This window comes from Christensenella hongkongensis, from assembly GCF_000981035.1.
GTDB classification, from domain to species: Bacteria; Bacillota; Clostridia; order Christensenellales; family Christensenellaceae; genus Christensenella; species Christensenella hongkongensis.
This window is the reverse complement of sequence record NZ_LAYJ01000115.1, coordinates 1-57,671: the sequence shown is the minus strand read 5'-3', so window position 1 is coordinate 57,671 and position 57,671 is coordinate 1. Positions and strand designations below refer to the sequence as shown.

Annotated in this window: 47 protein-coding genes, 1 tRNA gene and 1 pseudogene (1 of these 49 running past the window's edge); 41 read left to right on the top strand and 8 right to left on the bottom strand. The window is 46.3% G+C overall.

The genetic code is table 11. The annotated features are described in order from the left end of the window. From CHK_RS16200 to rny, 8 genes and pseudogenes are all read left to right on the top strand, one after another. Positions 1-452 (top strand): annotated as a pseudogene (locus tag CHK_RS16200) (uroporphyrinogen decarboxylase family protein) (its annotated part extends 79 nt beyond the left edge of the window); the annotation flags it as partial. 56 nt (positions 453-508) lie between these two features. Next, positions 509-1,585: a substrate-binding domain-containing protein gene (locus CHK_RS12310; RefSeq protein ID WP_052740569.1), complete on the top strand. Its 1,077-nt coding sequence runs from the start codon at positions 509-511 to the stop codon at positions 1,583-1,585. Between the two features lie 87 nt (positions 1,586-1,672). Then, positions 1,673-3,157, top strand: coding sequence for a sugar ABC transporter ATP-binding protein (locus CHK_RS12305; RefSeq protein WP_046444375.1), 1,485 nt, complete (start codon positions 1,673-1,675; stop codon positions 3,155-3,157). Next, positions 3,157-4,158 (top strand): ABC transporter permease, encoded by a 1,002-nt coding sequence (locus CHK_RS12300; RefSeq protein ID WP_046444374.1) that lies wholly within the window; start codon positions 3,157-3,159, stop codon positions 4,156-4,158. Before CHK_RS12305 ends, CHK_RS12300 begins: the two co-directional genes overlap by 1 nt. Positions 4,159-4,278: 120 nt before the next feature. Then, the gene (surE, locus tag CHK_RS12295; RefSeq protein WP_046444373.1) at positions 4,279-5,088 is read left to right on the top strand and encodes a 5'/3'-nucleotidase SurE; all 810 of its coding nucleotides are present in this window, start codon (positions 4,279-4,281) and stop codon (positions 5,086-5,088) included. Positions 5,089-5,196: 108 nt separating this feature from the next. Then, a complete protein-coding gene (locus CHK_RS12290) occupies positions 5,197-6,087 on the top strand; it encodes a MurR/RpiR family transcriptional regulator (RefSeq protein ID WP_046444372.1) in 891 nt (296 codons plus the stop codon). Beyond that, complete coding sequence (locus CHK_RS12285) at positions 6,080-7,309, top strand: BaiN/RdsA family NAD(P)/FAD-dependent oxidoreductase (protein ID WP_046444371.1); 1,230 nt, start codon at positions 6,080-6,082, stop codon at positions 7,307-7,309. Before CHK_RS12290 ends, CHK_RS12285 begins: the two co-directional genes overlap by 8 nt. A 114-nt stretch (positions 7,310-7,423) precedes the next feature. Beyond that, the gene (gene rny / locus CHK_RS12280) at positions 7,424-8,968 is read left to right on the top strand and encodes a ribonuclease Y (RefSeq protein WP_046444370.1); all 1,545 of its coding nucleotides are present in this window, start codon (positions 7,424-7,426) and stop codon (positions 8,966-8,968) included. Positions 8,969-9,060: 92 nt separating this feature from the next. On the opposite strand, the gene CHK_RS12275 is transcribed toward rny, so the two are convergent. After that, positions 9,061-9,840: a DeoR/GlpR family DNA-binding transcription regulator gene (locus CHK_RS12275; RefSeq protein ID WP_046444369.1), complete on the bottom strand. Its 780-nt coding sequence runs from the start codon at positions 9,838-9,840 to the stop codon at positions 9,061-9,063. Between the two features lie 177 nt (positions 9,841-10,017). Here CHK_RS12275 and CHK_RS12270 point away from each other — a divergent pair, with 177 nt between their 5' ends. The 33 genes from CHK_RS12270 (at position 10,018) to CHK_RS12095 (ending at position 46,529) form a co-directional block, all read left to right on the top strand. Next, positions 10,018-11,067, top strand: a complete 1,050-nt coding sequence (locus CHK_RS12270; RefSeq protein WP_046444368.1) for an alcohol dehydrogenase catalytic domain-containing protein — start codon at positions 10,018-10,020, stop codon at positions 11,065-11,067. Further along, a complete protein-coding gene (locus CHK_RS12265; RefSeq protein ID WP_046444367.1) occupies positions 11,064-11,846 on the top strand; it encodes an SDR family NAD(P)-dependent oxidoreductase in 783 nt (260 codons plus the stop codon). Before CHK_RS12270 ends, CHK_RS12265 begins: the two co-directional genes overlap by 4 nt. Before the next feature lie 66 nt (positions 11,847-11,912). After that, positions 11,913-12,938, top strand: coding sequence for a sugar-binding transcriptional regulator (locus CHK_RS12260; RefSeq protein WP_160295656.1), 1,026 nt, complete (start codon positions 11,913-11,915; stop codon positions 12,936-12,938). Positions 12,939-13,113: 175 nt separating this feature from the next. Further along, positions 13,114-14,346 carry a dihydrolipoamide acetyltransferase family protein gene (locus tag CHK_RS12255; RefSeq protein WP_046444365.1) on the top strand — a complete coding sequence of 411 codons (1,233 nt, stop codon included), beginning with the start codon at positions 13,114-13,116 and terminating at the stop codon, positions 14,344-14,346. Between the two features lie 9 nt (positions 14,347-14,355). Then, a complete protein-coding gene (gene lpdA / locus CHK_RS12250; RefSeq protein WP_046444364.1) occupies positions 14,356-15,720 on the top strand; it encodes a dihydrolipoyl dehydrogenase in 1,365 nt (454 codons plus the stop codon). A 66-nt stretch (positions 15,721-15,786) separates the two neighbouring features. Then, complete coding sequence (locus CHK_RS12245) at positions 15,787-18,252, top strand: alpha-ketoacid dehydrogenase subunit alpha/beta (RefSeq protein ID WP_046444363.1); 2,466 nt, start codon at positions 15,787-15,789, stop codon at positions 18,250-18,252. Positions 18,253-18,429: 177 nt separating this feature from the next. Next, complete coding sequence (locus CHK_RS12235; protein ID WP_235811549.1) at positions 18,430-18,924, top strand: TspO/MBR family protein; 495 nt, start codon at positions 18,430-18,432, stop codon at positions 18,922-18,924. 198 nt (positions 18,925-19,122) lie between these two features. After that, positions 19,123-20,553, top strand: coding sequence for an adenylosuccinate lyase (gene purB / locus CHK_RS12230; protein WP_046444361.1), 1,431 nt, complete (start codon positions 19,123-19,125; stop codon positions 20,551-20,553). Between the two features lie 84 nt (positions 20,554-20,637). Continuing rightward, positions 20,638-21,183: a rubrerythrin gene (gene rbr / locus CHK_RS12225; protein WP_046444360.1), complete on the top strand. Its 546-nt coding sequence runs from the start codon at positions 20,638-20,640 to the stop codon at positions 21,181-21,183. Between the two features lie 104 nt (positions 21,184-21,287). Next, positions 21,288-22,202 carry a glycosyltransferase family 2 protein gene (locus CHK_RS12220; protein WP_046444359.1) on the top strand — a complete coding sequence of 305 codons (915 nt, stop codon included), beginning with the start codon at positions 21,288-21,290 and terminating at the stop codon, positions 22,200-22,202. Between the two features lie 14 nt (positions 22,203-22,216). Continuing rightward, positions 22,217-23,467, top strand: a complete 1,251-nt coding sequence (locus tag CHK_RS12215) for a competence/damage-inducible protein A (protein ID WP_046444358.1) — start codon at positions 22,217-22,219, stop codon at positions 23,465-23,467. Between the two features lie 138 nt (positions 23,468-23,605). Continuing rightward, complete coding sequence (locus CHK_RS12210; protein WP_046444357.1) at positions 23,606-24,319, top strand: NAD-dependent protein deacylase; 714 nt, start codon at positions 23,606-23,608, stop codon at positions 24,317-24,319. Between the two features lie 570 nt (positions 24,320-24,889). After that, on the top strand, positions 24,890-25,846 hold the full coding sequence (locus CHK_RS12200) for an L-lactate dehydrogenase (protein WP_046444355.1): 957 nt from the start codon (positions 24,890-24,892) through the stop codon (positions 25,844-25,846). A gap of 16 nt (positions 25,847-25,862) precedes the next feature. Continuing rightward, positions 25,863-27,035: an NAD(P)-dependent malic enzyme gene (locus CHK_RS12195; RefSeq protein ID WP_046444354.1), complete on the top strand. Its 1,173-nt coding sequence runs from the start codon at positions 25,863-25,865 to the stop codon at positions 27,033-27,035. Between the two features lie 290 nt (positions 27,036-27,325). After that, positions 27,326-28,693, top strand: coding sequence for a citrate/2-methylcitrate synthase (locus tag CHK_RS12190; protein WP_046444353.1), 1,368 nt, complete (start codon positions 27,326-27,328; stop codon positions 28,691-28,693). Between the two features lie 139 nt (positions 28,694-28,832). Continuing rightward, positions 28,833-30,002 (top strand): carbohydrate kinase family protein, encoded by a 1,170-nt coding sequence (locus tag CHK_RS12185; RefSeq protein WP_046444352.1) that lies wholly within the window; start codon positions 28,833-28,835, stop codon positions 30,000-30,002. 411 nt (positions 30,003-30,413) lie between these two features. Beyond that, complete coding sequence (locus CHK_RS12180) at positions 30,414-31,634, top strand: ROK family transcriptional regulator (RefSeq protein ID WP_160295655.1); 1,221 nt, start codon at positions 30,414-30,416, stop codon at positions 31,632-31,634. A gap of 219 nt (positions 31,635-31,853) precedes the next feature. After that, complete coding sequence (locus tag CHK_RS12175) at positions 31,854-32,627, top strand: SDR family NAD(P)-dependent oxidoreductase (RefSeq protein WP_046444350.1); 774 nt, start codon at positions 31,854-31,856, stop codon at positions 32,625-32,627. A 44-nt stretch (positions 32,628-32,671) separates the two neighbouring features. Continuing rightward, positions 32,672-34,168 carry a sugar ABC transporter ATP-binding protein gene (locus CHK_RS12170; protein WP_046444349.1) on the top strand — a complete coding sequence of 499 codons (1,497 nt, stop codon included), beginning with the start codon at positions 32,672-32,674 and terminating at the stop codon, positions 34,166-34,168. Between the two features lie 36 nt (positions 34,169-34,204). After that, positions 34,205-35,188 carry an ABC transporter permease gene (locus tag CHK_RS12165; RefSeq protein ID WP_052740568.1) on the top strand — a complete coding sequence of 328 codons (984 nt, stop codon included), beginning with the start codon at positions 34,205-34,207 and terminating at the stop codon, positions 35,186-35,188. Further along, complete coding sequence (locus CHK_RS12160; protein WP_052740567.1) at positions 35,188-36,186, top strand: ABC transporter permease; 999 nt, start codon at positions 35,188-35,190, stop codon at positions 36,184-36,186. Before CHK_RS12165 ends, CHK_RS12160 begins: the two co-directional genes overlap by 1 nt. Positions 36,187-36,336: 150 nt before the next feature. Beyond that, positions 36,337-37,419: an autoinducer 2 ABC transporter substrate-binding protein gene (locus CHK_RS12150; RefSeq protein ID WP_046444347.1), complete on the top strand. Its 1,083-nt coding sequence runs from the start codon at positions 36,337-36,339 to the stop codon at positions 37,417-37,419. 106 nt (positions 37,420-37,525) lie between these two features. Further along, complete coding sequence (locus tag CHK_RS12145; protein ID WP_046444346.1) at positions 37,526-38,551, top strand: Gfo/Idh/MocA family protein; 1,026 nt, start codon at positions 37,526-37,528, stop codon at positions 38,549-38,551. A gap of 168 nt (positions 38,552-38,719) precedes the next feature. Further along, positions 38,720-39,670: a sugar phosphate isomerase family gene (locus CHK_RS12140; RefSeq protein WP_046444345.1), complete on the top strand. Its 951-nt coding sequence runs from the start codon at positions 38,720-38,722 to the stop codon at positions 39,668-39,670. Between the two features lie 31 nt (positions 39,671-39,701). Further along, on the top strand, positions 39,702-40,478 hold the full coding sequence (locus CHK_RS12135) for an SDR family NAD(P)-dependent oxidoreductase (protein ID WP_046444344.1): 777 nt from the start codon (positions 39,702-39,704) through the stop codon (positions 40,476-40,478). 12 nt (positions 40,479-40,490) lie between these two features. Then, positions 40,491-41,258 (top strand): SDR family NAD(P)-dependent oxidoreductase, encoded by a 768-nt coding sequence (locus tag CHK_RS12130; protein ID WP_046444343.1) that lies wholly within the window; start codon positions 40,491-40,493, stop codon positions 41,256-41,258. Positions 41,259-41,362: 104 nt separating this feature from the next. Next, a complete protein-coding gene (locus tag CHK_RS12125) occupies positions 41,363-42,190 on the top strand; it encodes an aldose epimerase family protein (protein WP_046444342.1) in 828 nt (275 codons plus the stop codon). 22 nt (positions 42,191-42,212) lie between these two features. Beyond that, positions 42,213-42,917, top strand: a complete 705-nt coding sequence (locus tag CHK_RS12120; protein ID WP_046444341.1) for a PIG-L deacetylase family protein — start codon at positions 42,213-42,215, stop codon at positions 42,915-42,917. Positions 42,918-42,936: 19 nt separating this feature from the next. Then, a complete protein-coding gene (gene nagB / locus CHK_RS12115) occupies positions 42,937-43,647 on the top strand; it encodes a glucosamine-6-phosphate deaminase (RefSeq protein WP_046444340.1) in 711 nt (236 codons plus the stop codon). A 49-nt stretch (positions 43,648-43,696) separates the two neighbouring features. Beyond that, a tRNA-Trp gene (locus CHK_RS12110) sits at positions 43,697-43,770 on the top strand. A gap of 179 nt (positions 43,771-43,949) precedes the next feature. Further along, a complete protein-coding gene (proC, locus tag CHK_RS12105; RefSeq protein ID WP_082103540.1) occupies positions 43,950-44,744 on the top strand; it encodes a pyrroline-5-carboxylate reductase in 795 nt (264 codons plus the stop codon). A 13-nt stretch (positions 44,745-44,757) separates the two neighbouring features. Then, positions 44,758-45,204, top strand: a complete 447-nt coding sequence (gene rnhA, locus CHK_RS12100; RefSeq protein WP_046444339.1) for a ribonuclease HI — start codon at positions 44,758-44,760, stop codon at positions 45,202-45,204. A gap of 269 nt (positions 45,205-45,473) precedes the next feature. Further along, positions 45,474-46,529, top strand: coding sequence for a tyrosine-type recombinase/integrase (locus CHK_RS12095; protein WP_046444338.1), 1,056 nt, complete (start codon positions 45,474-45,476; stop codon positions 46,527-46,529). A gap of 20 nt (positions 46,530-46,549) precedes the next feature. Here CHK_RS12095 and CHK_RS12090 read toward each other — a convergent pair whose 3' ends face one another. The 7 genes from CHK_RS12090 to CHK_RS12060 all read right to left on the bottom strand — a co-directional run bounded on the left by CHK_RS12090 (position 46,550) and on the right by CHK_RS12060 (position 57,393). Continuing rightward, positions 46,550-47,821, bottom strand: a complete 1,272-nt coding sequence (locus CHK_RS12090; protein WP_046444337.1) for a methionine gamma-lyase family protein — start codon at positions 47,819-47,821, stop codon at positions 46,550-46,552. Continuing rightward, a complete protein-coding gene (miaA, locus tag CHK_RS12085) occupies positions 47,818-48,729 on the bottom strand; it encodes a tRNA (adenosine(37)-N6)-dimethylallyltransferase MiaA (protein ID WP_046444336.1) in 912 nt (303 codons plus the stop codon). Before miaA ends, CHK_RS12090 begins: the two co-directional genes overlap by 4 nt. Continuing rightward, positions 48,726-50,597 carry a DNA mismatch repair endonuclease MutL gene (gene mutL, locus CHK_RS12080; protein WP_046444335.1) on the bottom strand — a complete coding sequence of 624 codons (1,872 nt, stop codon included), beginning with the start codon at positions 50,595-50,597 and terminating at the stop codon, positions 48,726-48,728. Before mutL ends, miaA begins: the two co-directional genes overlap by 4 nt. Continuing rightward, positions 50,587-53,166: a DNA mismatch repair protein MutS gene (mutS, locus tag CHK_RS12075; RefSeq protein ID WP_046444334.1), complete on the bottom strand. Its 2,580-nt coding sequence runs from the start codon at positions 53,164-53,166 to the stop codon at positions 50,587-50,589. Before mutS ends, mutL begins: the two co-directional genes overlap by 11 nt. Positions 53,167-53,175: 9 nt before the next feature. Then, complete coding sequence (miaB, locus tag CHK_RS12070) at positions 53,176-54,531, bottom strand: tRNA (N6-isopentenyl adenosine(37)-C2)-methylthiotransferase MiaB (RefSeq protein WP_046444333.1); 1,356 nt, start codon at positions 54,529-54,531, stop codon at positions 53,176-53,178. A gap of 123 nt (positions 54,532-54,654) precedes the next feature. Next, positions 54,655-55,818, bottom strand: a complete 1,164-nt coding sequence (locus CHK_RS12065) for a C40 family peptidase (RefSeq protein WP_046444332.1) — start codon at positions 55,816-55,818, stop codon at positions 54,655-54,657. Positions 55,819-55,989: 171 nt separating this feature from the next. After that, a complete protein-coding gene (locus CHK_RS12060) occupies positions 55,990-57,393 on the bottom strand; it encodes an amidophosphoribosyltransferase (RefSeq protein ID WP_046444331.1) in 1,404 nt (467 codons plus the stop codon). Positions 57,394-57,671: the final 278 nt, after the last annotated feature.

The following is a 57,671-nucleotide window of genomic DNA, read 5'->3' as shown; positions in this document are numbered from 1 at the left end:
GATTGTTTTTCATGGACGACTGGGGTACGCAGCTCAACCTGCTTATTTCCCCGGACACATGGAAAGCTCTATTCATGCCGATGTATCGCGATTATTCCGACATCGCGAAGAAATATGGTAAAAAGATATTCTTCCATTCAGATGGAAATATAGAGAAAATCATCCCTTACCTGATCGATATCGGCATTGATGCGGTCAATTCGCAGGTGTTTTGTATGGGGCCTGAAAACCTTGCGCAGTATCAGGGAAAAATAACCTTTTGGGGTGAAGTTGACCGCCAGAACATCCTTCCTTACGGAAGCAAAGACGATGTGAAAGGGGCGGTAAAAAGACTATATGATGCGTTCTGGAAAAATGGCGGTGCAATCGCACAATGCGAATTTGGCATCGGTGCAGATCCCAATAATGTTTACACTGTATTTGAAACATGGGATCAACTGACTGGTAATTAAGTTTCCTCAAAATAAATTGGGGAGATATTAACTCACATAATAAGAGGAGGATTAAAATGAAAAAAGCACTATTACTCGTTCTTGCTGTCGTACTGACAGTATCCTTGGTCGCTTGCAGCACGCCTGCTGCTACGCCCAGTGCCGATGCGTCTACAGCACCGTCCGCGGATGCTTCCGTAAGCGCTGAAGCTTCTTCCGATGCAAATGCGTCAACTCCGGCTGCTTCCGGCAGCAAAAAAGTCGCAGGCGTCGTATTCCAGGAAGACCAGTTCATGAAACTGCTGCAGCTTGGCTACAAAGACGCGGCTGAAAAAGCAGGATATGAATTCTTCCCGGGCAACACAAACAACGATGCTGCAAAGGAAGTTGAAATGCTTAATACTTACATTGACCAGGGTTACGCAGGCGTTGCAATCGCACCAATCAGTGAGACAGCATCTGTAGAGCCGCTGAAAAAGGCTGCGGCTGCCGGTCTTGCTGTTGGGCTTTCTAATTCGCCGCTCGATGGACAGGATTGGATGACGGCTTGCTATTCTTCCGACAACTATCAGCTTGGACAAATGACAGGCGAAGCTTGCGCGAAGTACATTGAAGAGAATATGGACGGAAAAGCCAAGATCGGTATCCTTCAGTTCAAATCGTTGCTTCCTGAGCAGTCCGGCGCAAGAAGCCAGGGCTTTATCGACGAAGTAACCAAGCTCCCGGGCGTAGAGATCGTATCTGACCAGGATGCCTGGCTGCAGGATAAGGCAATCACGGTTGCTGGCGATATGCTGACTGCAAACCCGGATATCAACCTTCTGTGGGGTGCGAATGAAGGCGGAACGATCGGCGCTACGATGGCAGTTAAGAATGCCGGCCTCGCAGGCAAAGTTGTAACCTTTGGTACGGATGCAAGCGAACAGACTGCTGCTATGCTGCAGGATGAAGCAAACATTCTCCAGGCGCTCACTGGACAGGATCCTTACACGATCGGTCAGAAGACAATGGAATCTGTTCTTATGACGGTTGAAGGAAAAGACAATCCGGATAAGGGCAAACTGGTTATCGTTCCCGGTCAGCTCCTGACGCGTGAAAAACCGGATGAAGTCACAGCTTTTGTTGCTGACTTGAAAACAAAAATGGGTGGCTGATCCGGCTGGCTGAAATGATTGGTTTCTGCGGGGGTTCCAAATGCCCCCGCAGAAATGTTATTTGAATTTTGAAGGGAAGTAACAGGTATGAGTATACTGAAAGTAGATCATGTTTCCAAAAGCTTTCCGGGGACTTTGGCGCTTGATGACGTCAGCGTGGAATTTCAGAGCGGGAAGGTAAACGCCCTGATTGGTAAAAATGGTTCCGGGAAATCTACATTGGTCAAGATTATTAATGGTGTTCAGCCTCCTACCAAGGGAGAAATTTATCTCGACGATCAAAAATTGGAGTTTGCAGATCCAAAGGATGCTTTTGATAAGGGAATTTCGACTGTTTATCAAGAACTTAGTCTTGTAATGGGAATGACAGTTGCGGAAAATATTTTTCTGGGAAGATTTCCAATGAAAGGCAAATTTATCGACTGGAAGAAAACCTACCAGATGACAGAGGATTTGCTCAAGGGCATGGGCATCGAAATTGATCCGAAAGAAATGATTTATAATCTGAGTATGTGGCAGTGCCAGATGATTGAAATTGCAAAAGCAATGAGCACAAATCCAAAAGTGATTTTGCTTGATGAGCCAACATCCTCTCTCGCATTGGCAGAGACGGAAATCCTGTTTAATTTGATTCGTGAATTAAAGAAAAAAGACGTTATTATTATCTATATTTCCCACAGGCTCCAGGAATTATGGGAAATTGCGGACACCTGCACGGTGCTGCGCGATGGTATTCTTACCGGAAAAACCGATATGAAGGATGCTTCGCATAAAGATATTTTAGATATGATGTTTGGTGACATTGAAGTACAAAACCGCCCAGACGACCTGACCTATTCCGACGAGGTTGTTTTAGAGGTTAAGGGGTTGTCACGTGGAAAGAAATTACAGGATGTTAATTTTAAGCTGCATAAGGGAGAAATCCTCGGAATTGCAGGAATGCTTGGTTCCGGTCGTACAGAATTAATGCGTTCGATTTTTGGAATTGATCCCTATACAAGCGGTGAAATCTTTGTAAACGGCGAACAGGTAAAACATATAGATCCGGTAAAAATGAAAGAATTGGGTTTCGGGCTTACGCCTGAAGACAGGAAAAATGAAGGCCTGATCCAGATTATGTCCGTTAAAAACAACCTGTGTGTGGCAAGCCTTAAGCGAATGTCGAAAGGCGCTTTTATCGATACGGCGGTCGAGCGCAGGCTTGTCGACGAGCAGATTGATCATCTGCAGATTAAAGTTCCCTCGGAAGATATGCCGGTTTCATCGCTCTCAGGTGGTAACCAGCAGAAAGTAGTCGTTGGAAACTGGCTTAATACACAGCCAAAAATCATGATGTTTGACGAACCTTCACGTGGTATCGACGTCAATGCAAAGCAACAGATATTCAAGATTATCTGGGATCTTTCCCGGCAGGGAATATCAAGCATTGTCGTTTCTTCCGAATTGGAGGAATTGCTTGAGGTTTGCCACCGCATTTTGATCATGCGCTATGGAAAAATCACCGGGGAAGTATCGCCGGAAGATTTAAAGATCGATGGATTATATACGTTATGTATGGGGGGGACTATCTGATGAAACAAAATACAATGTCAGTCAAGAAATTCACCAAAAAGTATATGATGGAAATTATTCTGATTTGCATGATTATACTTTTGGCAATCTTTGCAGAAGGATTTTTCTCTGTAAATAATCTGCTAAGCATTTTTAGGAACATGGCCATTGTCGGCGTTATCGCATTTGGTATGACAATGGTGATCATCGGCGGTGAAATCGACCTTTCGGTCGGCTCGTCTATCGCGCTTTCCGCCGTATTGACGGCACTGATATCAAATAACCTGGCGGCCGGCGGCATGTCGCCCGACCTTGCGCTGGTGCTCAGCATTATCATCGCGCTTGTAATCGGTATTGGGATTGGTGCATTCAACGGTTTTATCCGTACGAAATTCAACATTCCGACCTTTATTATCACGCTTGCAATGCTTAACGTGCTCTATGGTATTGCGGCAGTCATCTCCAATGGTTTTCCGGTTACGATCACAACGTCATGGTACAGCTTCATCGGTGCGGGGCAGCTGTTTGCCGGTAACGGTTTCTCAGGAATCCCAGTTCCGGCAATCTGGCTCATTGCGGTGTTTGTGATCGTATTCATTGTCATGAACCGTACAAGGTTCGGACGCGAAGTATACGCGGTTGGCGGAAACCCGGAGGCGGCAAGATTATCGGGTATCAATGTAAAAAAAGTCAAGATCATCATCATGATCGCCGTACAGCTGCTGGCTGCATTTGCAGGAGTTATCCTTTCCTCGCAGGTTATGGCAGGATCGTCACAGTTTGGTAAAGGCTATGAGATGGACGTTATCTCAGCCGTTATTATCGGCGGCGCGTCGCTCAACGGCGGTATTGGTAAAACATGGGGAACCTTTATTGGTATCATCTTCCTGGGCGTAATCTTAAACGGTATGACGCTGCTCGGCGTGGACGACTTCGTAAAATACATCGTTCGTGGTTCGCTGATCCTTGTTGCAGTGCTGATCAACACGATTCAGCTGCAGCGCAGTGATGATGAAGCATAAAAAGCATTATTCTTTCCTCAAAGACAATATATAATCAAAAAACACAGGTGCGAATTATGTATCTGTGTTTTTTGATGCCTTCCTATGTTATAATAGTAAAAAACGCTAACGGAGATAATGATGAGACTTTTAATCACCAATGACGACGGTATTTATGCAACCGGGATTATATCGCTTGCAAAGAGGTGCTATGACGCTGGACATGAGGTTACGGTAATTGCACCGGACCGCGAACGCAGCGCCTGTGCACATTCAATGACAATGGATTTCCCGCTCAGCCTGAAGGCGGTTGAAATCGGCGACTATGAAGGAATGAGTGCATATTCACTCAATGGAACGCCTGCCGACTGTGTAAAAATCGCTGTTTCACATGTGCTTAACGAGAAGCCTGACGTTGTCCTTTCAGGCATCAACAACGGTTCGAACCTCGGTTCGGATATCGTATATTCCGGAACGGTCAATGCAGCGCTTGAAGCCTGCATGCTGGGCTGCCCTGCAATAGCCGTTTCGCAGGCATTTGGGACAGAGCGGATAGAATTTGCAGAAAAAAGAGCGCTGCGCTTTTGGGATTCCGCTGGCCTTGCCGTTCAATTTTTAGATCAGACAGACGTTTCAAAATTGAACGGGTTTATTTACAATATTAATTTTCCTTCTGCCCCTGTAAATGAAATAAAAGGAATCAAAATGTGCGTACAGGGAATATGCGATTATGACGAAGCCTTTGAAAAACGCATTGATCCATTTGGCAGGGAATATTATTGGGTAAGCGGAGCGCTTCAGCATAATCCCTTTAATGACGAGCAGCAGACTGACGTGAAATGGCTGCGGGAAAACTACGTTACAGTAACGCCGTTGCGGTGGAACCAGACGGAAAATGAAGTTTTGGAGCGCGAAAAATGCAAGATCGATTCAATGAAATTGCATTCCTGATGAACCAGTGTTATAATATAACAGGTGAAATGAATGTGGCGGCGTAAAGGAAGCCCGGTTGGGCCACAAGATTGAAATCTCGCGCCAGACACTTGTTCGGAGGAAGCTATGATTAGCAACGTAATTGACAGGATCAATCATGAATATGCAAAAATGTCGAAGGGACAGAAACTGATAGCGGATTATATTCTGAAGGAATATGACAAAGCGGCATTTATGACAGCGGCCACGCTTAGTAAGCTCGTTGGCGTAAGCGAATCAACTGTAGTCCGGTTTGCTTACGCACTTGGTTACGACGGATATCCGAAGCTTCAGAAAGACCTGCAAGAGGTAATACAAACAAAGTTGACGACTGCGCAGCGCCTTAATATGATGGAAGGCCTTACATCAGATGAAGTTGTAAACGCCTCCTTTAAAACAGATATCAACAATTTGCGTGTAACGCGTGAGCACATCGATACGGAGAATCTGGAAAGAATTGTAGACAGCATTGACGGCGCGCGTAAGATATATATTCTTGGAACGCGTTCCAGCGGGCCTCTTGCTGAATTTTTACGCTATTATATGAATTATATGAATGAAAATATTAAACTGATCCGTTTTGACGGCAGCGATATTTTCAGCCAGATACTTACTGCGGACGAGCATGACGTAGCGATTGCGATTAGCTTTCCACGATACTCTATGAGAACGATAGAAGGAATGTCCTATCTTAAAAATTGTGGTTGCAAGGTAATTGCGATTACTGACAACGAAGCATCCCCACCGGCCCAGATTGCGGATTACAGCCTTACTGCAAAAAGTTACATGAATTCCTTTGTGGATTCCTTTGTTGCACCGCTCGCTGTGATCAATCTTCTCATTATTATGTTGGGGTTAAGGAAAAAGGATATTCTCTTCGCAAACTTCAACAGGCTGGAAGAGCTTTGGCAGACAAATGATGTTTATGCCACAAGGGAGCTTGATTCGCAGATCACAGACGAGGATATTTATGAATGATTTGATTATTATCGGCGCGGGCCCGGCGGGAATGTTGGCGGCTTATGCTGCGGCGGCGCGCGGTATTGATACGCTTCTTCTTGAGAAGAATGAGAAAATTGGTAAAAAGCTGTTTATTACAGGAAAGGGACGCTGCAATATTACAAATGATTGTGATATCAGCGACTTTTTTTCGCAAATTGTGAAGAACGGCAAATTTTTGATGAGTGCATTTTATACGTTTACCAATGCCGACCTGATTGCGCTTCTCAAAAAAAACGGGCTGGAAACGAAGGTAGAGCGCGGAGGACGCGTATTCCCGGTCAGCGACCGGTCAAACGATGTAATTCGAACGCTTGAACGCATTATGAAAAATGCCGGAGCAGGACTCAGGCTAAACAGCATGGTTAAAAAAGCGACGAAAAAGGGCGGTGTTTTTCATGTTGAGCTCGACAATGGAGAAGCGCTTGCTTGCAAAGCGCTTATGATTGCAACCGGTGGAAAATCGTATCCCTTAACAGGATCGACAGGCGATGGTTATCGCTTTGCGCAGGAATTTGGGCACACGATCGTCGCGCCCCGACCGGCGCTCATCCCGCTGGAAGATATGCACCACATCTGTCCGAAGATGCAGGGCCTTACACTTAAGAATATTGGATTCTCGCTGTATCAGGATCAGAAAAAGCTATACGAAGAACAGGGCGAGCTATTGTTCACTCATTTTGGGCTGTCAGGCCCGGTCGTTCTCTCCGCGAGCAGCTTTATCAACCATACGAAGCAGCCCTTAGCCCTGCGCGCTGAAATCGACCTGAAGCCTGCGCTTGGCATGGACAAGCTCGATGCAAGGCTTGTGCGCGAGTTTGACGCGAACAAGAATAAACAACTCAAAAACGTAATGGATACGCTCATGCCGCAAAAGCTGATCTATCCTTTTCTGAGGGAAAACCACCTAGATGCGGAAAAGCCGGTAAACAGCGTTACAAAGCAGGAACGCGCATTGCTTTGCCATGCGCTTAAGCATTTTTCGATTTCTATTGCAGATACGCGCCCGATTGAAGAAGCGATCGTTACTTCCGGTGGAATAAAGGTAAAGGAAATCAATCCTTCTACGATGGAGAGCAAACTGGTTGAAAATCTTTATTTTGCAGGCGAAGTGGTGGACGTGGACGGATTAACCGGCGGCTTTAATTTGCAAATTGCATTTTCCACCGGATTTCTGGCTGGGACAAGCGTATTTAATTGACATTCCTACTAAATAAAGATACAATAATATTTGGTTATATTTGTTTTTATTACAAAAATCACCAATTAAAATTGATATGAAAGAATTTAAAAGAACAGGAGGTGAATTTGCTAAGTGGGTAATGTGCTTATTCCTATTTTGGTAGGCGTAGGCGGATTGATTGTTGGACTTATCATTGGTTATGTTTATAGACGTAATATTGCAGAGTCAAAAATTGGCCGCGCCGAAGATTCCGTAAAGAAGCTGATTGACGAAGCGCAGAAGCGCGCTGAGGTTATCAGGAAGGAAACGGTACTCGAAGCACAGGAAGAAGTTCATAAACTGCGTAGCGAATTTGACAAGGAATCAAGGGAAAGACGAAACGAAATAACGAAGATTGAAAAAAGACTGGTACAAAGAGAAGAACTGCTGGATAAGAAATTAGACAGTATTGATCAGAAAGAAGAACAGGTTAACAGGAAAAACAAAGAAATCACAAAAGCCAAGGAAAATCTGGATGCGATCCATGCAAAACAGCTCGAACAGCTTGAGCATATATCGGGTATGACGATTGACGAGGCAAAAGGATTGCTGCTTGAAAAGGTGGAGCATGAAGCGCGTCATGATATGGCCGTGATGCTGCGCGATATCGAGCAAAAAGCGAAAGATGAAGCTGATAAAAAAGCGAGAAATATTCTGTCGCTCGCAATACAAAAATGTGCAGCAGACCATGTTGCGGAAAGCACGGTTTCTGTTGTTAACCTGCCTAACGATGAAATGAAGGGCAGGATTATCGGCAGGGAAGGCCGTAACATAAGAACTCTGGAAACAGCTACGGGCATAGACCTCATTATTGACGATACGCCTGAAGCGGTCATCCTTTCCGGATTTGATCCGGTTAGGCGTGAGGTTGCCAGAATTGCGCTTGAAAAGTTGATTGTTGACGGACGGATTCATCCTGCACGCATTGAAGAAATGGTCAATAAAGCGCAAAAAGAAGTGGATAATCAAATCAAAGAAGCAGGCGAACAGGCTGTGTTTGATGTGGGAATCCATTCGTTGCATCCTGAGCTTGTGAGGCTTTTGGGCAGGCTGAAATACCGTACCAGTTATGGTCAGAATGTGCTGAAGCATTCAATCGAAGTAGCGCATCTGGCCTCCCTTATGGCAGCGGAAATCGGTGCAAATGCAAAATTTGCAAAACGCGCCGGATTGCTGCATGATATTGGTAAGGCGGTCGACCATGAAATCGAAGGACCGCATATTCAGATCGGCGCTGATCTGGCAAAGAAATATAAGGAAAATGCAGATATTATCAATGCGATTGCCGCGCATCATGGCGATGTAGAGCCCAAAACGGTGGAAGCTGTTTTGGTTCAGGCTGCGGATGCGATTTCGGCTGCGAGACCAGGCGCACGAAGAGAATCTTTGGAAAATTACATAAAACGTCTTGAAAACCTTGAAGGAATTGCAAATTCATTTGCAGGCGTCGATAAATCGTTTGCAATACAGGCTGGCAGAGAGGTAAGAATCATTGTGAAGCCTGATGAGATTGACGACGCGGGAACGACCTTGCTTGCGAGAGATATCGCAAAGAAGATCGAGTCCGAACTTGATTATCCCGGACAGATCAAAGTAAATGTGATCAGGGAAACAAGAACGACTGATTTTGCTAAATAAACGAAGAAGCGGTTTCAAACCGCTTCTTTTTTTGTACTGTTTATTCTTTGTAAGCAGGGACAGACATATCTATTTTATCAGTATTATAAGCGTCATACGGTAAGAACTTCTATTCCGCATTGCTTCAATTCCATAAGTACTTCATCATTTATGCCGCTGTCTACAATCAATCTGTCAATTTCCCTGATACTGCAAATCCGGCTGAACATGGATGTGCCTATTTTACTGGAATCCATTACGATTGTGATTTCCGCAGCCATTTCCATCATGGCACGTTTGATTTCTGCTTCATATGGGCTCACTGTGAAAAAGCCGTCTTCAAAGAGCAAGCCGGATGCACCGATAAAAACCTTATCCACCCTGAATTGGCGGATGGCCCCGGTGGCAACGGGCCCAATGAGGGCATTTGTATCAGCGTTCAGCTCTCCACCGGTCAGTATGATTTTATTGTTTCCCACACCTGCCAGTTCTGAGGAAACAAGTGGTGAGTTTGTGACTACTACAAGCTCATTTTTTCCTTTCAGCTGCTGTGCAATTTTATAGGTCGTGCTTCCGGCGTCGATCATGATTGCTTCACTGTCATATACAAGAGAAGCGGCGGCAAGTGCGATCCGTTCCTTTTCCTCTTTGTTTTGTTCATCGCGGATATTGATCGCAACCTCTTTGTAAGCCCTGTCTGCCAAAATCGCGCCGCCGTGCGTTTTTTGGATCAGGCCGCTTTTTTCCATCGCGTTCAGGTCGCGGCGGATGGTCGCTTCGCCGATGTCAAAGCGCTGGGATAATTCCGATATGGTAACTCTCTTTTCCTTTTGAATAATGCTTTGTATCAGCTTACGCCGTTCTTCCATAAAATAGGGATTGTTTTGATCCATTCTGCTTTGCCTGCCTTTTGTTTGATATACACTTTATATAGTACCGTTATATCACAGATAGAAGAAAGAAGCAAATATAAAACGACATATAATTACATATATTAACATTATATACATTGACGATTGTGTAAAATAATGTTAATATGTGTACATGACAGGGAGAAAGGAAACATTGAAATGAAAGCAGTGGTTTATTATGCGGCAAATGATATCAGGGTGGAGGATCGCCCGGCTCCGCAGCTTAATGATAACAATATGATAGCAAAAGTAAAATGTTGTGCATTGTGCGGTACAGACCTGAAAATATGGACGGCAGGGAATCCGCGCTGCCATCCTCCGAGGATACTCGGACATGAAATGATTGCCGGGATCGAGCAGGTTGGTAAAAATGTAAAAGGGTTTTCACCAGGGGAAAAGATCACCTTTGCCACAACGATTGCATGTAACGACTGTGCGTATTGTGCAGCCGGATTACAAAATGTATGTCCAAACAGCAAACCGATCAGCTATGATTTTGACGGTGGCCTTGCAGAATATATTGAGGTGCCCGCAGAAGCTATTGCAGGCGGAAATGTGATCAAACTCGCTGAGGATATTGGCGAGGAAGCAGCATTGTGCGAGCCTTTAAGCTGCGCGATCAATTCACAGGAGATCGTCGGGGTAAAGGAGGGCGATTTTGTCCTGGTGACCGGCGGGGGGCCGCTTGGCGCAATGCAGGCATTGCTTGCAAAAGCAAACGGTGCAAAGCACGTCGCGCTTGTGGGAAGCAGTGCTGCAAGATTGAAGCTGCTGGATGGCCTTGAAGGTGTGGAGCTGATCGACGGATCAACCACAGATGTCGAAAAATGGATATTTGGCGAGACAAACGGACTGGGGGCCGATGTCGTTATCGTATGCGCGCCTGTAAAAAGCGCGATGGAAAACGCTTTGAATTATGCAAGGAAGGGCGGCGGAATCAGCTATTTTGCAAGCCTGCCTTCCGGAAAATCCGAACTCAACCTGGATAGCCGCCTGATCCACTATAAGGAATTACGCATCTGCGGCGCATCGGATTCCAGGCCGGAGCATGTGCAAAAAGCAGCAGAGCTGATTGGCAGCGGAAAAATCGACTTAAAGCAGGTTATCTCGCATCGTCTTGACCTTGAAGAGATCATTGCGGGACTAACGCTGATGAAGGATCGACAGTGCCTGAAGGTAGTATTGTATCCGGGAGGCATAACGAAATGAAACTGGAACAAAAAAATGCGGTTGTGACCGGCGCAGGCAGCGGTCTTGGGCTTGCCGTTGCAGAACGGTTCGCTCAGGAAGGCGCGGATGTTGCGATCCTTGACCTGAATATAGGGAAAGGGACACAGGAAGCAGAACGAATCGCCAAGGCAACAGGCCGTAAGGTTGTGGCGTATCAGGTGGATGTCGCGAACAAGGTTTCCGTCCAGAAAGCATTCGAAGCCGTAGAACGGGATTTTGGAGCAATTCATATTTTCCTGAATAGCGCCGGGATTTCTAAGATTGTGCCTTTTCTGGAATGCAGCGAGCAGCTTTGGGATCAAACGCTTGACATCAACCTGAAAGGAGCCTTTCTATGCTGCCAGGCAGCAGTCCGCTCCATGGTGAACCATCAGGTGGGAGGCTCTGTCATCAATATGTCCTCGCAGTCAGGGCGAGCAGGCACAAGCCAATATCAGGCTTACTGTGCGAGTAAGTTTGGCATTGTCGGGCTCACACAATCCATTGCGCAGGAATTTGCAAGGCAGGGCATCCGCGCAAATACGATATGCCCGGGTGTTGTATTTACGCCATTATGGGATCAACAGCTGGAAGATTATGCGCGCAAGCGGAACCTGCAGCCGGAAGAGGTAAAACCCTATTTCGAAAATTCGATTCCAGCCGGAAGGCTCTGCACAGTGGAGGACGTTGCAAATGCGGCTGTATTCCTGGCTGAGGACGCATCCGCTTATATGACGGGGCAATCGCTCATGCTGTGCGGTGGAGCGCATATGCTGTAAAGTAAGCAGAAGCGCTTTTTCCATTATGGAGAGAGCGCTCTTTTTTTGCCTGAACTGCTTACAGAAATGACAATTTTTGGTATACTAAAGGTAAGAATTTCATTTGAAATCGGCGGTACGAAAATGAACGATAAGGAATTTCAGCTCATGATGAGCGCAGCAAAACAATATTATCAACTTGGAATCAGTCAGGATGAGATTGCAAAAAAGGCATTTGTATCAAAATCGACAATTTCAAGGTTGATCAAGCGTGCGGTTGAGCTGGGGTATGTTGAATTTAAAATATACGACGCGGGAGAAACCGTGTCGCTTTTGCAACAGGAAATGTTTGATGAATTCGGCGTAAGCTGCATTGTCCTTCCAAGCTATGTGGACGAATATCTGGTGCAGCTCAACGACGTTTGCGCTTATGCCGCGGCTGAGCTTGCAAATTTTATTGACGAGGACGAAGTGGTAGGCGTTACCTGGGGACTTACTACGGAATATCTGGCCAAAAACCTGAAAATTACAGGCAAAGAGAAACGGAATGTCAAAATTTGCATGTTGGCAGGGTTTGTGACGGGCACGATTGCATCCATGAAATCCACGCATATTATTGAGAAGTTTGCAGAGGTGTTTTCGGCGGAGGGCTTTGTAATGCCCGCGCCCCTTTTGGTGGACAATGAGCAGATCGCAAAGGTGTTGTATTCGGACTCCAATATCAGGTATGTAATGGATCTTTGCCGCAGCGCCCAAACTGTTATTCTGTCCATTGGCAGTGATAACCTTAAAGATACGGTGCTTACGGATCAGGAAACATATAATCTCAGCGTATACAACAGAATTGGGCTGACAGGTGGAGTTGGAGATATCGGCGGGCGTAATTTTGATATTCATGGAAATGAAATCAGAAGCAATATTACCAACCGTATTATTGGCCTGCCGCTTGCTGAAATGAAGACAAAGAAAAACCGGATTGGCATTGCTGTTGGCAGGCACAAAAGCCTGGGTGTTTTGGGTGCGTTGCGGGGTGGGCTTTTAAACAGGCTTTATACGGATGAAACAACAGCACGCGAGGTTTTGAAAGAAGCCCGAAAGTTGAAAAAACAGTAAATAAATATTGACAAACGCTTTTTTGCAATTCGTTGCAGGAAAGCGTTTTTTTTTGAAATTCTGTGCGGAATCATGCAAAAATCACATCCCGTTATTTAAGGTGTGATATACTGCAGCCGTAACAAAAATCTATGTAAATCAGGCGGAGGTAACAAGAACGGTGGAAATAGTAAATATGCCAAGATTAAGTCTGAACGAGGATTCCAGTGTAATTGGGGAATGGCTCGTAAAGGAAGGCGATAGGGTACAAAAAGGCGACGGACTCTTTTCTATTGAGACGGATAAGTCGTCCATGACCGTATATGCGGAATCATCGGGCGTTGTATTAAAGTGTTTTTATGGGGATTATGATGTTGTTCCCGTCATGACGCCGGTATGCGTGATCGGCGAACCGGGTGAAGACGTAAGCAAAGTAACGGCTGCGGATGGTGCGCAGGAGCCGACTGAAGCTGCGATTACGGCAAATGAAGAAAAAGCGGAACCGTCGGCAATGCCAGAGAAAAAAATTGCAGAGCCTGAGCAGGAAACGTTTCTATCCCCACGCGCAAAAAAGCTCGCTGCGGAAAATGGAGTTGATACTTCCGGAATCATTCCTTCCGGTGCTGAAGGACGCATATTGGAAGCGGACGTAATTTTAGCGATGGGGAAACCAGTGGCAGCGGATTCCAAACTATCTGTAGTACAGGAACCCGTTATTCCGCAGAATCAGTGTGAAATGAAGGATGGCGTAAGAGAGATAAAGCTATCAGGCATTCGCCGCGTCATTGCCAAAAACATGATGCACTCACTTGCGAGTACGGCGCAGCTTACCTCGCATATGAGCTATAACGCATCCAAAATCCAGAAATACCGCGAATGGCTGAAGCTGTCGCCCGGCCCGGAAAAGGGGATTACCATTACGGACATGATCCTTTACGCAGTGGCAAAAACATTAAAGGATTTTGACTATATGAATGCGCATATGGTAAGTGATGAAAAATTACTGTATTTTGAAGATGTAAACCTTGGGTGCGCCGTTGATACAGAACGCGGACTGATGGTTCCAACGATTAAAAAAGCACAGGATTTATCCCTGCCACAGTTATCCCAAAGGCTCAAGGAGCTCGCGGAAAAATGCAGGGACGGCAGCATCCTGCCGGATGAAATGTCCGCTGCGACGTTTACGGTTTCAAATCTTGGCAGCTTTGGCGTAACGGGCTTTACTCCGATACTGAATCCGCCGCAGGTAGGCATCATCGGTATCGATGCAATCGGCTATGCGGTCAAAAAGACGGATGAGGGATTGCTGTATTACCCGGAGGGGCGCTTATCGCTCACTTATGACCACAGGGCGGTGGACGGCGCGCCCTCGGCACGCTTTTTGCGCGCGGTATGCAAGAATCTCGAGCGGTTTGACGAGCTGGTATAGGAGGCAGGCATGAAACAATACGACGTTGCGGTAATCGGCGGAGGCCCGGCAGGTTATCTTGCCGCAGAGCGCGCAAGCGAAGCGGGGCTCTGCACATTGCTTGTTGAAAAAAGGGAGGTTGGCGGCGTTTGCCTGAACGAAGGGTGTATTCCAACCAAAACGCTGTTATATTCCGGAAAGCTATATGAATACGCATCCGGGGAAGGTAAAACGTTCGGCGTTACCTGCAAGGACGCCCAGCTTCATCATGAGGAAGTGGTAAAGCGGAAAGAAACCGTGATCAAAACGCTGGTTGGGGGCGTATCTGCCGCGCTGAAAAGAAAGAAAGCGGATGTGTTTTACGCGGACGCTTCCATTCGAAAAGAAACGCAGGGATTTGTCATTTCCTGTGAAAGCAACGAATTTCTGGCAAAAACGGTGATCCTGGCGACAGGTTCGGAGCCTGTTATCCCCGGCATTCCGGGCGTATCGGAAGGAATTTTAGATGGCAGCGTACTTACAAGCAGGGAAATTCTGGATTTAAAAGAGATTCCAAAGGAACTCGTAATTGTGGGAGCTGGTGTGATTGGTATTGAAATGGCGGCGTATTTCAATATTGCCGGCAGCAGGGTAACTGTTGTGGAAATGCTCGAACAGGCAGGAGGCCCAATCGATAAAGACGCAGCTGAAGTTCTGCAAAAAGAACTGGAGAAAAAAGGAATCAGGTTCCATATGAAAAGCCGCGTATGCGACGTTTCAAACAATACTGCGCTTGTCGGGCAGGACGGAAAACAGATCAAGCTGCCATACGATAAGCTTCTGATGTGCGTAGGCAGGAAGGCTGTTACAGATGTTCCCGGGCTAACAGAGCTGGGAGTGTATACAGAACGCGGTGCGATCGTTACGGATGAACGGTGCCAAACCAATATCCCCGGACTTTACGCCGCCGGCGACGTCAATGGAAAATATATGCTGGCTCATGTTGCTTACCGCGAAGCGGAAGTCGCTGTCAACAATATAATCGGAATTGCCGACTGGATGGATTATTCCGCAATCCCCGGAGTGATCTATACCCAACCGGAGGTTTCTTTTGCAGGACTGACGGAGCAACAGGCGCGGGATACCGGCATGGATATCCAGATCAAAAAGGTGACAATCAATATGAGCGGAAGACACATTGCAGAGCATGGGATGAGCGAAGGATTCTGCAAGCTGGTGATAGACAGGAAAAAACAGATCATTGTTGGAGCGTCGCTGGTGAGTGCTTACGCATCTGAGATCATCTATGCAGTTACCCTGATGATTCAGAACAAAATACCATTGGAAAGCATACGGCGCTCCGTATTTCCTCATCCTACGGTGTGCGAAATTATACGCGAAGCGGTTTTCAGCTGAGCAGTTAAGAGGAATTTGAATGGCTATCTGTGCGGCTTGCCGCACATGAAACAGGAGGTTTATATTATGACGAAGGAATTGTATCTTGATCCGAATAAGCTACGGGCAAAAGGGGTTGCCAAATTTAAGGATATCCCGCTTAACCAGTATCAGAAGAGAATGAAAGACGTGCTGGAAGAGTATAGTAAGGAGCAGTTGAAAAATATATTTACCGATATGTTGACAATTCGCGAATTTGAAACGATGATGCAGGATTTGCGCCTGACCGGAAAATATAACGACGTTGCTTACGATTATTCAGGCCCTGCACACCTGGGAATCGGACAGGAAAGTGTTGCGGTAGGGCAGGCGTTTTTACTGGATCGTGACGACGCGGTATTTGGCACGCACAGGAGCCATGCGGAGCTTATTGCAAAAGGTTTTTCCGCGCTGCGTAAATTAAGCGACAAAGACCTGGAAGAAATCATGGAGGCGTCCTGTGAAGGCGCCCAATATGACGTTGTAAAGGAACATTTTGACTTTGATTCTAAGGAAATGGCGAAACGTTTTTATCTTTATGGAATCATGGCGGAAATATTCGGCAGGAAAAACGGCTTTGCAAAAGGCCTTGGAAATTCCATGCACGCATTTTTCATTCCGTTTGGCGTTTATCCCAACAATGCAATCGTAGGCGGAAGCGCACCGATTGCAACAGGCGCCGCTCTGTATAAAAAGAATGCGAAGCAAAAGGGAATTATCGTGGCAAATGCTGGCGACGGATCGCTTGGCTGCGGTCCCGTATGGGAATCCATGACCTTTGCATCCATGGATCAATATCATACGCTTTGGGAGGAAGGATATAAAGGCGGCCTCCCAATCCTCTTTAACTTCAACAATAACGGTTATGGTATGGGCGGACAGACGCATGGAGAGACCATGGCGTATGATGTGCTTGCACGCATCGGCGCGGGGATCAATCCAGACCAGATGCACGCGGAGCGCGTCGACGGCTTCAATGTGTTTGCCGTGATAGACGCTATGCGCCGTAAAAAGAAGCTTTTGGAGGAAGGAAAAGGTCCTGCGCTCCTCGATGTGATCACATACCGCCTGTGCGGGCATTCCACTTCGGACGCAAACCCGAACCGTACGCAGGAGGAAATTCACGCCTGGGAGGAACAGGACGCGATTGCAGATTACGAAAAGCAGTTGATTTCAAATAAGATTGTGACCAAAAAGCAGGCACAGCAAATGAGGGACGATGTACGCGATATGATCCTTTCGGTGTTCAAGCTGGCAATCGACGAGCAGGTTTCCCCGCGTATGGATTTGCTCGCGCAGCCGGACAGTATTGAAAGGTATATGTATTCCAACGAACATATGCCAAAAATGCGGGAAGGCGAACCCGAAGTATGGGGTTCAAAGGAAGACAACCCGCGCGTACAGCGCCTGCAAAAGAAAAGCAGGAACGGTGTAAAGGATGGCAAAAAACTGCCGTCTACCGCAGTGGTCCAAATCCGCGATGCGATTTTTGAATCGATTCTCGATAAATATTATGAAGATCCGACTTTGGTTTCCTTCGGCGAGGACCTGCGTATTTGGGGAAGCGCATATGGAACATATAAAGACCTTGATAAGTCAGTGCCATATCACAGGCTGTTCAACTCGCCGATTTCTGAATCGGCAATCGTAGGCGCTTCCGTCGGCTATGCCATGATGGGCGGACGTGCGCTCCCGGAGCTTATGTATTGCGACTTTTTGGGCCGCGCGGGAGATGAAGTATTAAACCAGCTTGCGAAATGGCAGGGTATGACAGCAGGGCAGATCAAGATGCCTGTTGTGCTGCGGATGGGTGTTGGCGCAAAATACGGCGCACAGCATTCACAGGATTGGTCGAGCCTGTGCGCTCATGTTCCGGGGCTTAAGATCGTTTTCCCGGTCACTCCCTACGATGCAAAAGGACTTCTGAATTCCGCTCTTTCAGGTACGGATCCTGTTATCTACCTTGAAAGCCAGTCGCTTTATGGAATGGGAGAGCTTTTCCATGAGGGCGGGGTACCGGAAGGATATTATGAAATCCCGATTGGCGAACCGGATGTAAAGCGCAAGGGCTCGGACCTTACGATACTGACCATTGGAGGAACATTGTATAAAGCGCTCGAAGCAGCCGATATCTTTGAAAAGGAGTATGGCGTCAGCGTGGAAGTAATCGATGCAAGGAGTATCGTACCTTTCAACTTTGAAAAGGTAATGGCGTCTGTGAAGAAAACAGGAATGCTGATGATTGCAAGCGACGCATGTCAAAAGGGCTCTATCGTCAACGACTTTGCCCAAAATGTGACGTCAGCCCTGTTTAACTACCTTGATGCGCCTCCGGTTGTGCTCGGCGCGAGAAACTGGATTACGCCTGTTTATGAACTGGAAGATGCTTTTTTCCCGCAGGCAGACTGGTTCCTCGACGCATACCATCAAAAAATAAAACCGCTCGCGGGTTATACGCCGGGGCGTTCCTTCTCAACGGCTGAAATGGACCGCAGGAACAAGCTTGGAGTGTAACCAAAACGGGTATTTATTCTATGAAAAAGACCTCCTTTTATATCGGTTGAAGGGAGGTCTTTTGTATTGGAAAAGCAGACATCCCGAAAGATTAAATTATCGTGCTTTTGGTTTATTGCAATTATTTCAGGACATTATTAAAATGCAATCAAGCTTAAAAAAGGAGGATGATTTGTTATGAATACGATGAGTATGACGTCAAGAAGAGGGATAGACTGGAAAGCGTTGGGTGTCTGTTTGCTGATCAGCCTGGGGACGGGGATTGCCTCAGGGATAATCACAAGCAGCAGTATGGATATTTATGTAAACGAGCTTATAAAACCGCCGCTGTCGCCACCCGGGCTGGCATTCCCGATCGTTTGGACGATTCTGTTCGTACTGATGGGGATTTCTTCCTATATGATCTATGAGTCGGTTGCACCAACACGCAAGAGGGCCCTCACCCTTTTTGTCGTGCAGTTGGCCGTCAATTTTTTCTGGATGATTTTCTTCTTTAATTTGAGATTATATTTGTTCGCATTTTTCTGGTTGATTTTTGAGTGGATTCTCGTATTTTCTATGATTCGTTCCTTCAGGAAAATTAATATTATAGCGGGAAATATGCAAATACCATATCTTGTATGGCTTTCCTTTGCCGCATACCTCAACCTGGCAATTTATATTTTAAATTAAAAGATGACAGATCAATGCCAGTAAAAAACGATATCCCTGGAAGTCCTTTACAAAAGTATTTCCAGGGGTTTTTTATTTGCCGCTGTAAAGATATTCCACGGTTCCCGTGAAGGGTACGGTTTTTTGTTTCTTGAAAACAGCTTGTAAAACCGATACAATAGTATCGTATTAAATTAAAAATAAGGCGGTAGGAACCACATGAAAGATGTTTATGAAAATCCCCTGATTACAAGATATTCAAGCCGTGAAATGGCTCATGTTTTCTCGGATGATATGAAGTTTAAGACATGGCGCAGGCTCTGGATTGCGCTTGCGGAGGCAGAACATGAAATGGGATTGCCGATCTCGCGGGAGCAGATCGATGAATTGAAAGCCCATGCGGAGGATATCAATTACGACGTGGCCGAAAAGCGTGAACGCGAGGTGCGCCATGACGTAATGTCCCATGTATACGCCTACGGCGTGCAATGCCCTTCTGCCAAGGGGATTATCCATCTTGGAGCAACAAGCTGCTATGTTGGCGATAATACGGATATCATTGTGATGGACCAGGCGATTGATTTGATTGAAATCAAACTTGTGAACGTGATTGCCCGTTTAAAGGAATTTGCGCTTGAGTATAAGGATATGCCTACGCTTGGTTTTACGCATTACCAACCCGCGCAGCTCACGACGGTAGGCAAACGCGCGACGTTGTGGATGCAGGATCTCATTATGGATTACGAGCAGCTGCGCTATGTAAAATCCCAGGTAAAGCTGCGCGGTGTGAAGGGAACGACAGGCACGCAGGCAAGCTTCCTGACTTTGTTTGAAGGTGACGCAAAGAAGGTTAAGGAATTGGAGCGCAAGGTAGCGGGCAAGCTTGGCTACAACGAAGTATTTGCGGTGACAGGGCAGACCTATCCGCGTAAATTCGACAGTATTGTTGTTGATCTTTTGTCGTCAATCGCACAAAGCGCATATAAGTTTGCAAATGACCTGCGGTTACTCCAAAACCTGAAAGAAGTTGAGGAACCGTTCGAGAAAAAGCAGATCGGTTCTTCTGCAATGGCATATAAACGCAACCCCATGCGTTCTGAGCGCATTTGTTCGCTTGCGCGTTACATTATAAGCCTCGCGTCCAGCCCTGCGATAACGGCCTCTACGCAGTGGTTTGAACGCACGCTTGACGACAGCGCAAACAAGCGGCTTGTGATCCCGCAGGCATTCATGGCACTTGACGCAGTGCTCAACATTTATTTAAACGTATCGAGCGGCATGGTGGTTTATCCAAAGGTGATTGCAAAACGTATTGGGGAAGAGCTGCCGTTTATGGCAACGGAAACGATTCTGATGGACGCGGTAAAGCGCGGCGGGGACAGGCAGGAGCTGCACGAAAAAATACGTGAATATTCCATGCAGGCCGGTGCGCGTGTCAAGGAGGAAGGCCTTAATAATAACCTTATCGACCTGATCAAGGGCGATAAGGCGTTCCGTATGGGGCCTGAGGAGATCGACGCGTTGATGGATCCAAAGAATTTTATCGGCCTTGCCGATGTGCAGGTATCGGATTTTATAGCTGAGGTAGCCGATCCGGTTCTGGACCTCTATGAAGGAAAGCTGTCGTTGCATGGTAATGTGAGCGTGTAAAACCTGTTTAGGAGCATTTTATGCGGTTATATTAAAATTAATGTAACTATTACATGAATTTATTTCAATAGAGGTGTATGTATCATGAAAGATTTGAAAGGCACAAAAACGGAAAAATGTTTGCAGGATGCGTTTGCAGGGGAATCTATGGCGCACATGAAGTATCTGTATTATGCTTCACAGGCGAAAAAAGACGGTTATGTTCAGATTTCCAATATTTTTTCCTGGACAGCTGACAATGAAAAGGAGCACGCAAAGCTTTGGTTCAAATGGCTGCATCCGGATAATAAAATCCCGGACACGATTGAAAACCTGAAAGATGCTGCGGCAGGCGAGCATTACGAAACGACAGAAATGTATCCTTCGTTTGCCAAGATTGCGGAAGAAGAGGGATTCACCGACATTGCAAGAGAGTTTCGAGGCGCGGCAGGCGTTGAGAAAGAGCATGAGAAGAGATATCTCGCACTTTCAGACAATATTACAGACGGAAAAGTTTTTGAGAGGGATACGGAAGTTCTCTGGCAGTGTATCAACTGCGGACACATCCAAAAATCAAAAGCTGCTCCGGAAAAATGCCCGGTATGCCAGCATCCGAAAGCCTATTTCCAGTTGATGGAAGACAATTATTGATAAAAATCTGATAAAAAAGAGCTTCGGCTCTTTTTTATTTTGCTCTTCTATTTTGCTTACAACCGTGATAAATTAGATAGGGAAAACAAATTCGGGAGACAAATATGGTCGATATTTTACTTGCAACATATAACGGAGAAGCGTATCTGCATGAGATGCTTCATTCGCTGCTGAACCAAAGTATACAGGATTTTCATATCTATATCAGGGACGACGGTTCAACGGATGCAACGCCAATTATTTTGGAGGGATTCCAGCAAAGCCATCCACAAAAAATAACAGTGGCAGACGATCAAAAAAGCATCGGGAATGCCCGTGATAACTTTTTTGAGCTGCTCCGTTATGCAAAGGACGATTATGTAATGTTTGCAGACCAGGACGATATTTGGCTGCCTGACAAGGTAAATCTTACGTTACAAACGCTGAAGGGAGCCGAGAGGGATTTTGGCGGGGCAATCCTTGCACATTCGGATCTCACCGTAGTGGATGATAAAGGCTCTGTTATCAATCCTTCGCTTTTTTCGATGCAAAAACTGAGCGCGGAGCGGCTGTATCTGAACCAGCTCTTACCCCAGAACAATATAACGGGCTGTACGATGATGATGAACCGTGAACTGGTGGATATGATCAGGCAAAGCGACCGGGCGTTGATGCACGACTGGTGGATTGGCCTTATCGCTTCTGCGTTTGGCCATATTGTGGTCGCCCCTAACCGCATCCATTACAGGCAGCATACGGCAAACGAGGTTGGCGCAAAGGATGTGAAGAGCGCTTCATATTTCAGGCAAAAGCTCTCCAATACACAGGGAATACGGGAATCTATCGAAAAAACCTACGCGCAGGCAGATGCTTTTTTACAGGCCTATGAAGACAAACTGTCGCCGGAGCAAAAAGAGTTGATCAATGTGTTTACAGGCCTTAAAACGTGCAGTGTGTGGAGACGTATACAGCTGCTCTCGAAATATCATCTGTATAAAAGTGGTGCGTACCGAAAGATCGGTCAAATAATTTATGGATAAGGAAGTAAGAAAAGATGAAAGCTGAAATTTTATGTGTTGGGACTGAACTGCTGCTTGGCGATATTGTCAACACCAACGCGGCATATATTGCAAAAGAACTTGCCAATATCGGGATTGACGTGTATTACCAATCCGTTGTCGGCGACAACAACGACAGGCTGAAGGAAAGCCTTGAGCTTGCGTTTTCACGCGCCGATATCGTTGTGATGACAGGCGGCCTTGGGCCAACCTATGACGATCTCACAAAGGAGACCGTTGCCGAATATTTCCACAAAAAAATGGCGCTCGATGAGGAATCCCTTAAGAGCATTACAGATTTTTTCGACAGGCTAAAGCGTCCCATGACGGAAAACAACAAAAAACAGGCAATGATGCCTGTTGGAGCTAAAATATTCCACAATGATAACGGTACAGCTCCGGGGCTTGCCATATCGGAAAACGATAAGACGGCGGTTCTGCTGCCGGGGCCTCCCGCGGAAATGCGTCCAATGTTCCGGCACGCGGTGATTCCATACCTGATGGGATTTTCGGATAAAGTGTTGGTTTCGCACAACATCAGGGTTTTCGGACTTGGGGAATCGCGTGTGGAGGATATGCTGTACAGCCTGATGAAAAACAGTACAAATCCTACGATTGCGCCTTATGCGAAACAGGGCGAGGTAACGCTGCGTGTGACGGCCGCTGCGGATACAAAGCAAAAGTGCGAAGAAATGATTGCACCGGTGATCAAAAATATTGAGGATATCGTCGGAAAATATATTTACGGTGTTGACGTTGCAAACCTGCAGACCGCTGTCGTAGAGGAGTTGATCAGGAAAAATGTTACGATTGCGACTGCGGAAAGCTGTACAGGTGGCTTGATTTCGGAACGCATCACCCAAATCCCCGGTTCAAGCAAGGTTTTTGGTTGCGGGGTATGCTCGTATGCCAATGACATCAAACATTGCGTTCTGGGTGTTTCTGAGGAAACGTTATCACAATATGGCGCGGTTTCGGAGCAGACTGCAAAGGAAATGGCGCAGGGCGTCAGGCGGCTTGCGAAATCGGATATTGGAGTTTCCACGACTGGAATTGCAGGACCGGGTGGAGGTACGCCTGAAAAACCCGTGGGGCTTGTTTACATTGCCATCGATAGCGAACGTTTTCAGAAAGTGATTAAGCTGGAGCTCAACTACCATAAAGCCGATGAGCGTGAATATGTCCGCCATATGACCGCGCAGAATGTATTTAAACTGGTTCTCTCGGTTTTGAAGGAAAATTATTGAGATTAAGTCATATTTTGGCGCGGGGGGTTGAGCTATCCTCATTTTTTCTTCCGTCAACGTTCTGTGAACCGGAATTTATCTTAGCATACAAATAAATGGTGGTAACAATCCGCCATATTTTGAAACGAGGTAAGCACGATGGATCAAATCCGTGAATTGAAAGAAATGGTGAAAGACAGTAACAGGATCGTATTTTTTGGCGGGGCAGGCGTTTCTACAGAAAGTGGAATTCCGGACTTCCGCAGCGTGGACGGTCTTTACCATCAGACATACAGGTATCCGCCGGAGACGATTTTGAGTCACGATTTCTTTATGGCCAATACGAAAGAATTTTTCGAGTTTTACAGGGACAAAATGCTTCTGCCTGAGGCTAAGCCAAATTCCGCCCACAAAAAGCTTGCGTCATGGGAAAGGGAAGGGAAGCTCTCTGCTGTTGTTACACAAAATATTGACGGATTGCATCAGGCTGCGGGCTCAAAACATGTTCTGGAGCTGCACGGTTCGGTTCACCGAAATTATTGTATGGATTGCGGAAAGTTCTATGGTACAGAATATGTGCTTAATAGCAAAGGAATTGTGCGCTGCAGCTGTGGGGGAGTCGTAAAGCCTGATGTCGTGCTCTATGGCGAATCCCTGCGCAGCGATGTGCTGGAAGAATCTGTGTCCTGTATTGCAAGCGCAGATATGTTGATTGTCGGCGGGACATCGCTTGCCGTATATCCTGCTGCTGGACTCGTTGATTATTATATGGGAGCTAAGCTTGTATTGGTCAATAAGAGCGCAACGCCATTCGATCACAGGGCGGATTTGCTGGTTACTGATAAGATTGGCGACGTATTTTCGAAATTATAGGAATTAATGTTTCTTTGCACTTGATATTTACAAAAACTTGGGCCATAATATATATGTGGAAGTTTTCGAATATTTTTTGGAGAGGCAGACCGCATTCGTGACTACAATTCAAAAGCACCATAAATTGTTCATATACGCACTTGTTATTGCTTTTGTTTTTGTGTCGCTATTTTGCATTTGCGCGTCCTTTGCGGCGAATGACCAGGAAGAAAAACCGTTCCAGGGCAGGACGCAGGTTGCAGAAAGCATTTTTATCACAAGCGATATTTTAAATCCGTTTTTCAGTGCTTCACAATCGGAGAAGGATATTTCGAAGCTTTCTTTTCAAAAAAACATTCTCTCTTATTTTGACAGAGAAGAAGAGATGCAGCTTCAAAAGGCAATTAATATTTGGAACGTTATTGCAGTATTGTCCCTTGGGGTTATACTGTTTTCTTTTATTTCAATTTCGTATATCCACAAACAGAATGAAATTTCCGGGGATGTCGGTATATCTTTTTTGCATTGAGGGGCAAATTAGGTTTATTAAAATATCGTATTAATCTTATTAGGTGAGAGGGTAAAAAAATCATGAGGGAAAAAACAAAAGACAAGATCGTTGTAATTGGCTCTGGAAACGTGGGCGTTACTGTTGCTTACACGCTTATGCTTCGCAGGCTCAGCTCGGATATTGTGCTGATCGACCTCGACGAAGACAGGGCGCAGGGGAATGTACTGGACATGAATCACGGAATCGCGTTTTTCCGCCAGCTTTCGATCAAAATGGGAACGTACAAAGATTGCGACGATGCGTCGATCGTAATCGTTACGGCAGGAATTGCCCGTAAACCGGGCCAGACGCGCCTGGAGCTTGCCCAGACAAACGTGAAGGTAATGCGCGATATTGCGCGGCAGGCAACAAAAAACAATAAGGATATGATCATGCTGATCGTTTCCAATCCCGTTGACGTGCTGACCTATGTCGCACAAAAAGAATCAGGGCTGCCCGCCTCGCAGGTAATTGGCAGCGGCACTATTTTGGATACGTCCCGCTTCCGTTATTTACTTGGCAAGCATTTTGACGCGGATATCCGTGACATCAACGCTTACATCCTTGGGGAGCATGGCGATACGCAGGTGCCGATCTGGTCTACGATCACGATAGGCGGAGAACGCCTTGATGAATTCCTGACAGACAACAAAAAGGTTAAAATTAACCGCGAGGAAATATTCGAACAGACAAAGGGAGGCGGAGCGGAGGTTATCCAGCTGAAGGGCGCCACCTATTACGGGGTTGCAATGCTGACGTCGCGTATTGTTGCATCCATACTGGAGGATGAACATACCGTACTGCCTGTATCCCATGTGTTGAACGGAGAATACGGATTTAACGACGTGGCGATCAGCCTGCCATGTATCGTTACCTATGCGGGGATCAAACGGGTAATCGACCTGCACATCAATGACGATGAAATGGAGCATTTGAAATTATCGGCGAAAACCATGAAAACATTCTTGCATAAATCAATTTCTATACTAAATGACTAAAAAGGAGGACTTCACTATGGATTTTAAAGAAAAAGCATTGGAAATGCACAAAGCATGGGAAGGTAAGATTGAGGTAATCAGCCGCGTTCCCTTAAAAACAAAGGATGATCTGTCAATCGCCTATACTCCGGGCGTTGCGGAGCCCTGTCTCAAAATATCGGAAGATCCATCTCTTTCATACGTCTATACGCGCAGGCATAACCTGGTTGCCGTTGTGACGGATGGAACTGCGGTTCTTGGTCTTGGAGACATCGGCCCGGAGGCGGGTATGCCTGTTATGGAAGGAAAATGCGTCCTGTTTAAAACGTTTGGAAATGTAGACGCGTTCCCGCTGTGCATCCGCAGCAAAGAAGTTGACGACATTGTCAATACGGTAGCGCTCCTCGCGGGAAGCTTTGGCGGCATCAATCTGGAGGATATCAGTGCGCCGCGCTGTTTTGAAATTGAACGCAAGCTAAAAGAACGCTGTGATATTCCAATCTTCCACGACGACCAGCATGGTACTGCCGTGGTTACCCTTGCGGCGCTTATCAATGCGCTCAAGCTTGTGAAGAAGGATATCCATGACATCAGCGTGGTAACCTCCGGCGCAGGTGCTGCAGGAATTGCCATCATCAAGCTGCTTATGGCAATGGGGCTGGAAGATGTTGTGATGTGCGACAGGCACGGTGCGATCTATAAGGGAAGGGACGGCCTGAATGAAGAGAAAAAGGAAATGGCCGAAATTTCCAACAAAAAAATGAAAAAGGGAAGTATAGAGGAAGTGATAAAAGGCGCGGATGTATTCATCGGCGTTTCCGCTCCCGGAACACTGACGGAAGCTATGGTGAAATCCATGGCGGAAAACCCAATCCTGTTCCCGATGGCGAACCCCGTTCCGGAAATTATGCCTGACCTCGCGAAAGCAGCCGGTGCAGCCATCATCGGAACCGGACGCAGCGATTTTCCGAACCAGATCAACAATGTACTTGCATTCCCTGGTATTTTCCGGGGTGCGCTTGACGTACACGCCAGCGACATTAACGATGAGATGAAAATCGCCGCAGCCTATGCGATTGCAGGATTGATCACAGAATCGGAGCTTGAGCCTGATTATGTGATCCCCTCACCGTTTGACGAACGTGTTGCGCCGGCAGTTGCAAAAGCTGTTGCACAGGCGGCAAAAGATTCAGGCGTAAGCCGCATCTGATAAAACATGACAAAAAAGGCCGGGGAAACCATCTTTTCTCCGGCCTTTTTTTTGTTTTGTTTTTAAAACGAATAAAAAAAGACGTTACACAGGCATTTTTTTATAGTATAATAACACTATATATTTTTTTTACAGTAGAATTTCGATTGTTTTACCGCGTAAGCTCTCCGCAGGCGCAATTTGCGGACAATCCAAGCTTATTGCAGGCCGCCCATAGATTCGAAAGTGGGTGCGGCTGGTTTTTTGCCATTATTATATATTAAAATTTTGAAACACGGGAGGAAAAATGAATGGAAAATAAAAACATCTCAGATATCACACCGGAAGTGTTCGATTTAACGGAACGTATCTATCAGACGGGCGTCATCAATCCTGAACTTTATACAAAATATCAGGTTAAGCGCGGATTGCGGGATATCAGCGGGAAAGGTGTCCTTGCAGGACTTACCCGGATTTCGGATATCCAGTCTTTTATTGCGCAGGGAGATGAAATGGTACCCTGCGAAGGTAAGCTTTTTTACAGGGGAATCAATATCAAGGATATTGTAAAAGGCTTTATACAGGAAAAGAGATACGGCTTTGAAGAAGTCGCTTACCTGCTGCTCGTAGGTGAAATGCCCGACAAGAAAGAGCTTAAGGATTTCACACAGCTTTTGGCGCATTATAGAACGCTGCCAACGAGTTTTGTCAGGGATATCATTATGAAGGCCCCCAGCCAGGATATGATGAATACGCTTGCCAGAAGCGTGCTGACGCTTTATTCCTATGACGATAAGGCAAATGACATCTCCATTCCAAACGTATTACGGCAATCGTTACAGCTTATTGCGCTGTTCCCGCTGCTGTCGGTATATGGGTATCAGGCTTACCGCCATTATCATGACGGACAGAGCTTATTCATCCACGTGCCGGATCCTGAGCTTTCCACCGCACAAAATATTTTGCACCTTCTTCGTCCGGACAGCAAATATTCGGAGCTTGAGGCGCATATTCTCGACGTTTCACTCGTGCTGCACGCAGAGCATGGCGGCGGTAACAATTCTACGTTTACAACGCACGTAGTGTCGTCCTCCGGCACGGATACCTATTCCACGGTAGCCGCATCGCTGGGATCGCTGAAAGGACCGAAGCACGGCGGTGCAAACATAAAGGTCGTACAAATGGTTGAGGACATGAAGAAGAACCTCAGCGACTGGACGAGCGAAAGCGAGGTAAAGGATTACCTTACAAAGCTCCTGAACAAACAGGCGTTTGATAAAGCTGGCTTGATCTACGGGATGGGACATGCGGTTTACTCGCTGTCTGATCCGAGAGCGGATATCTTCAAGTCTTTTGTCCAGAATCTTTCGGAAGAAAAAGGGCTTTCCAAAGAATTCCAGTTGTACTCGCTCGTAGAGCGTCTTGCTCCTGAGGTAATTGCCAAGGAACGGAAAATTTACAAGGGAGTAAGCGCCAATGTGGACTTCTACAGCGGTTTTGTATACAGCATGCTGAAGCTTCCTACAGAGCTGTTTACGCCAATCTTTGCAATCGCCCGGATTGCGGGATGGAGCGCGCACCGTATTGAGGAGCTTTCCAACGCCGGTAAGATTATTCGTCCGGCTTATAAAAATGTCCAGGAGGAACGTCCGTATATTCCTTTGGATCAAAGGGGCTAAATAACAGTCCGGCTTTAGCAGACCGGGGATAATATGTATGCAGGATCGTTGAATGACAATTATAACATAATCATAAAACCCGTCCGCATAAAAATATGCGGACGGATATTACTTTCAAGAGAAAAAGGGGATATGTGAAATGAAATATGATGTAGTATGTGCAGGTCATATTTGTCTTGATATGACTCCAAAATTTCCAAAACATAATGAGGGAATCAAAAAAACTTTTGTACCAGGAAAACAAAACGACGTAGGAGATATGGTTTTTTCTACGGGCGGTAGTGTAGCAAATACCGGAATCGGGCTGATTAAGCTGGGTATGAATACGCCGTTGATGGCTAAGGTTGGAGATGATATCCTTGGGGGGATTATTGGCCAGCTTCTCGAGGAAAGTGGCGGGCCTAAGGAATTTTTGGCCGTCTCAAAAGGCGAGAGCTCTTCTTATTCGGTTGTGCTGTCTCTTCCGGGCAGTGACCGTATATTCCTGCATAATCCGGCAGTCAACGAAACATTTTGTGCATGCGATATCGATTTTTCGGTGGTAAAAGACGCGAAGATTATGCACCTTGGCTATCCTCCGCTCATGAGGAGCCTCTATCGCAATGGTGGGGAAGAGATGATTGCCATTCTCAAAAAAGCAAAGGAAACGGGCGTCACGACCTCTGTAGATACCGCTTATCCGGATCCCTCTTCTGAGGCTGCCTTGCAGGACTGGGAAGAAATATTTAAAAGTACGCTGCCCTATACCGATATCATCATGCCCAGTATAGAAGAAACTTTGATTATGCTGGACAGGCCGGAATTTGAAAGGCTCAAGCAGCTTGACGACGATGTTTTGGTTAACATCGAAGTGGATTATATTGCGGAACTGGGACAGAAACTGATGGACATGGGTGCTAAAATCGTTGTAATCAAATGCGGCACGCTTGGCTATTATGTCAAAACGGCAAACGCGGATCAGATTGCCGCAATGGGCAACGGCGCGCCTGCGGATGTTGACGCATGGGCGGACAAGGAGCTGTTCTCAGGTATTTATTACATAGAAGATATGAAATCTACCACTGGCGCAGGAGATACCAGTGTAGCAGGTTTTCTGGCTTCGCTCCTGAGAGGGTATTCGCCTTATGACGCCATCGACACTGCCTGTGCAACCGGAGCGATTTGTGTTACAGATTTCTCCGCAACCGGAGCAATTCCAAGGCTTGAAGAAGTACGCGCAAGAATTGACGCGGGATGGGAAAAACGTCCCGTAGACTATACCGGAAGCTTATTTACATATGATGAAGCGCGTAAACTTTACGTTAAATAATTTTTCATAAAAACAACACAAAGAAAGGGCAGTATGGAATGCTATTTTCATACTGTCCCTTTTTACTGAAAAGGTATATTTTAATAAAAACAGATTTCGAAATGTTAAATTAATTTTTTAATGAAATTATATATAAATGCAAAAAATCACATTTATAAAGCGTATTGCAAGCATACTCCCAATATATTTTCATGATAAAAATAATGCTTGACTTTGTGAGCATTTCATATTATGATAAAAATGTAAACAGACAGAGATGTTTATTTTATAAAAACACTATCACTTTTCAATCAATGACGATTATAATTAAATACAGAAACAAAATCTGCAGAACATCTTTTGTATTGCTTAGGTCAATTACTAAAATGAAATGCAGAAAAAGCAGAGAAGCAGGTAATGGTTATGTTGGATATGAGCAAACTGGAATTATCCGAAAAAGACAGAAATCAGTTACAGATTCTGGATGAACTGATTTCCCATGAAAAAGTTTCTGCATCTGATATCGTTTCAAAGATTGGAATCAGCGCAGCAACAATCAGCCGGGTTTTTCGGAATCTAAAAGACAAAGAACTGATTAAATATTTAGGCAAGGAAAAAACGGAAAAGGGCAGGAGCCCGGAGTTATTCAGTATCAATGATGAATATGGCTACATGATCCATTTTTATATGACTTCATCGGTAATTTATGGATATCTGATTAACATCAGGGGACACGTTGCGGGAAGGTATAGTATTAAATACAATCAACAGGGTACGCTCGAAGAGCTTCTTGCGATTATCGAAAAGGTAAAAAACGAGCTTATTGGTATGAACGCTCAAAGGTCGCTGCGTATTCTGGCGGCAGGGTTTTCGCTGCCGGGCGTTATCAATCCCAAGTCCAGGATGGTACATAAAATTCCAGATGTATATCTTTTAAGCGACACGCGGTTTTTCGATTATGCCGAGCGCATTCTGGGAGTGCCGGTTATCGTAAACAATGTATCGTGGCTGGCAACCGTAGGCGAAAAAGCTTCCGTATATCCTTTTGTAAAGGATATGGCATATATTACGATCACACAATCCACCGGAATCGGTATGGGCATAATGATCGATAACAATCTTGTAAAAGGCGGAAGAAACTATGCGGGAGAGGTAGGGCAAACCTATTTTGACAATAACTGTTCTTTCGAGGAATATGTGAAAGGCAAAGGCCAGCTTGAATCTGAAGCAAGCCTGCAAACGCTTTACAACCGTATAGAGGATGAGCTAAGGGCAGGTAAATGCGGGTTATTAAAACAGGTCATGGAGGAACAGGACACCGATACAATGACGCTTGAACTATTAGAGGAAGCGGCTGTAAAGGGAGATCAGGACGTAAAAAAGGTTTTTGATAAAACATTGAAAGCATGGGCTATGATCATCATTAATATCGATCTGATGATCAATCCGGAGCTGATCGTAATCGGCGGGAGCATATCGACGGGGAACCAATACATTTTGACTTCCCTCAATGAAATGTTCTCCAGACTGGGGCTTTTCAAGCCCGATATCAGGCTCAGCGTGCATGGAGAAAACGCGCAGCTGATCGGCGGTATACAGGCATTGAAGGAATATGCTTTCAACCAGGTGATTATCAAAGAAGTGATTAGCTAAATCAAGAAATCCAAAGGAGGCGTTGAAAATCGTTCATCAACAAACAGGTCTATTTTAACGGCATATCTGAAAAGTGTACAAATTTCTAACGAAATGGCGTTGCTTGGAAAAGATATCCCAATATAAGAGGCCATTTCAAAACCAATAATCGTATTCGTAAAAATTGATAGTTGTCTTTACTGTTCTCAAAAATGATATTCATTCTAGGAGGTTTATTTCATGTTGAATTTTTTTGACCTGACAGGAGAGGTTGCATTTGTAACCGGAGCAAGCAAGGGACTTGGCAAAATGTTTGCAAACACGCTCGCAGCAGCAGGAGCAAAGGTTTGCCTGTTGTCTTTTGAGAAGGAAGACCTTATACAGACAGAAAAGGAAATGACACAGGCCGGCTATGACGTAATGAGCTATTTTGCAGATATTACGAACGAGCAGGAAGTTGAAAAAGCAGTCGACGCGTGTGTTGAAAAATATGGAACGATTGATATTCTGGTAAATAACGCAGGCATAGGACGACTGAATAAAGCGCCGCAGGACACGAGCCTGAAAGAATGGGAAAAGGTGATTGACATCAATGTGAACGGCAGCTTTATTTGCGCGAAGGCAGTTGGGAAGGTCATGCTCAAGAACCGCAAGGGCAAAATCATCAATATGTCCTCCATATCCGGCAAAGTAATCAACAAAGGCGTGCATGGCGGATCTTACGACGTATCCAAACAGGCGATCGACGGACTCACAAGGGCGCTTGCAGCTGAATGGGCGCAATACAACATTAACGTAAACGCGATTGCTCCAGGGTATTTTATGACCGATCCGAATAAAGAATTTTTTGCGGCAGATCCGGACTTTTATGACGTAGCGCTTGGTATGATCCCTGCTGGGAAGATGGCAAATCCGGAGGATTTGGCGGGTACGCTTATTTACCTTGCATCCGGCGCTTCCAATTATGTGCATGGCACGATTATTCAGGTAGACGGCGGATATATGGTATGGTAATCCACTGAGTTTGGCAACAGAATTTTATTGAGAGGTGAAAACAAGTGGCAAATGCGTTGTTACAGTTAAGCGATATCACAAAAGAATTTCCGGGAGTGCTGGCGCTTAATAAGGTACAGCTTGAAATCGGCGAGGGCGAAGTTTTGGCGCTGGTAGGCGAAAATGGAGCTGGCAAATCCACGTTGATCAAGATATTGACAGGCGCTCTGGGCGGATGGTCTGGGGAAATACTCTGGAAAGGGAAACCCCTTGACGTTCATCAGCCGTGGGAGGCGCAGCAGGCTGGTATTTCTACCATTTATCAGGAGCTGACACTTTGCCCGGACCTGTCCGTTGCAGAAAACGTATTCCTGGGGCGTGAACCCAGGAAAAAAAATGGATTGATTGACTGGGCAAAGATGAATGAGCTGACAAAGGAAGTGCTCGCACAGCTCAAGGTGGATGTTGCTCCAACCGCGCAGGTCGCGTCGCTCACCGTGGCGACACAGCAGCTCATAGAAATTGCGCGGGCGCTCACCATGAACGCACAACTGATTATTATGGACGAACCGACTTCATCGCTTTCCGAACATGAAGTTGCGACACTGATGCAAATCGTTAAAGACCTTCGTGCGAAGGGAGTATCCATTCTTTATATATCGCACAAATTTGATGAAGTTTTTGAAATATCCGACCGAATCAGCATTCTGCGCGACGGGGAATACATAGGCTCTATGAAGACGTCTGAAGCGACGATCGACGAGGTGCTTTCCATGATGGTTGGCCGTACTGTGAACGTACGTTTCAAGGAACGCAGCAATGAAATAGGGGAAGTAATTTTCTCTGTAGACGGATTAACGGCAGCGGGAGTGTTCGAGGATATCAGCTTTGACCTGCACCGTGGTGAAATACTTGGAATTTCCGGGCTTGTCGGTGCGGGCCGGACGGAAATGGCACGGGCAATCTTTGGAATTGATCGTGCAGATTCAGGAGAAATGACAATATATGGCGAACGTCACAAAATTCCGAAATCTCCAAAAGAAGCGCTGCAGCTTGGCATCGGTTTTCTTCCGGAGGACAGGAAAGAGCAGGGGCTTGTGCTGCTGATGTCGATCGAGGCAAACGTTACAATGACTTCGCTTGCAAAAAACAAACATAACTTTGCAATCAAATTTAAGGAAGAGCGCGCCCTCGTTGGCGATTACGTTGAAAGGTTGCTCATTAAAACACCTTCTATCGAGCAGCTCGCACAGAATCTTTCCGGCGGTAACCAGCAAAAGGTTGTTATCGCAAAATGGCTGGCAAGCGAATCGAAGATATTGATTTTTGACGAGCCGACACGCGGAATCGACGTAGGCGCAAAAGCGGAGATATATGAGCTTATGAATGAATTGGTGGCGCAGGGGTATGGCATTATCATGATTTCTTCCGAGCTTCCCGAGGTAATGGGTATGAGCGACAGGATTATAGTGATGCACGAAGGAAAAATCGCCGGCATTTTCAACAAAAAAGAAGTAACACCGGAGGCTATCATGAGTTATGCAACCGGGATGAACAGCTAAAGTTTATGATCATATGAAACGGGAGGTACTTATATTGTGAAAAATGAGATAACAATGAAAGCCAAAAAGCAAGGCGGGAGCAAGCTTTTCAGCGCTTTTATGAATATCCCTGAACTGACGATCATTTTGTTCATTATTATTGTAGCCGTATTTATCGGCGTGCAGTCCAGTTCCTTTTTTACCGGGACGAATGCACTTAATATCACAAAACAGATCGCAGTAAATGGAATTATGTCGATTGGAATGATGCTCGCAATCATCTCAAAGGGCGTCGACCTTTCGATCGGATCTCTGCTTGGCCTTGTATGTGCAGTAGCAGGTTCGTTTATCAAGATAGGCGCGCCGGCGTGGGTAGTACTTCTGATCTGCCTGGCGGTAGGTGCGGCGTGCGGCTTTTTAAACGGATTTTTGATTGTAAAGCTCAAGGTAATGCCTATTATCGTAACGCTTGGTACAATGAACATTTTCCGCGGAATCGCTTATGTGTATTCGGGAGGAAAATGGACAACGAACCTGCCAAAGGATTTCCTTGTGATGGGCAACGACTTTGCGCCGGCGATTATTCTCGCGGCGGTGGTGATTCTCTTTGTGATCATCATGCGTTACACACGATTTGGACGATATGTTTACGCAATCGGGAGCAACGGAGATTCGGCAAGGCTTGCAGGTATCCATGTAGACCGTACCAAAGAAATGATTTATATGTGCTCCGGACTCCTTACCGGACTTGCGGCGATGATCTTTATCGGCAGGACCGGAGCAATCCAGCCAAGCGCGGGCGTAGGCTACGAAATGGATGCAATCGGAGCAGTTGTGCTTGGAGGCGTCAGCTTCCTTGGAGGAAAAGGCTCTGTTGTCGGAACCTTACTGGGGGCGATCCTGATGGGGCTTTTGATGAACGGAATGACGCTTCTCAAAATATCGGCTGATTTTCAGGGGCTTATCACAGGCGTAATCATCATACTGGCCCTGCTGCTCGATACTGCCAGAACGCTTTATAAGGAAAGGAGAAGACAGTAATGCAGAAATTGAAATCAAACAAAACAAGTGTTTTCTCAAAATTTGGATATGAAATCGCATTGCTGATTTTCCTCGGCGTGTGGTTTGTGATCATGGGGATTGCAAATTCAAGCTTCCTTACCATGGGCAACATCGTAACGGTTATTACGCGTATCAGCGAGGTTGCAATCGTTGCTGTTGGAATGACAGTCGTAATCATCGCCGGCGGCTTTGACCTGTCGGTTGGAACCGTGATGGCGCTTGTTCCCGCAATTATGGGAATTTGTTATGGGATGGGAATGAATTTTGCCCTTGCTATCATCATTGCAATTTTGGTTGCGGCTGTGATCGGCATCTTAAATGGCGTACTGATTGCCAAGGCAAGATTCCAGCCGATTATTGGAACACTGGCAACCATGACGGCGTTACGAAGCATCATTTATGTCATCACAGGCGGCAGCCCTATCAGCACCTTTCCCAAGGGCTATGACGGACTTGCACATGGTACCCTTCTTGGAATACCGATTCCGATCATACTGATGATTGCCATTGCTGCGTTGTTTATCTGGATCATGACCTCCACGAAATTCGGACGGTTTGTGTATGCGACCGGCGGTAATCCAAAGGCGGCAAATATTGCAGGGATCAATACGGACCGGATTACGATTCTGGTATATGTAGTGAGCGCGCTGCTGTCGGCACTTGCAGGAATCATATTTTCATCGCGGTTGATCTCTGCTTCCCCGGATGCGGGTACCAATACGGCCTTTGACGTTGTTACTGCGGTATTGCTGGGCGGTACGAGCATTGCCGGAGGGCAGGGGAATATTCAGGGCACCATCATCGGCGTATTGATTTTGAACTTTATCATCAACGGCTTTAACCTGATTGGAATCAACGCATACTGGCAGATGATCTTTATGGGATGCGTACTTCTTGCGGCAGTTGGATATGATTCCAAACGGCGCAACGGCGGATTTAAGATTGGGAAAAAGCAGAAAGCAGCAACAAACGCATAAAATATCAAAAATTTTTATATCGGAGGTGGTACGGGAGATATATTGGAAAAAAATCAGCCAAATATTCCTGCACATTGCGCGTGCGGAAAAGAATATGCGGTACTCAAAACAAATTGGAACTCTATTACTCAAAATCCAAGGAGGAAAGAAATGAAACAGTACAAATTTTTAGTAGCACTTGTTCTCGTGGCCATCATGGTAATTGGTGTGATCGGCTGCTCGGCTCCGGCAACGGAAAGCTCCGCACCGGCAGCATCAGGCGATGCTTCGGCATCCTCTGATGCGTCTCCTGCGGCAGACGCTTCCAAAGCGGCAAGCGGCGAACCCTACAAAATTGGCATCGTAGTAAAACAAATGGGCGCTCCGTATTTTGACTATGCGGCTGAAGGCGCTAAAAAAGCGGCTGCTGAAATGGGCGCGGAGGTTATTTCTTACACAGGTCCATCTTCTGAGGATGTGAACCAGGAAATTACTTTTATTGAAGACCTTGTAACGCAGGGCGCGGATGCGATCCTTGTTTCAACGGCAGACAGCACTGCGATTATCCCCACAATCAACAAAGCAATGGAAGCAGGCGTAGCGGTATTTACCTTTGATATCGACGCTCCTGACAGCGACAGGCTCTTCTGCATAACGGCAGGCGACGCAATCGAGAGTGGTACGGCAATCGGCGAAAGTCTTGCAAAACAGGTAGACGGAAAAGGGCAGGTTGCTCTTCTGACCGGCGGACTTGGTTCCGAAACGCTCAACCAGAGGCTTGACGCGATTAAAGCGGTACTGGATAAATATCCTGACATCGAAATAGTGGCAACAGAAGCGTGCGACGATAATTTTGAAAAATGCGTATCCCAGGCGGAAAACCTGATCCAGACCTATCCTGACCTGAAGGCATTTGCTGGCGTTTCTTCCGTGAATCCTCCGGCCGCGGCTATGGCGATCCAGTCCGCTGGAAAAACAGGCGAGATCATTTCCCTTGGTATCGGCCTGCCGTCGCAGTGCTCCGAATATGTTGATGCAGGGATTATTCCTGAGCTGACACTGTGGGATCCGGGCGTAATGGGTTATGACGCGGTTGCAGCGGCAGTAAATTACCTCAAAGACGGAAGCCTTCCCAAGGATGGACAGGATTACGGCGAATATGGCGGAACGCTGATCGTTCCTGACGGCACAACCGTTGGATATATCCCCAGCATTATTTTCACAAAGGATAATGTTCACGATTACGAATTCTAAAACAGCTTAACAGTACCGGCTTTTGTTTCCCGGTTCGCTCCAAAACAGGGGCAACCGGGGAAGGCCGGAAACATCACAATCAGAAACAACGGAAGGTGGCAATAACATGAACGAACTTAGAATGGGCATCGTTGGCGCAGGCATCTGGGGAGAAACTCATGCCAGTATCTATAACGAGCATCCGTTTGCACAAACCGTCGCGATCTGCGACAAGGACAAAGCAAAAGCAGAGGCGCTTGCCGCCAAATTCGGTATCAAAGAAGTATATACCGATTACAAGGAAATGGCGGAGAAATCCAGCTGCGACGCGATTGCTATCGTTACGCCTGATTTTTTGCATGCGGATATCGCGATTGCGTGTGCAAACGCAAAAAAGGATTTGCTGATTGAGAAACCCCTTGCGACTACGCGCGACGACGTTTATAACATGATGGAAGCGTTCGAGAAAAACGGGGTGCGCGCGATGGTGGACCTGCACAATCGCTGGAATCCGACGGTGAATACTGCAAAACAATCCATTGACGCAGGAAACCTGGGTACGCCATACAGCGCATATGGCCGGCTGAATGACATCAAGTGGGTGGCTACCGATATGCTTTCCTGGGCGGCAAAATCCTCGATTTTGTGGTTTTTGGGGAGTCATTGCCTCGATACGCTGCGCTGGCTGATGGGCAGCGAAGTAGAGCGCGTGTACGCCGTATCCCGCGAGGGTGTTTTGAAGAAACTCGGCGTAGATGTACCTGATATGTATTTAACTACCATCGAATTCAAAAACGGCGGAATCGCCCAAATGGAAAACGGATGGATTACGCCAAACGCCAACACTTGCATCAATGACATCAAATTTACTGTACTTGGTACGGATGGAATGATCAATATCGATTGCTCCAGCCACAATATGATACAGGAAGTAACAGACAAAAAGGTTACGACGCCTGACATTATTGTCAGAAACCGGGTGGACGGTAAGGTAAAAGGATTTGCATATGAAAGCATCCGCTCTTTCGTGGATCGTCTGATCGACGGAAAGCCCTTCCTTGTGAGCACGGAAGATGCTGCAAATACTTCTCTGGCCCTCCTTGCAGTTCTCGAATCTGCAGAAAAGAGAGAGCCTGTTGTCGTCAAATATTAGTAATTAACATTTTTCCTTCTCTGCGGACGGCGGTTATTGATAGTGTCCGCTTTCCGCAGGGAAAGGAGAATTCAGTAACGATGAAAACTACCATGATAACACGTCATTCGCGCGAAGATTGGATCAAATAAAATAATAAAACAACAATATAAATCAGAGGTGACTGAAATGGACTTATTATCGACAATCAAGAACTCAAATATGGAACATTTTCTGCCAAAGGGATGGGATCTCAAACGGCTGGACGATTGCTGCTCCCACGCGCCGGAGGAAATCTTTGAAAAACAAAGCTTTTGGCACGATGATTTCAAGCCTGTTTTGTGCGAAAACAATACAACCTTTGGCATGATGATGGGACACGAAATTGCGCTGACAATAAAGCAGGCAAAGGACGCTGGACATAAACTGGCAATGATCCTCCCCGTAGGCCCTATGGGAATGTACGAATGGGCGGTTTACTTCCTGAAGGAATGGAACGTTGACTGCAAGCATGTATATGGATTTAATATGGATGAATGGAGCGACGAGACAGGTACGACGCTTGATAAAGACAATAACGGTTCTTTCCAGCATGCTATGGAAGCAAGCTTTTATGGGCCGCTTGGTAAGCTCACCGTTCCGGAAAACCAGCGCAATTTTGCAACCAAAGAAAACTTGCCTACCTATGCGGAAAAAATAGCGAAGCTCAAAGCTGAAGGCGCAAAGCTTGTGACGGTATTTGGCATTGGAAGGGTATTCCACATTGCATTTTGGGAACCGCATTTTGCAGGCGAATACGATTCCTTTGAGGAGTGGAAATCACAGGCATATAGACTGGGAGCCCATTTACATCCGCTGACCATAGAGCAGAACGCATTGCATAGCTTCAAAAGCCGCACCACGCAGGTACCGGCATTTGCAAATACGATCGGGCCGGGGTTGTTCCTGCAATCGGATAAAATTATCGGCGGCTGCGACGGTTGCTATGACAGGGGCATGATGTGGCAGGGCATGTCGCTTTGGACGGCGCTGCGCTACGGGCCTGACATGTGGGTTCCAGCAAGTTTTATGCCGACGCTTCCCGGGAAACTCTTCTTTATCAAGGAGCTGGCGGGCCCGCTTGTTGCGGAATGTAATTAACTCTCTTACGGGATACAGGTAAGGAGCGGTCATGAAAAATAAATTTGATTTGACGGGAAAGGTCGCCGTTGTAACCGGCGCGGGACAGGGGCTTGGAGAAGCGTTTGCACGATCCCTTTCCTCAGCGGGCGCAAAAGTGTACCTTATGGCGCGCAATGCGCGGCGTCTTGAAACCACCGCAAAAAAAATATCGGATGAGACGGGGAATGAAACTTACACGTGCGCGCTCGATATCACAGATGAGCAAAGCGTGATCAATGCGTGCAAAACAGTCGTTGATACACTGGGAAAGATCGACGTCCTCGTAAACAATGCTGCGGTAGGCAGAAGCAGCGAACGCCTTGAAAACGAATCGCTTGAGGAATGGAACAGCATCATCGGCACGAACCTTACAGGAACCTTTCTTATGATGAAGCACGTCGGAAGGGTTATGATCGCGCAGAGAAGCGGGAAGATCATTAATCTTGCATCTATGACGGGAAAGGTTGCCATGCGAAATCCAACCATTGGCGCTTACGATGTTTCAAAATCAGGAATTGAATGCCTGACGCGGCTGATGGCGGGGGTATGGTCGGAGTATGGAATTACAGTTAATTCGATCTGTCCGGGATATTACATGACTGATATCAACAAGGATTATGTAAAAGAGCACCCTGATTTCTATCAGGACTCCCTGGAGCAAATTCCTCTGAAAAAGTGGGGTGAACCCGCCGATATCGGCGATATGGCTGTATTTCTCGCTTCCTCCGCTTCCGACTACATGACGGGCGCAAATGTTGTGACGGACGGCGGATATACAATTTGGTAAAGGAGAACTGACATGAGATTATCTGGAAAAATAGCTGCGATTACCGGCGGCGGTGGCGGAATCGGCAAAGCGGCTGCACAAACGTTTGCAAAGGAAGGCGCAGTTGTACTGATCCTCGAAAAGGACGAAACGCTTGGAAAGGAAACCGAGGCTGAAATTATCGACGCAGGTGGAAAAGCTGAATTCTTTGCCCTTGATATTTCAAACTGGGAACAGGTTCAAAAGGTATTTGCCGATATCGATAAAAAATATGGCGGGATTGATATCCTGTATAATAACGCTTCTGTCTTTTGGGGGACAAAGGATGCAGCGATTGATGTAATTGATGTGAAAGTCTTCGAGCAAATCATCCATATCAATCTTTTTGGCATGATGTACTGCTCGAAAGCGGCAATTCCCCTCCTGAAAAAACGTGGGGGTGGGGCGATCATCAACACCTCCTCCAGCTGCGGCGTAATCGGTATTCCAAATTGCGACGCCTACAGCGCCTCGAAGGGCGCGACGATTTCACTGACAAGGTCGATGGCTGTGGAATTTGGCCCGGAAAAAATAAGGACAAATTGCATTGCCCCCGCGGCGATCCACACGCCAATGATCTATGAAAGCGACCTGAACAAGCCCACGTTTGACGAACAAAAATTCCTCACGCAGGGAACGCCGTTACGCAGGTGGGGAACTGCTCAGGACATCGCAAACATCGCTCTTTTCCTTGCAAGCGATGAAGGCAGCTATATGAATGGTGCAGTTCTTGTAGCGGACGGCGGAATTACGGTTTCATAAGCATGATCTAAAAGAAACCTTCTATTATGTGCAAGTATGCCTGTGGGAGCGGATTTGTTCGCTCCCCTGAGCATATTTAACTGGACTTGAGGTAAACACATACCATGAAAAAAATAGTAATAAGCAATGATGATGGCGGACTTTCGGCAGAGGTTCTCCCGGATTATGGCGGGATGCTGACGCGCCTTAACTATCATGGAAAAGACGTTATATTCTTTGACGAGGATATGCTTCATAAATCAAACGTTCTGGCAGGCGGTTGTCCTGTTCTTTTTCCATTCCCAAGCAGGACGAAAAACGATACATACACCCTGAATGGAAAGACATACACCATGCCGTTCCACGGTCTTGTAAAGTGTTCGTCTTTCGGCGTTGTGGAAACGAAAAAAAACAGTACGACACTTTATATCACAAATAACGAGGCCTCCCAAAGTGAAAATTATCCCTTTGATTTCAGGCTGGAGGTCACGTATACTTTAAAGAACGATACTGTAGAATTCCTTGCGGCTATCGCCAATCGTTCATCGGAACCAATGCCGCACTATTTTGGCTGGCATCATTATTTTACAGCGAGCGATAAGGCGGAGTTCCAGCTGGATACCGATATGAGGCGCTATGTAAATTACCTGGATGGAAAAGAGTACGAAAACAATATCCCGCTTGATCTTACAAGGGAAGGGGACTATGTATTCTATGAAAAAACAGGGAATAAAACTGAAATTATCAATAAAGCAGACGGCTATCATGCAACGATTGAAACGGACGATTCCTATGAATCGCTTGTGGTGTGCACGCTTTTTGACGGGCGCGTGACAGCAGAACCGTGGCTTGGCCTGCCGGATTCGATCAATACTGGAAAATATGTAAAATGGATAGATCCGGGGAGCAGGGAAACCTACAGCCTGACGATTCAGCTATCTGATCTTTTATGATTGCGGAAAGGAAATAAGTGTTATGAATATTTTAGCGATTGGATGTCATCCGGACGATCTTGAAATTGCGTGTGCAGGGACGCTTGCCAAATATGCGGCGCGTGGCGACAGGGTTATTATGTGCCATGTAGCGAACGGGAATTTGGGACATGCTGTAATCATGCCGGAAGAGCTCCGGGAAATACGCATGAAAGAAGCTGAAAATGCGGCAAAAATAATCGGTGCGGAATCAATTAGTATAGACGTTGGCGATATGCACGTAGAAGCCTCCGAGCGCGAGACGATCAACAGGTTGATTGAAGTGGTGCGTTATGCAAAGCCCGACCTTATCATTACGCACAATCCTGACGACTATATGCGCGATCACCAGCAAACAAGCCAGCTTGCGTTCCATGCAAGCTTTGGTTCATCCATCCCGCATATTGAGACTGTTACGGAAGCATATGGTGAAATCGTTCCGTTGTTTTATATGGATACGCTTGCGGGAATCAACTTTGTACCCACGGAGTATGTTGACGTAACAGATACGATTGATACAAAACTCGAAGCGCTTGCGTGCCATGAAAGCCAGATCAAATGGATGCTGGAGCATGACAAGATCGATTTCATTGATTTTGTACGAACCTGCTCCAAGTATCGCGGATTGCAATGCAGCGTACCTTTTGCGGAGGGATTCCGCCAGTATGCAGGCTGGCCACGGTTTTCAACCAAAAGACTTTTGCCATAGGGATAAAGGACAGGAAAATATGCGGTTTATCAGTAAAGCAAGTGAAAAGGAAATGAGCCTTCTGGCTGCACAAATGCTGGCTGCTGTTTTAAAAGAAAAACAGCGGCCTGTATTTGCTATGCCGACCGGCGGAACGCCTGTTGGAACATACAAGGCTCTCGTAAAACTGTATCAGGAGCAAAATCTTGATTTTTCCAAGGGAATTTTCTTTAATGTTGATGAATATGAAGGGCTTGGAAGGGAAAACCCGCAAGGATATTATTATTTTTTGCATGAACACCTGTACCAATACGTGAATGTCGCACCAAAGCATACCTTTGCACCGGATGGAAAAGCAGGGGATTTGGAACAGGAAGCTGCAGAATACGAGGCGAAGATAGACTCCTTCGGCGGCCTTGACGTTGCATTCCTTGGAATTGGCCGCAACGGTCATATTGGCTTTAATGAACCCGCAGACTTTTTTCGTTACGCAAGTTCCTCTGTTACGCTCAGCGAGGATACGCTCCGGGCAAACGCACGCTTTTTTAGCGACCAGAAGGCGGTTCCGCGCCGCGCGATCAGCATGGGAGCAGGAACGATCATGAGGGCAAAATCCATCATTCTAATAGCCGGGAGTGATAAAAAAGATGTGATCAAGCGCCTGAAAAGCTGCAAGGATATTAACCCGCAATTTCCCGCATCGGTTTTGTGGCTGCATCCTGATGCGACGATCATTTCAGCAGAAAAATGATTGACGAAGGATGTCTTTTCGGGTATAATTTAATACGTTGTATTGATCTAGGGGTGTAGTATAATGGTAGTGCATTGGTCTCCAAAACCAATTGTGGGAGTTCGATCCTCTCCACCCCTGCCACATCACAGCAGATTATGCTGAACGGAAAATCCCTCGCTTTTGCGGAGGGATTTTTATGTTGGATCATTCGAAATTACAGTTGCGTAAACGGTATTACGCATCTTATAGACGATTCAAGTTGTAATTGCCTGGTTATTTTAATATAATAGTATTATCTGAAAAGAATGAGGTGAATTTCATTGAATACGATCAAAACCGGTTTTATCGGTTGCGGAAATATGGCTTCTGCGATTATAAACGGCATTTTAAATAATAAAATACTGGATGGCGGGGATATCTTTGTATTTGATACCGATGTACAAAAAGCCAAATCAGTTGCAAACGGTATTACCGTCTGCCCATCTGTCGGTGAGCTGGCACAAAATGCAGATATTATTTTTTTGTGTGTGAAACCCAATATTATTCCTGCGGTTTTACCACAGATTAAGGAACAGGACAAAGCCTTTGTGTCGATTGCAGCCGGTGTCAAAACAGAAAAAATAGAAGAACTTTTGACGGTGCCCGCAAGAATTATGCGGATTATGCCCAACACCCCTCTAATGGTGGGGAAGGGTGCCAGCTGCCTTCAGACTCCAAGTACGCTTACACAGGATGAAGAGGCTTTCGTTGAACAGATTTTTTCTTCGCTTGGCATTGTAGAACATGTTCCCGCAGAACTGATGGACGCTGTAACAGGTGTTTCAGGCAGTGGTCCGGCTTATGTTTATATGTTTATAGACGCGCTTGCAAAGGCTGGCGTAAAAAATGGACTGCCTGAGGACGTATCTCTTCGCCTTGCGGTACAAACGTTTGAGGGCGCCTGTGAAATGCTAAAAAAGACGGGTGATACGCCATCCCAGCTCATACACAACGTATGTTCTCCAGGCGGAACGACGATTGAGGCGATGAAGGTTTTTGATATGAATGAAACGCGCGGCGTGGTTGAATGGGCAGTTGACGCATGCGTTGCAAAATCAAAGGAACTATCCAAATAGAAACAGGAGTAATATGCTGAAGGAAGTTATTTTATACTGCGATGGCGCCTGCAGTGGAAACCCGGGGCCCGGCGGTTGGGGCTGCGTGCTTGATTATAAAGGAAACAGGAAAGAGCTGTCCGGATATTTGCCCGATACGACAAACAACCGTATGGAGCTCATGGCGGCCATTCAGGGCCTTTTGGCATTAAAGGAACGTTGCAGCGTAAGGGTTTTTACAGACAGCGCTTATATACACAATGCGTTTGATAAGGGCTGGATTATTGCATGGCAAAATAACGGCTGGAAAACAGCTTCTAAAAAGCCTGTGGAAAATCAGGACCTGTGGAAACAGCTTTTGAACGAAACGAAAAACCATGTTGTAAAATGGTATAAAGTTAAGGGACACGCAGACGACGAATTAAACAATTTGTGTGATAAGCTTGCGCGCGACCAAATCAAAAAGAACGTTAAATCATAATAAGGTGCGCCATCGGAAAAAGATATGTCGTACGTCAAAGAAGCACCTGAATCTGTTCGAAATATAAACTCATGAAAAAACTCAAAAATGTCCGCTTTTTACAATATGCCCGCAAGGGGAAGTGGCTGACCGGTTCTTATTCCAAAATCAAACTATTCGCAAAACACAAGTTTTGCGAATAGTTATTGCATCTGAAAGCCCACTTATGCTATAATATACGTAAATCGCCCGGTTAAGCGGTTTTGTAACGATAAGGAGCCTTTTTTATTATGAGTGAGTCGACCAACTATCATCAAAATCTAAATCAAAAAATGACGTTGAAGCTTCGTGGGATCATGCGTGACCTGCCGTCGTTTACAACGAGCTTTTTTATTGCAATGGAAAATACATCTACGATTCTGACGCGTGTTAATTACGCTGCGGATCTCCGTATTTTTTTCCAGTTCCTCGTACGAGAGCTTCCTGCATTTTCTGGAAAAAGCACCACAGATATTACGCAGGATGACCTGAAAAAAATCACTGTGGATGACCTGTATCTTTTTATGGATTACCTGAACCTGTATACCGCTCCGGACGACGATGAAAAATTTATTGAAAATCACGAACGCGGCAAAGCACGCAAAATTGCCTGTCTGCGTTCTTTTTTTAAGCATTATTATCGTAAAGGCATTCTGGATAACAATATTTGTGAGCTTTTAGATACGCCTAAGCTGCATGATAAAGCAATCATACGCCTTGAGCCGGACGAAGTAGCCAATTTACTTGATATGGTAGAATCCGGTGAAAACCTGACAGATAAGCAAAAGCAATACCATAAAAAAAATGTGACGCGTGACGTGGCGATTTTAACTCTGTTTTTAACTACGGGTATCCGTGTGTCGGAGCTTGTTTCTTTAAATATAAACGATGTGGATTTTAAAAACGGCTGCTTTAAAGTAACGCGTAAGGGCGGCAACCAGGTGATGCTTTATTTCGACGACGAAACGGCAGGCGCACTCACGGCGTATCTTAACGAACGCAAGAACCGTGGAAATTACGACCTGTCCTCTCCCCTCTTTCTGTCGATGCAGGGCAAGCGCATCTCTGTGCGCAGTGTAGAAATGATGGTCAAAAAATATGCACGAATCGTAAGTCCGCTGAAAAAAATATCGCCCCATAAGCTACGCAGTACATATGGCACGATGCTATATCAGGAAACGGGTGATATCTACCTTGTCGCAGATGTTTTGGGCCATAAAGACGTAAATACGACGCGTAAGCACTATGCCGCAATGTCTGAGGACAACCGCAAACGCGCATCCAAAGCCATCAAATTAAGAAAATAATGATCATCCATCAGATCAAATCAAATATTAATCTTCATATCATTGAGGGCATATAAAATGCCTAATTTTGCATGTTCATAAGTAAGCGCGCCTTGCAAATAGGCCGCGTATGGTTCCCTGATGGGCGCGTCTGCCGTTAATTCAACGGATGCGCCCTGCACAAAGGTACCGGCAGCCATAATTACCTTATCATCATATCCGGGCATATCCCAGGCATATGGGACAACATTTCCATCGATGGCGGAGGCACGTTGTATGCCGCGTACAAAGTCCGTCAGGGGCTGTTCACTGCCAAAGATAATCGATTGGGTAATATCGCCGCGCTCGGCATTGTATGAAGGCTGGGACTGGAAACCAAGCTTTTCAAACACACGTGCCGCAAGGCAAACGCCCATGAGCGCTTGGCATACTGTGTGTGGAGCCATAAAAAAGCCCTGATAATACTGCTGGTAACCAAAGGCATAGGAACCAATTTCCGTTCCGATGCCCGGTGCGGAAAAACTTCCTGCAATCCTGTCGATCAAGCCGGATTTTCCTGCAATGTATCCTCCTGTCGGCGCGATACCACCGCCTGGATTTTTGATCAGCGATCCGGCCATTACATCCGCGCCAACTGCCACAGGCTCGTCCATATTAACGAACTCCCCGTAGCAATTATCTACCATAATGATCTTATCCGGAAATTTTTCCTTTACAAGGGCCATCACTTTTTGCAGATAACCGACCGTAAATGCAGGGCGGATTTCATATCCTGTAGACCGTTGAAAGTATATAACTTTCACGGAAGGATTGGCGTTTATTTTTTTGAACGATTGTTCAATATCAATCGTGCCATCCTTTTGGAGCTCTGCGCAATCAAAAGCAATCTGGAATTCCTGCAGGGATCCGCTTGCGCCATATAAGGTGGAAATAAGCGTATCATAGGGTTTTCCCGTCATGGAAAATAATGTGTCCCCCGGGCGCAGCAAACCAAATAATGCAGTAGAAATTGCGTGGGTTCCACTCATAAGCATGGGCGAAACGATTGCATCCTCAGCGCCGAAAGCATCTGCAAACACACGGCAGAGCTTTTCGCGTCCTTCATCTCCATAACCATATCCGGTGGAAGCATAAAAATGGCGTGCGGAAATATTATTTTTCTGAAAAGCTTCAATCACTTTAAACTGATTGACCTGAGCTACTTCCTCAAAACGATGGAAAACGTCCTTCACGTCATTTTCGCATTCATAAACAAAATCCACCAGCTTTTTTTCTATTTTAAAATGGTTGCTGATATATTCAGTTAAATTCATTTGGCTGTCCTATCCTTATTTAAAATATGATGTGCAAGCTCTGATGCATTCGCATAAGACGAGATATCGTACCAACAAATCCGCTCATCACGGCGAAACCACGTCAGCTGCCGCTTGGCATATCGGCGGGTGTTTCTTTTCAACACGGCTACCGCTTCGTCAAGCGGCATATTTCCCTTGAAATATTCAATCAGCTCTTTATAGCCGATAGCCTGCATGGAAGTTGGCGTATCCCCATACTTATGATAGAGAGTTTCCGCTTCCTGCAGCAAGCCTTGCTGCATCATTAGATCTACGCGCCTGTTGATTCGCTCATAAAGCACCTTGCGCTCCGTGGTGAGACCTGCCATAACAAAATCATATTCGTCATTCGGCCTGCGGAATTCATAACCGTTTTTTCCATCCCCGTTATTTAAAATCTCAAGCCTGCGGATGATGCGTTTTTTATCGTTCTCATGAATGCGTTCAGCGGCCTGGGGATCCTTTTCTGACAGAATCCGGTGAAGCTCCTGCGCATTGCGTTTTTCCAGTTTTTGCCGAAAAGCCAGATCGTAAGAGGTATCTGTAAAATCCAAACGGTATGTGATCGAATTCAAATACAACCCGGTTCCCCCTACCAGAACCGGGGTTTTACCGCGGGACAGAATGTCCCTGATCCAACCTGTTGCCGCCTGCTGAAACATCGCAACAGAATATGGTTCATCCGCCGCTGCTACATCGATCATATGGTGGACAATCCCCTGTCGTTCCTCCATATCCGGCTTCGCCGTCCCAATATCCATTTCGCGGTAAACCTGCATGGAATCAGCAGATATGATTTCACCGTTTTTGAGCTTTGCAAGTTCTATGGCAGTTGCCGTCTTTCCAGAAGCTGTCGGCCCAAGAATAATATATACCTGTTCCTTCATACGATACGTTTAAATCCTTTTTGTAAATCGCTTTTTTTGATTACGATTGCGATTGGCCGTCCATGCGGGCAATTTGGGATTGCGTCAAGCTCTGTGATTTCCTGCATAAGTTCCTCAATCTGTGCGTCTGAAAGCTGATAGCCGGCTTTGATGCTATAGCGGCAGGAGGCACGGATTACCGTATCCCGTAGCAAAAGAACATCATTTCCGCGTACATTGCGCAATTCTTCAAGTAAATTGTCGATCATTTTTTCCGCGCCGCTGACCTCCGCCTGCACAGGGAGCGCGTTGAACTTTAAGGTTAGCGGGCCAAACTCCTCAAAGTCAAAGCCCAGACTTTCCAAAAATTCCGCATGCTTTTGAAGCAGTGCAAAATCTTCGGCAGGAAGCGTAGCGACGTAAGGTATCAAAAGGCTTTGCGATGCAACCGTTCCTTCAACGGCAGCCTTTTTCATCCGTTCAAAATTGATCCGCTCGTGCGCCGCATGCTGATCGATGAGGTACAGGCTTTCACTGCTTTCCACCATAACATATGTGTTCCACACCTGTCCGATGATACGGTAATCAATCAGTCGGCGCACATCCTCGATTTCGGCCTGCTCCTCTTCCGGAGGATTCTGGTATTTTTTTACAGATTCAATCAGTTCTCCAAAATCCTGATCGGGCTGGTATACGGATGGCTTCTCAGAAGTCCCGGCAACCGGGTAATCCATCAAAGCCCCGGGCGTCTGTGCCGCCCTGCTCCCGCTTTTTTGATAGAGACGTTCGGCGGAACGGAATTCCGGAAAGTCCGGCTTCCCTTCCTTTCCCGCCGAGGACGGCAGCTCTTGATTTTGCTCCGCAGCCTGTGGAATTTCCAACACTGGCGGGACGTTTTGCTGATTGAGCGCTTCATGGACTGCCCTGTTAAGTGCGTCCAAAACCTCAGGCTCCTCATGCAGCATAACCTGGAGCTTATTCGGATGCACATTTACATCTGCCTGATCAGCCGGGAGAGTGAGGTGTAATACTGAAAACGGATAATGCCCCCTCAGCAGCCGCTCACCAAATCCGCGCATCACTGCGGCCTGCAGGTTTTTCGATTGGATATACCTGCCATTCAGGAAAAAACACATATAGTGCGTGCTTTTATATAAATGCGAAGGTTTTGAAATCAATCCATGTATTGTAAGGTCGGTTGTACTGAAATTTACCTCCGCAACCCGCGGCACAATCTCCTTACCATATACGGCGACTACCGCATCCCTGAGCGCTCCATTCCCCGGACTATGGTAAATTACCTTTCCATTGCTGATGTACTTGACCGCAATGTGCGGATTTGCAAAAATAAGCCTGGAAACAACCGATGTAACGTTTGTCGTTTCCCTTGCAGTATTTTTCAGAAATTTTAAGCGGGCAGGAATATTGTAAAATAAATTCTCAACCGTTACTGTCGTGCCCTCCGGCAGTCCTGCGGAAATAATCTCAGGCTGATGCTCGCCGCTTACTGTCAGGATCGTACCTTCTACACTATCCTGAGTACGTGTCTTAATTGTGAGCCTTGACACTGCCGCCATGCTGGACAGCGCCTCTCCACGAAAGCCAAGCGTTTCTATGCGTCCAAGGTCGTCAACATTGCTGATCTTGCTGGTGGCGTGCTTTTGTATGGCAAGCGGCACATCCTCCGGATAAATCCCCAAACCGTTATCCGTCACGCGGATCAGCTCCTTACCGCCCTGCGAAATCTCCACCGTGATTGCCGTTGCGCCCGCATCCATGGAATTTTCCATCAGTTCCTTCACGACAGCGGCCGGATTAACCACTACCTCGCCTGCAGCGATCCTCGCATAAACGGCCTCATCCAGTACACAAATCCTTTTACTCAGCATCGTTTAACTCCTTATTGAGCGAATAAACCAGATTGAGCGCCTCAATCGGAGTCAGTGTGTCAATATTCGTATTTTTGATTTTTTTGACACATTCAGGCAATTCCGCCTTGGGTTTTTCCTTTGGAATACCTGAATTGCTGTCTGTCAGCGATATCTCATAATTCTGCAAACGGTCCAGAAATACCCTTGCGCGCGCAATCACCTGTTGCGGAAGTCCTGCAAGCTTAGCCACATCGACGCCAAAGCTGCGGTCTGTCCCACCGTTTACGATTTTATGCAGGAATATGATCTCACTTCCCATCTCCTTAACGGCTACGGAATAATTTTTGATTCCTTCGAACATATTTTCAAGCTCTACCAATTCGTGGTAATGCGTTGCAAACAAGGTTTTCGCCTGAAGGTTTTGAATAATATATTCAACGCTGGCCCATGCAATCGATAGACCGTCCGTCGTGCTTGTTCCCCTGCCGATTTCGTCTAAAATAAGAAGGCTTTTTGAGGTGGCATTATTGAGAATATTAGCAAGTTCATTCATTTCCACCATAAACGTACTCTGACCGGAAGCGAGGTCGTCCGATGCGCCCACGCGCGTAAAAATTCTGTCAACCATACAAATATGCGCACTCGATGCAGGGACAAAGCTTCCGATATGAGCCATCAGCACAATAAGCCCAACCTGGCGCATATATGTGCTTTTGCCCGCCATATTCGGTCCTGTGATCAAAAGCATATTATCCGTATCGCTGTTGAGCAATGCGTCGTTTGGAACAAACTCCTGCTTGCGGATATTTTCCACAACCGGATGCCGGCCATTTTTGATATCCAAAATGCCATCGTCAGCCATTTGTGGCCGCGTATACATATTTTCGTAGGCGACGCAGGCAAATGACTGCATTGCATCCAAAAGCGCTACCTGGGCCGCACATGCCTGAATACGGGAAACATTATCTCCAAGCGTATCCCTGATTCGCAGGAACACCTCATATTCCTTCGCATTGCGCTTTTCCTCTGCGCCAAGAATCGTATCCTCCATTTCTTTGAGTTCTTCGGTGATATAACGCTCGCAGTTTGTAAGGGTTTGCTTGCGCAGGTATCGATAAGGAACCTGGGAAAGATATGATTTTGTGACTTCGATAAAATAGCCAAAGACTTTATTGTAACTGATTTTCAGGTTTTTGATCCCGGTCTCTTCCCGTTCGCGCGCTTCCAGTTCCGCAAGCCAGTTTTTTCCATTTTTGGATGCAAAGATCAACTGGTCGATTTCCGGATCGAATCCATGCTTTATGATATTACCTTCTGTAATTCCAACCGGCGCGTCTTCATTGATCGCATGGTCCAGAAGCTCAAAAAGATCCTGAAGATCGTCCATGTTTTCGTAAATACCTTTTAGCAAGGTGCTTTTTGAATTTTCCAAAAGCGCTTTGAGCGTAGGCAACGCAGCAATAGAACGCTTCAGTGACAGGCAATCCTTTGCATCGATTGTTCCATAGGAAATGCGGGAAATGATACGCTCCAGATCGTAAATACTGCCAAGATAATCCACCAGCGAATTACGCAGGTACATATCGTCCTTTATTTCGCCTACCGCGTCGAGACGTTCGTCAATCGCATCAATACTTTTTAACGGCTGGAGGATCAGCTTCTTTAAAAGCCGCGCGCCCATCGCAGTCTTAGTACGGTCAAGAAGCCATAACAGGGAACCTTTTTTCCCGTTTTCCATCAATGTCTGAGTCAGCTCAAGATTACGGCGCGTGCTTGGATCGAGCACCATATAAGAGCTGCCTGTCAGTGTTTTAATTGCAGTGATATGCAAAAGTGCATTTTTCTGGGTATCCACAAGATACTGCATCAGCGCGCCTGCCGCGCAAATGGCGTCGCTTAATTCCCCGCAGCCAAATCCGCTTAAGGATTTTACCTTAAAATGCCCGCACAGAGCTTTTTTCGCGGCTGTCTGCTCAAATGCCCAGTCAAAATACGGGTTTACAAAGGTATTTTTGAATCGTGTTTTTTCCGTTAATGTGAGCATCTTCTTTACGCATGAATCTGCAACCAATATCTCCCGCGGATTAATACGAGTCAACTCGTTCATAAGCTGCATTTCGTCTGGCAGCTGCTCTACGCAGAATTCACCGGTAGATACGTCGCAATAGCATACGCCAACTGTTTGTTCGCCATAATGGATACAAAGGATATAATTATTTTCCGCTTCATTTAAGATAGAGTTTTCAACAACCGTGCCCGGAGTCACAACACGCGTTATACCACGCTTTACAATACCCTTTGCGATGCTTGGATCTTCAAGCTGATCGCAAATTGCGACCTTATAACCGTTTTCAATCAGCCTGTTGATATAGTTATCTACCGAGTGATGAGGAACCCCGCACATCGGTGCGCGTTCCTCAAGGCCGCAGTTGCGCCCTGTCAGCGCTATTTCAAGCACCCTGGCCGCAAGCTCCGCGTCTTCAAAAAACATTTCATAAAAATCGCCCAAACGAAACATCAGGATACAGTCAGGATATTCCTGTTTCAACTCCAGATACTGCTTCATCATTGGTGTTAATTCTGCCATAATTCCCTCTTATTTCCGTACTGCCGTGCCAAACAGCGTCGTTTTTTTACCCTGCGTGATCAGGACCTCCTGAAAAGTCCCGATCATCGACGGATCTCCCTCAAAATTGACCATCTTGAACGAACCCGATTTACCGCAGACATGCTGTGTATTGCGCGCGCTCTGTCCCTCAACCAAAACGCATACGGTCTGCCCTTCGTATTCTTTGTTGCGTTGTTCAGTAATTTCATTTTGCAGGGCGACAAGCCTCACTATACGCTCTCTTTTTGTCGTTTCGTCCACCATGTCCGCCATTTTTGCCGCCGCCGTTCCGCTGCGCACAGAATACACAAACGTAAAGGCAGCGTCAAAACGCACCTCCCGCACAAGGGAAAGCGTATCTTCAAAATCCTGCTCCGTTTCGCCGGGAAAGCCGACAATAATGTCTGTTGTAATTGCAATCCCGGGAACTGCTCTGCGTATTTTATCCACAAGGGACAGATATTCCGATCTGGTATATTTACGGTTCATCCGTTCCAAAACCTTTGTGCTGCCCGATTGAACCGGTAAATGGATATGGCGGCAAATCTGCGGGTGCTTTGCAATGGTTTCGATCAGCTCGTCAGAGAGGTCTTTGGGGTGCGAGGTCATAAAACGGATACGCGGTATTTTGGTCTCCGCACAGATCTGGTTCAGGAGCTGTGAAAAATTGATACCTTTGCCATTATAGGAATTTACATTTTGACCAAGCAGCATAATTTCCTGGTAACCCTGAATTTCAAGCTCTTTCACTTCGCCCAAAACGTCATCGGCATCTCGTGACCGCTCGGCGCCCCTTACATAAGGAACGATACAATAAGAGCAGTAATTATTGCAGCCATACATAATATTGACAGACGCGGCAGGGCCCTGGCCCCTTTTAAGCGGTACTGCTTCATGTACCTGCCCGTCGCTTTGCTGCACACGCAAAACACGCTGCTTTTCGGACAGGCGTTCGAGCAGCATTCCAGAAAGCTCGTGGATGTTGTGTGTGCCGAAGATGATGTCCACAAATGGAAATGTTTTGGACAGCTTATGAGCGACTTCCTCCTGCTGCGTCATACATCCGCATACGGCGACAATCAAATTCTTATTTTCTTCCTTCAGTTTTTTGATTTTACCAACATTTCCAAATGTTTTCTGCTCTGCGTTTTCACGAACACAACAGGTGTTGAACAGTATAAAATCAGCCTCTTCCTTTTCCTGTGCCGGGCGGTAGCCAAGTTCCTCTAAAATTCCTGCAATCTTTTCGGATTCGTGCTCATTCATCTGGCATCCATATGTAATAATGTGGTATTTCAAGCCATTTTTCAGTATTTCATTTTTCCAGTAAACCATATCTTTCATATTCAATATTATAATGCAAACCGGCTGGAAAATCTACTGATAAATCGACCTCAAGCTGACTGTGGCAATAAAAAACGGTCTGCAGGTAAACCCTGCAGACCTTACATTCCATAAATTTATGTTTTACCACGGACGCCGTCCGCACACGAAATGACTTTGCCAATAAGAAGAATCATAGGTGCGTTTTACAACCTTGCCGTTCGAAGAGGATGCGTCTATCATCATACCGTCGCCGATCACAATTCCTACATGCCCAACCTTGCTGCGGGCGTTATTGGTATAGAAAATCAGATCGCCACGCTGCAAATTATCAAAAGATATCTTTTCCCAGGATGAATTTTGTGAAAACCCTGCGGCATTGAGCCTCCCTGTAGAAGAACCAGCCTGTCTCAGGCAATAGGTCACAAGCCCTGAACAGTCAAAGGTATTTGGACCGGACGCCCCCCAGACATATGGTTTTCCAAGCTGCTCTTCCGCTACCGATATAAAGCTGTCTATACTTCCTTTACGCTGTACTGCAACTTCCATTTCTGCGGTTGGTTTCGCGTCTGAGGAATAAATGCAATCCAGTGTCATCTCGCCGGTCTTTCCATCTACGCCAAGATCATTGCGCGTCTGGAAAGCTTTGACAGCATCTATCGTTTCCGTTCCATAATAACCTGTCACGCTTCCAATATAACCAAGTTCCTGCAAACGGCTTTGCAGGCTTTTAACGTCGTCTCCGTTTGTCCCTTCAAGCAGTGTGTACGGCTTTGCATCTTCGGAGTTGATAATCGCAAGCGTTTGCGGGCCGCATACCCCGTCTTGCTCCAGGCCATGCTGACGCTGGAAATAACCGACGGCTCCGGCTGTAGCAGGCCCGTAATACTCGGTTGTTTCATCAATCGCAAGATATCCAAGATCCATCAGGCGTTGCTGCAGCGCCGATATTTCCGGGCCTTCCATTCCTTCCTTCAGAGTCGGATCAGGCGTTGGCGTTGGCGCGGGAGTAGGCTCGGGCGTTGACTGTGCAAGCGCCTGTAAGGCGTCGGGTTCCGTTTGTGCCGGCAATGCCTGTAAATCACTTTCCGCCGCGCTTGCATTCACACTGAAAAACGGCGTGTTCCCAAAGGTACCTAAACCAAGCAAAACGACAAGAGCAACCGCAACGGTACCAATACCGCCTGTCAAAATCCATTTGTTCCTTTTTGAGAGACGTACCATGCGGTCTTTGATATTTCTGAAAAATTGTTGTACCCGGAACGAAAAGGAATAATATTTCAGCTTCTTAATATATTTCCTTCGCATAAAAACAAGACTCCTTTTTAAGCATATCAATAGAGGTTGCTTTCAAAATAATGTACATATAACATTACTATTATACATGATTTTTTCTTTTTTTGCACTATATTTATTACAAAAGTATTAAATATCAGGTAAATATAAAAGCCCCCGCTCACGCGAAGGCTTAATTTTACGTTATTCTCTGCCATCCCAACAGTAAGTACATAGCTTACATGGATCGATGCCGATAGACGCCTGCACATCATCCAGACGATGATAACGAAGCGAAGTGAACTCCAATTCCCTGCACACCTCTTCGGTAAGCTGCACATGGCGTGCGCTGTCCGGATCGGCATATTCCTGCAAGACCTCCATTGAGGCGTCGCCCTCATGCTGAGCAATCAGCTTACGTGCTATAAGGTCCAGATCCGACGTAGAGCGTGAGAAATTCAGGTATTTGCATCCAAACAAGATAGGCGGACACGCTGAACGGACGTGTACTTCCTGCGCCCCGCTGCGATACAGGAATTCGGTAGTCTCGCGCATCTGCGTACCCCTGACGATGGAATCGTCAATCATGAGCAGTTTTTTCCCCTTGATCAATCCTTCTACCGGTATAAGTTTCATGTGTGCGATGAGGTTTCGCAAATCCTGCTTTTGCGGCATAAACGACCGCGGCCACGTGGGCGTATATTTGATAAACGGACGAGCAAACGGAATCCCTGAATGGTTCGCATAGCCTATCGCATATGCGGTACCGGAATCCGGTACGCCTGCCACAAGGTCAGGATGTACGTTATCACGTGATGCGAGGATACGTCCCCCCTCATAACGCATTTGCTCTACATTTACGCCTTCATAATAAGTCGTGGGATAGCCGTAATATGTCCACAGGAAAGCGCAAATTTTCATCTGGTTCTTCGGAGGCAATATCTGCTCTACCCCATCCGGCGTGATCAGCACGACCTCGGCAGGCCCAAGCTCCCGAAGATCGTGATATCCTAAATTTAAAAAAGAAAAACTTTCCGACGCTACGCAATAACCGTCTTCCTTTTCCCCTAAAACCAGTGAAGTGCGTCCTACATTATCCCGCGCGGCATAGATCCCGTCCTTCGTGAGCACTAACATGGTCATAGAGCCGTCGATCAGTTCCTGCGCATAACGTATTCCTTCGGCAATCGTAGCCTGGCTCCCTACCAGCGCCGCAACCAGTTCCGTAGGATTCAGCTTGCCATTACCCATTTCAGAAAACTGAGCAAAATGATTTTGGAAACAGCGGCTGATAATTTCATCGGAGTTGTTGATGCGCCCTACCGTAGCAACGGCATAAGTGCCAAGGTGAGAATGTACGGTAAGCGGCTGAGGAGCTGTATCCGAAATACTTCCAATACCCATCGGCCCTGTTAAATCTTCTACGTCCTTTTCGAACTTCGTGCGAAAAGGTGAATTCTGAATCCCATGGATTGCCCGCAGGAACCGCCCGTCTGAATATACTGTCATTCCACCCCGATAGGTTCCTAAATGTGAATGATAATCTGTTCCAAAAAACAAATCATATGCACAATTCCCTTTTTTTGCCGCACCGAATATTCCGCCCAATTCACTATCCTCCGTTGGTTGCTTTGTTTACATAATTGATTATATCATTTTGTGTAATCCGGTACTACCAAAAAAGGACAATTTCCTTCTTAAATATTTTACGTTCCAGTAAATCCAGAAGTACAGGATAATCATAACCACCAGTAAACTGGTGGTTTGCGCTCGCCCTGGAAGGGCGAATTGCGGACTTAGCCCCTCAAGGGGCATCGAAGTTTGACACCGCATTACTATCTCGGGCAGCCGCTTAAGCGGCTGTCTTTTTTGCCTACTTGGTCTTG

Excerpts from the sequence above, each read along its gene's own strand:
- CHK_RS12310 (WP_052740569.1), top strand. The coding sequence starts at position 509 with ATGAAAAAAGCACTATTACTCGTTCTTGCTGTCGTACTGACAGTATCC.
- CHK_RS12305 (WP_046444375.1), top strand. The coding sequence starts at position 1,673 with ATGAGTATACTGAAAGTAGATCATGTTTCCAAAAGCTTTCCGGGGACT.
- CHK_RS12300 (WP_046444374.1), top strand. The coding sequence starts at position 3,157 with ATGAAACAAAATACAATGTCAGTCAAGAAATTCACCAAAAAGTATATG.
- surE (WP_046444373.1), top strand. The coding sequence starts at position 4,279 with ATGAGACTTTTAATCACCAATGACGACGGTATTTATGCAACCGGGATT.
- CHK_RS12290 (WP_046444372.1), top strand. The coding sequence starts at position 5,197 with ATGATTAGCAACGTAATTGACAGGATCAATCATGAATATGCAAAAATG.
- CHK_RS12285 (WP_046444371.1), top strand. The coding sequence starts at position 6,080 with ATGAATGATTTGATTATTATCGGCGCGGGCCCGGCGGGAATGTTGGCG.
- CHK_RS12275 (WP_046444369.1), bottom strand. The coding sequence starts at position 9,840 with ATGGATCAAAACAATCCCTATTTTATGGAAGAACGGCGTAAGCTGATA.
- CHK_RS12270 (WP_046444368.1), top strand. The coding sequence starts at position 10,018 with ATGAAAGCAGTGGTTTATTATGCGGCAAATGATATCAGGGTGGAGGAT.
- CHK_RS12265 (WP_046444367.1), top strand. The coding sequence starts at position 11,064 with ATGAAACTGGAACAAAAAAATGCGGTTGTGACCGGCGCAGGCAGCGGT.
- CHK_RS12260 (WP_160295656.1), top strand. The coding sequence starts at position 11,913 with ATGACAATTTTTGGTATACTAAAGGTAAGAATTTCATTTGAAATCGGC.
- CHK_RS12255 (WP_046444365.1), top strand. The coding sequence starts at position 13,114 with ATGCCAAGATTAAGTCTGAACGAGGATTCCAGTGTAATTGGGGAATGG.
- lpdA (WP_046444364.1), top strand. The coding sequence starts at position 14,356 with ATGAAACAATACGACGTTGCGGTAATCGGCGGAGGCCCGGCAGGTTAT.
- CHK_RS12245 (WP_046444363.1), top strand. The coding sequence starts at position 15,787 with ATGACGAAGGAATTGTATCTTGATCCGAATAAGCTACGGGCAAAAGGG.
- CHK_RS12235 (WP_235811549.1), top strand. The coding sequence starts at position 18,430 with ATGAATACGATGAGTATGACGTCAAGAAGAGGGATAGACTGGAAAGCG.
- purB (WP_046444361.1), top strand. The coding sequence starts at position 19,123 with ATGAAAGATGTTTATGAAAATCCCCTGATTACAAGATATTCAAGCCGT.
- rbr (WP_046444360.1), top strand. The coding sequence starts at position 20,638 with ATGAAAGATTTGAAAGGCACAAAAACGGAAAAATGTTTGCAGGATGCG.
- CHK_RS12220 (WP_046444359.1), top strand. The coding sequence starts at position 21,288 with ATGGTCGATATTTTACTTGCAACATATAACGGAGAAGCGTATCTGCAT.
- CHK_RS12215 (WP_046444358.1), top strand. The coding sequence starts at position 22,217 with ATGAAAGCTGAAATTTTATGTGTTGGGACTGAACTGCTGCTTGGCGAT.
- CHK_RS12210 (WP_046444357.1), top strand. The coding sequence starts at position 23,606 with ATGGATCAAATCCGTGAATTGAAAGAAATGGTGAAAGACAGTAACAGG.
- CHK_RS12200 (WP_046444355.1), top strand. The coding sequence starts at position 24,890 with ATGAGGGAAAAAACAAAAGACAAGATCGTTGTAATTGGCTCTGGAAAC.
- CHK_RS12195 (WP_046444354.1), top strand. The coding sequence starts at position 25,863 with ATGGATTTTAAAGAAAAAGCATTGGAAATGCACAAAGCATGGGAAGGT.
- CHK_RS12190 (WP_046444353.1), top strand. The coding sequence starts at position 27,326 with ATGGAAAATAAAAACATCTCAGATATCACACCGGAAGTGTTCGATTTA.
- CHK_RS12185 (WP_046444352.1), top strand. The coding sequence starts at position 28,833 with ATGAAATATGATGTAGTATGTGCAGGTCATATTTGTCTTGATATGACT.
- CHK_RS12180 (WP_160295655.1), top strand. The coding sequence starts at position 30,414 with ATGAGCAAACTGGAATTATCCGAAAAAGACAGAAATCAGTTACAGATT.
- CHK_RS12175 (WP_046444350.1), top strand. The coding sequence starts at position 31,854 with ATGTTGAATTTTTTTGACCTGACAGGAGAGGTTGCATTTGTAACCGGA.
- CHK_RS12160 (WP_052740567.1), top strand. The coding sequence starts at position 35,188 with ATGCAGAAATTGAAATCAAACAAAACAAGTGTTTTCTCAAAATTTGGA.
- CHK_RS12150 (WP_046444347.1), top strand. The coding sequence starts at position 36,337 with ATGAAACAGTACAAATTTTTAGTAGCACTTGTTCTCGTGGCCATCATG.
- CHK_RS12145 (WP_046444346.1), top strand. The coding sequence starts at position 37,526 with ATGAACGAACTTAGAATGGGCATCGTTGGCGCAGGCATCTGGGGAGAA.
- CHK_RS12140 (WP_046444345.1), top strand. The coding sequence starts at position 38,720 with ATGGACTTATTATCGACAATCAAGAACTCAAATATGGAACATTTTCTG.
- CHK_RS12135 (WP_046444344.1), top strand. The coding sequence starts at position 39,702 with ATGAAAAATAAATTTGATTTGACGGGAAAGGTCGCCGTTGTAACCGGC.
- CHK_RS12130 (WP_046444343.1), top strand. The coding sequence starts at position 40,491 with ATGAGATTATCTGGAAAAATAGCTGCGATTACCGGCGGCGGTGGCGGA.
- CHK_RS12125 (WP_046444342.1), top strand. The coding sequence starts at position 41,363 with ATGAAAAAAATAGTAATAAGCAATGATGATGGCGGACTTTCGGCAGAG.
- CHK_RS12120 (WP_046444341.1), top strand. The coding sequence starts at position 42,213 with ATGAATATTTTAGCGATTGGATGTCATCCGGACGATCTTGAAATTGCG.
- nagB (WP_046444340.1), top strand. The coding sequence starts at position 42,937 with ATGCGGTTTATCAGTAAAGCAAGTGAAAAGGAAATGAGCCTTCTGGCT.
- rnhA (WP_046444339.1), top strand. The coding sequence starts at position 44,758 with ATGCTGAAGGAAGTTATTTTATACTGCGATGGCGCCTGCAGTGGAAAC.
- CHK_RS12095 (WP_046444338.1), top strand. The coding sequence starts at position 45,474 with ATGAGTGAGTCGACCAACTATCATCAAAATCTAAATCAAAAAATGACG.
- CHK_RS12090 (WP_046444337.1), bottom strand. The coding sequence starts at position 47,821 with ATGAATTTAACTGAATATATCAGCAACCATTTTAAAATAGAAAAAAAG.
- miaA (WP_046444336.1), bottom strand. The coding sequence starts at position 48,729 with ATGAAGGAACAGGTATATATTATTCTTGGGCCGACAGCTTCTGGAAAG.
- mutL (WP_046444335.1), bottom strand. The coding sequence starts at position 50,597 with ATGCTGAGTAAAAGGATTTGTGTACTGGATGAGGCCGTTTATGCGAGG.
- mutS (WP_046444334.1), bottom strand. The coding sequence starts at position 53,166 with ATGGCAGAATTAACACCAATGATGAAGCAGTATCTGGAGTTGAAACAG.
- miaB (WP_046444333.1), bottom strand. The coding sequence starts at position 54,531 with ATGAAAGATATGGTTTACTGGAAAAATGAAATACTGAAAAATGGCTTG.
- CHK_RS12065 (WP_046444332.1), bottom strand. The coding sequence starts at position 55,818 with ATGCGAAGGAAATATATTAAGAAGCTGAAATATTATTCCTTTTCGTTC.